Source organism: Krasilnikovia sp. M28-CT-15, assembly GCF_047159595.1.
GTDB lineage: Bacteria > Actinomycetota > Actinomycetes > Mycobacteriales > Micromonosporaceae > Actinoplanes.
On the sequence record NZ_BAAGAK010000001.1, the window covers coordinates 4737361 to 4795031 of the forward strand.

The following is a 57671-nucleotide window of genomic DNA, read 5'->3' on the forward strand; positions in this document are numbered from 1 at the left end:
CCCGGACCAGCTCGAGTTCCTGACCTGCCTGTACGGGGCGCCGGCGTCGATCGCGCAGGGCGCCATCCAGCTGTTGCCGTTCGGGTCCCGGACGGCTTTGCCAGCCACCGGCTTGGTCACCGCCCGCGGCGACGGTGACGGCCCGAAACAGGGCGAGATCCTGCAGCTCACCGATCTGGCGTTCGAAGTGATGGCGACGGCCGGAGACACCGAGATCGACGAGATCACAGCGCAGGCCGCCGCGATCTTGGCCGAGCGTCACCGCCGCTGACCACGACCGAACCACCCCAGGACGCGGCATCCAGGCATCGACAGGCACCTGCGCGCCGGGCATCCCGGTCCAGGATCGCAACGCAGCGGCCCGGCGCAGGCCTGCTGGCCGCCGGTCGCACCGGGACTGACCCCGAGAACAGCGCCACCGCGGAGACCAGCCAGATCAGGATCTGCCAATACCCGAACGTTGATGGCTCAGGCCGGACGGTACGAATGGGGATTGACAGACCCAACCGGCTCGGCGGAATCCTGCGTGAATACGGCCATGCCGCCTGACCAGCACGGATGGAGTCATGCCACGGAAACCGTGGCGAGAATGGGCTCGGTGGGGGTGGTCGAGCCGCCAGCAGGCTCCAGGGTCACGCCGAGCGCGTCGTACCCGACCAGGCCCTCCACGACCCGAAGGGACGCCGCCTGTCCCGGCGGCAGGACGCCCGCGTTGGTCGGGGTCGTGCCCTTGATCAGCCACAGCTGCAACGCCTGGTTCGGCGCCGGCGCGGTACTCGCCGCCAACACCACGACACCCGCGTTGTGGCTGGCCGACATCGCCACCGTGACCCGGCCGCCGCCGCGCACGACGGACGTGCGGAGCTGCACGTCCGGGGCAGCCAGGATCGCCTGCACCTGGGCCGCCCCGGCCCGCGCCGCGTCCGCCGCGGCCTGCTGCTCATCGACCCGCTGCTGCTGAACCGCCCAGGTTGCCGCGCCCGCGCCGACGGCCAGGATGCCCGCCGCGGCGGCGGCCGCCGTGTACCGGCGCCACCGGGACAGCCCGGCGCCCGCACCGCGTCCCCGCCGCGCCGATCCGGGCGGTAGCTGCCGGGTGCGACCGACGGCGGCCAGCACCTCGTCGCGCAGCCCGGGTGGCGGCACGGACCAGGTGCCCTCGGCCAGCCGGGCGGCCGCCTCCCGGAACCCGGCAACGTCGGCCGCGCACGACGCGCAGCCGGCCAGGTGCCGTTCGAACGCGGCCCGCTCGATGTCGTCCACCGCGTCCAGCGCGTAGGCACCGGCCAGGGCGTGGATGTCGGTGCTCACGACGCCACCTCCACACCCAGGCAGTCCCGCAGGCGGATCAGCCCGTCCCGCATGCGCGTCTTGATCGTCGGCAAGGCGCTGCCGAGCAGTTCGGCGACCTGCCGGTACGAGTGGCCACCGTAGTAGGCCAGCGTGATGGCCTCGCGTTGCACCTCGGTCAGGCTCTGCAGGCAGCGGCGAACCTGCTGCCGTTCCAGCCGGCCGGTGACCGCGTCCACAACCTCGTCGTACGGTGTCTGGCCGGCGCCGGCGGCGTACCGGCTCGCGCGTTCCGCGCTGGCCTGCTCGGCGCGGACCCGGTCGACGGCGCGGCGGTGCGCGATGGTGAAGACCCAGCCGGTGGCGGAGCCCCGCGAGGCGTCGAACCGGGTCGCCGTGCGCCACACCTCGATCAGCACCTCCTGCGTTACCTCCTCCGCCTGCGCCGGATCCCGCAGCACCCGCCGCACCAGACCGAACACCCGCGGCGCGACCAGGTCGTACAGTCGGGCGAACGCCGCATCGTCGCCGCGGGCGACGGACCGCAACAACGCCTCGGCGTCCTGCACCGGCGCGCCGCCGGTCGCCGCCGCCGGAGGCTCCGGCCGGTGCACACCCTCGCCAGGGTCGCTCATGGCCCTCCTTCTCCCAGCAGCACGGTCCGCGGGTCCGACGCGGCACCCGGGATTCGTAGCACGCCAGCGCGCGGATTGGTCACGGAATGATTACGGATCATCTCCCGGTAGCTACCGCCGCAGCGGTGACGAGCGCGGCCTCGACGGTGAACGAGCCGGTGGGTTCGCGAAACGCCCCGCCTGGCGGCGCGTCTTGGTGGGCGCGGCCCCGGCCGGGCGGGGTCGCCGTCGTCGGGTCGCGGCCGCGGCGAGGAAGCCCGCGGCTCCGACAAGAACGATCATGGTGCCGGAGGGCACCCCGGCGTGATAGCTCAGGTACATCCCCACCAGGCCGTACGCCGCCCCCGCCAGCGTGGCCAGCAACAGGATCCGGGCGAACGAGTCGCTGAGCATGCGCGCGGTGACCGGCGGGATGACGAGCATCGCCGCGACCAGCGTGACCCCGACGACGGTGAGTGTGGTGAGCAGGCTCAACGACAGCGTGGTCAGCAGCAGGACATCCGTGGCCACGACGTTCACGCCGCTGACCTGCGCAACGTCAGGGTCGAAGGTGGCGAACAGCAACGCCCGGTAGCGGAGGAAGACGACAGCCACGGTCAGGGCGGCGACCAGGCACAAGGCGATGAGCTGCCCGCGTGAGATACCCAGGATGCTGCCGAATAGCGCGTTCTCGAAGCTGGGCCCGGTGGTGCCGAAGCGGGTGAGCAGAGCGACCCCCAGGGCGAATGACGCCGTCGTGACGACACCGATGGCGGCGTCGGCGCCGATTCGGCGGCGACGGGTGACGGCCAGGATGCTGACGGCGGACAGGATGCCCCAGACCCCGGAGCCCCACAGGTAGTACTCGGCGCTGATGAGCTGGCTGGCCGCGAAGCCGCCGAAGATCGAGTGGGACAGCCCGTGCCCGATGTAGCTCATGCCACGCAAGGTGATGTACACGCCGATGAAGCCCAGCAAAGCGCCGGACAGTACGGCCACGCCCAGCCCTTTCTGAAAGAAGGCATACCGCAGCGGATCGATGAGCGTCTCGACGATCGGGTTCACGGGTCAGCCCGCCTTCCGGAGGTTCGCCCACCGCGTCGGCGACTCCACCACCTGAGGCAGCCCGAGGTGGCGCAGCACCTCCATCCGCGCACCGTACGTCTGCTCCAGGACCAACGGCATGATGACCTCGTCGGGGTGGCCCGCCGCGATGATCCGCCGGTTGACGCAGATCAGTCGGGGTAGGTGCGCGGCCATCCCATTCAGGTCGTGTGTGCTGAGCACGATCGCGATACCCCCGGCGTGCAGGTCGGCGAGCAGGTGCAGGATCTCGTGGCGGGTGGTCGCGTCCACCCCGGACGTCGGCTCGTCCAGGACGAGCAGTTCCGGGTCCTGCAGGAGCGCGCGGGCCAGGAACATGCGCTGCTGCTGTCCGCCGGACAGTTCGCGGATGTGCCGTTTGTGCAGCGAGCCGATCCCCAGCCGGTCGAGCAGGGCACCGACGGCGGCGCGCTCCGCCCGGCTCGGCCACGGCAGCAGGCGACCGCGGGTGATGCCGGTGAGGACGCACTCGAACACGGTCAGGGGAAAGTCCCAGTTGACCGTCTCCAGCTGGGGGACGTAGGAGATCCGGAGGGCGGGCCGCCGTTCGACGCGGCCGGCGACGGGACGCACGGTGCCCAGCAGGACCCGCAGCAGGGTCGTCTTGCCGCCGCCGGACGGACCGACGATCGCGATGAAGTCGGTCCGGCATACGTCGACGGTGACGTCGGACAGCACGACCGGACCGTCGTAGCCGACGGACACGTCGTGCAACCCGATGAGGACATCTCGGCGCGGTTTCACTGCGGATACACCGCCCGGTCGACGACGTCGGTCTGTGCCACCGGAACCGCGTCCACGTTGGTGGCCGTTCCGCCCAGACCGCGGATCATGGTGGCGAGGTTGTAGCGCATGAGGCCCAGCCAGGAATGCTCCGGCTGACCGGGTGACCCGGGCAGATCGTCGTCGCGCAGGGTGTCCTCGTATCGCGCCCCGGTGGCCCGCCCGATCTCGGCCAGCACGTTCGAGGGGAAGACCTCGGATCCGAAGATGGTCGGCACCCGCGCCGCCCGGATCTGGTCGATCAGAGCGGCCACGTCGCGGGGCGCGGGATCGGAGAAGTCGCGCGGTTGCACGGCACCGACGATCGTCCATTGGAACGACCTCCCGAAGTACGCGTAGGCGTCGTGGTACGTCAGCAGCCTGCGCTGGTCCCCCGGGACCGTTTCCTGGTCGGTGCGCAGGGCCGCGATCAGCCGGTCGACCGATGCGATGAAACGATCAGCGTTGCTCCGGAAGTAGGTCGCGTCGGCGGGGCTCCGCTCGACGAGCGTGTCCGCGATGAACCGGGCGTACCTGATGACGTAGGTCGGGTCGGTCCAGAGATGTGGATTGGGCTTGCCGTCCTCTTTCGGAAACGAGAAGTCGAAGATCCATTGATCCGCCGGCAGGATCGCGGTACCCACCTCCACGATCTTCGCCGCGGGCTTCCTGTTCGCCTCGGCGAGTCGCGCCGTCGGCTCCTCCAGGCCCAGGCCGTTCAGGAACACGAGGTCGGCCTGGCTGAGCAGCTTGGCGACGCTCGGGGCGGGTTCGAACGTGTGGCTGTTCGTACCTTCCGGCACGATGCCCTCGACCCGACCGCGATCGCCGACGACGGCCGACACGATGCTGGTCAACGGGGCGACCGACACCGCGATCACCAGCCGGCCCGTACCGTCGGCCGCGGACACGGCAGCGCAACCGGCCGTTGGCAGGAGCGACAGGGCGAGAACGCCGCCGAGGAGTCTTGCGCTGATCGATGATCGGCTCATGTCCTGGTCCCTTCAGTCGAGCGGTGATCGGGGTCAGAGTGCGAACAGCGACCGGACCGCCATCCCGCAGCCGAGCACGACGATCAGCGTCGAGGTCAGCGACGGCAGGACCCGTCCGAATCGGGCCGTCCAAGCCCGGCCGCCGAGCCGGCGGGAAAGCACCGCACTCCAGCGGCTGAGTGCGAGTCCGATGCTGACCAGGGTGGCCGCCATGCCGGCGCCGTACGCGAGCACCAGGAGGACGCCGTACCAGGGTCGGTCGAACGCCATCGCGCCGAGCAGCACCACGACGGCTGACGGACTCGGCACGAGCCCGCCCGCGAAGCCCATCGCGACCAGCCCGCGCAGGCTCACTCCGCCGCCCACCCGGCCGTGGCTGTGGCCGTACGCGTGGTGTCTGTGGCCGTGCGCGTGGCCATGGTCGTGGCTGTGGTCGTGGCTGTGGTCGTGGCTATGGGCGGCGTCGGCCGACTGTCGGCGGCGCCGGACGGCCCGGCGTAGCAGGCCGGTGCCGACCGCGGCGATCAGCAACCCGCTGACGACCCCCAGCCAGCCGTAGAGCCGTTCCGGCGCGAACGTCAGCGACGTGGCGAGCACGACGCCGAGCACGAGCACGCTCATCGTGTGGGTCGCGGTGACCGTGAGGGCTATGACACCGGCCTGGCGTACGGTCCCGCGTTCGCCGATGAGCATTGCTGCCATCACCGTCTTGCCATGCCCGGGGGCGAGCGCGTGGCCCGCGCCCAGCAGGGCGGCCAGGGCCAAGGCGAGGACGGCCAGCCCGACGCTGAGGCGTTGCCGCCCGATGAGCCCGGTGAACGCGGCGGTGAGCCGGTCGACGCCCGGGCTCGACGCCCGGGTCCCCGGCAGTTCCGGCATCGCGGCGTTCGCGCCGGCGGCGGGGCGTGCCCGCATCGACGCCGTCCGCTCGTCCAACGCGGCGGCGCCCGCGGGATAGGCGCGCAACCTGTCGCTGCGGCTGGCGGCCGGGACACTGGAGTCGAGCAGTTGCACACCCTGGCCGACAGCGGCGACCTCCCGCCATCCCGGTCGGTCAGGGAAGGCGTCATTGCGGTACGCGATCTCCGTCTCCCGGTCCACCGCCACCGCCGCCCGTAGGCGGCACTCCAGGCGCAGCGTGGCCAGTCCGGCGGCGCCGGGCGGGAAGTCGATCCGGGTCGTGACCACCGACAGCGGTACGCGCCGACCGGCCACGTCCAGCCGGGCCTCGGCGGCCCGCGCGGCGCATGCCGTGACGGCGTACTGTTCGCCCTCGGCGGTGGTGACCGCGCCGTTGCGGTCGGCGTCCACCTGCTCGGTGCGGGCCTGGTAGGCAGGCAGTTCGGCCAGGTCCGCGACGTAGTCGACGGTGACCGCGTCCCGGCCGACGGTCAGGCCGGCGTACTGGTTGACGGTGAAGTTGCCCAGCGGGTGCGCCGCGGCCGGTGCGGCCGGCAGCAGCGCCGCCACGGCGCCGACACCCGCCGCCGCCCAGGCCAGCAGGCGGGCCTTCATCGTGCCCCGCCCAGTGACGCGAGCGTCCGCCGGGCAATCGGCGCATGCCGCACCGAGAAGTGCGGGTTCATCCGCAACGCGGCCTCGAGGTCGGCGCGCGCCGCGGCCACCTGCCCGGCCGCCGCGAGGACCATGCCACGGTGGTAGCGCAGCAACGCGCTGCGGGTGCCCAGCCGCACCGCCTCATCGGCGTACCGGACGGCGTCCGCGGACCGGCCGGAGGCGTGCAACGCCCAGGCGAGGGCGTCGGCGGCGGTGATGCTCGGCTGCCGGTCGTAGATCTGGCGGGCGGCGGCCAATGCCCGGGCGGGTTGTCGGTGATCGGCATCGAACAGGGCGACCTCCACGTCGGGGGCGACCCCGGCCGCGGCCTGCACCTCGCGGGCGACGCGGACCAGCCCGTACTGTTGCTCGGCGGCGCGCTCGTCGCCGGTGTCGGCGAGCAGGTCGCCCAGCTCGGCCGCGTACCCCGGCAGCGGCGCCACCGCCAGCACCGCGCGGTAGCCGGCCTGGGCACCGGCCCGGTCGCCGCGCGCCGCACGCACCTTCGCCTGCCCGACCCGCAGCGGCAGGTAGGACGGATCGCGGCGCAGTCCCTCGTCGAAGCGCTGCGCCGCGGTGGCCAGGTCGCCCGAACCGAACGCCAGCTCGCCGAGCTGATACAGCGCGAACGCGGCATCCGACGGCGACGCCGCGGCCTCCAGCGCCCGGTCCATCGTCGCCCGCGCGCGGTCGAGGTCGCCGCGCAACTCCCAGGCATACGACGCGCGGGCGTACGAGGCGGTGTCGGGGCGCAGGTCCACCATCTGCTGGACCGCCTGGAACCCCTCGTCGTAGCGGCCCAGCTCGACCAGCGCGTCGGCCACCACGCCGTACGCGCTCGCCCGGTAGGGATCTGCGGTCAGCGCGTCGCGGCCGTGGCGCAGCGCGGCGGTGAAGTCGTGCCGGGCGGCGGCGAGTGCGCCGAGCCCGGTCAGCGCCGGCGCATTGTCCTGCGGGCGGATCTGCAGCGACCGGCGCAGCGCCCGCTCCGCGCTCGCGTAGTGGGACGGGTCCGCGGTGGCCCGCGCCCGCTGCACGTACGCGGCGCCGAGCTCGGCCCAGGCGTTCCAGTCGCCGGGTAGTCGGCGCACCCGCTCCTCGAGCGGGGCCGTCCCGTCGCCGCCCGCCGTGGCGCTCACCGGCTTCACGGCGGCGCCCCGGCCGCCGCGCTCCGGCAGCAGTGCGCCGCCGGCCACGACTAACGCGACGGCGAGCACGCCGACGCTGATGATGATCGCACTGCGGCGCATGTGGTCGCCTCCTCAACGGTTGTGCCGCACCGCAGGCCTCGTCGCGTGCTCCGGTGCGTCCATCGCGTGCTTCGGAGCGGGTGACGGTTCGGATGGCTGTCCGTCGCTTTGCCGACACCGGACCCATCCAGCGCGGCTCCGGGTGCGAACTCCCACCGACATTTCCGCGGCGACCCGAGCAGGCCCGGGTCGCGGCTCAATCCGAGGGGGCACGACATGCACCACAGTCGACCTACGCGCCGAGCGTTGACCGCCGCTCTAGCGGTCACGGCGGTGGCAGCGGGGCTCGCGACACTCGCGCCGACCGCCGGTGAGGCGTCCAGTCACCGGGAAGCGCCACTGATCGCCGGCGAGCCGAAGCTCGACAACACGGACGTGTACGCGTTCGTCAGCCCGGACGCACCGGACACGGTGACGATCATCTCCAACTGGATTCCGTTCCAGGAGCCCAACGGCGGCCCGAACTTCTATCCGTTCGGCACGAAAGCCGCGTACGACATCAACATCGATTCCGACGGCGACGCGAAACCCGACCTGACGTACCGGTGGACGTTCACCGACAACTACCGCAGCCGCGGGACGTTCCTCTACAACACCGGGGTCGTCACGTCGCTGACCGACCCGGATCTGAACTTCTCCCAGACGTACCGGCTGGAGGCCATCACCCCGAAGGGCTCCACCGTCCTGGTCCGCAACGGCCGGGTGGCGCCGTCGCGGGTCGGCAACGGGTCGATGCCCGACTACGGCGCGCTCGCCGATGCCGCGATCACCGGGCTGCCCGGTGGCGGCAAGACGTTCGCAGGTCAGGTTGACGACGGCTTCTTCCTGGACCTGCGGGTGTTCGACCGGTTCTACGGCGGCGACTTCTCCGAGATCGGGCAGGACACGGTCGCCGGGTACAACGTCAACACGTTGGCGATCCAGGTGCCGAAGAACGTTCTCGCCCGCAACGGCAACGCGACCCGTAACCCGGTGATCGGGATCTGGAGCACGACGTCGCGGCAGCGTGCCGAAGTCGTGCGGGCCGACAACAGCCGGAAGCTGTTCGGCGGTTGGCAGCAGGTGTCCCGACTCGGCATGCCGCTCGTCAACGAGGTCGTCATCCCGGTCGGCCGCAAGGACGAGTTCAACGCGACGAAGCCCAAGGACGACGCCAAGTTCGCGCGGTTCGTCACGAATCCCGAGGTGCCGCGGCGCATCCAGGATCTGTACCGGATTCCGGCTCCGGCGACCCCGCGGACCGACCTGGCCGAGGTGTTCCTCAGCGGACTGTGCAAGGCCTGCGGCCCGGTCCAGGTGGACCTGAACTCGCAACGGCTGAACAAGGACGTCGACACGGCGAAGTTCAAGCTCAGCGAACAGCTCCGGCTGAACATGTCGATTCCGCCGACCGCCCAGCCCAACCGGCTCGGCGTGCTCGGCGGTGACCTTGCCGGCTTCCCCAACGGCCGCCGGCTCACCGACGACGTCCTGGACATCACGCTCCAGGCCGCCGAGGGTGTGCTGCTGCCCGGGCATCCGGCGGCGGTGGACGGCCTCGGGGACGCCGTCAATGCCAACGACGTGCCGTTCCGTGCCCGGTTCCCGTACCTGGCGCTGCCCAACGTGGCCGCGGTGAACCGGCACTGATCCCTGCGCCGGCTGGGCGTCGCGTCCCGCTACGCGGCGCCCAGCCGGCTCCACCTCTCAACCTGTGGGAGCGACCATGAAATACGCCGCCATCGCCACCGCCCTGACGCTGTCTCTCACCGTCGCCGGTGTGGTCAGCTGGCACACCCTGCGCCCCCGAGACCCGGCTCCCGAACTTCCGCCGCCGGGCGCGTTCCGCCCGGGCACCTGCCGGACCATCGCCGAGCCGGTGCTGTCGTTGGCCCGCCTGGCACACCGCGCCGAGGACCGCCCGACCGTCCCGGCAACCGACCGGGCAGAGCTGGCCAAGGCGCAGAACGTGTTGGTGTCGGCGCGGTCCGGTGCTGCCAAGGACCTGGCCGATGCGCTCGACGGCCTCGTCGTGGCCATCGGATACGCCCGGCTGCGCGTGGACTCCGGGACGTTCGAACCGTCCTACCTACGCGACGTGGACACTGCCCGGCAGAAACTCCAAGCGGCCTGCGTCGCTTGGCCGGGCGGCGGTGTGGAGGCCAGGATGCGCAGTGCCGCCTCGACCTTGGGTGCCAGCGGGCGTGGGTGACGCCGCACCCAGGCCAGTTCGGTGTGCGCGTCGCGCCCAGCGCGTACGCATCCAGCACGACCGCCGCCGTCGCTGCCGCCGCATCGAGCACCTTGGTCATCAGCACCACCGCGGCGACCACGATGGCTACGGTACGGCGGCGCCGGGCTTCTGGTGTGGAATGGATGGACCCGCACGAGGAGCGATGCCTGCCCCGGGCGGCCAGACAACCGGCCGCGGGACGGCGGCCAGCGTGCCGTCGTTGCCTCGCGGCAATGGCCTGCCGAATCACGCACCTACGCACACCCACCGACACGCGAACCGGCCGGAAATAGACGGTCTGCCATGCGATTCCTCGCCGCCCCACCATGCCCCGCGCTGCCCGAGGGCGGCGACCGGCTGTCATCCGCGAAGGGTGTCCGACGGTGAACACCCATAAGCCGCGCGGTAATAGCCCGCGAACCGGCCCAAGTGGGCGAACGCCCACCGATGCGCGATCGCGGTCACCCCGGTGCAGGACGGATCGGCTGAGCGCAGCTCGTCATGCGCGCGGGCGAGGCGAACCTGCCGCAGGTAGCCCATCGGCGAGACGCCCAGTTGCTCGCGGAAGCCCTGTTGCAGGGCGCGGGCGCCGACGTGGGCGGAGGCAGCCAGGGTGGTCAGCGTGTGCGGGCGGGCAGGGTCGGCGTGGATCGCGTCGACGGCCCGACGTATCGACCCTGGCCGGGACGCCCGAGCGGGTTCGTGCAGCGTCATCCGGTCGGGGTGGTCTGCGGCCAGCAGCAGCCCGCGCAGGATCGCGTCAGTCAGCGGCTGCAGCACCGCAGGCTGGGCTCCCAGTCCGTCCGGGTTGGCGGCCTCCTGAGCCACGGCGCGCACGAGCCGGGCCCAGCTACGTCCCGGCCCGGTGGCGAGGCCGATGCCGGGACCGAACCTCACCGGGCCGGTGATGCCGCGGCCGAGCAGCGCGCCCAGGGTGGACTCCAGCGCAAGCCGCTCGACGGTCACCATGTAGGACTCGCAACCGGATTCAGAGTACGAGTGCACCTCACCCTCGGGCTGATAGATTGCCGCGGCCGCGTTGCTGATTCCCGTTGAGACGCCGCGATGGTGCGAGCGGATCCGTCCGTCGGCGAACGCGACGGCATATCCCGTTTGCAAGTCCGGCACATGCATCCGCAGGCCGCTGGTGCAGCCTGCTCGGGCCACGCCCACGGGACCGCACGCCAGTTGGTCGTAGCGATAGCGATACGGACGATCGGCCGGCGTGAACTCCGCCGACACAGGTACCGCCACCCGCGCGAAGAACTCCTGGACGTCGTTGACATCCTGCGTCACGAACGAGAGGGCCACGACCTTCGGCGCAGACTCCATCCGCCGATTATCGGCCCCGAACGCGACCGCAGCCATCCGCCGCCAATCCGTGTGCGGATTTGGCACGAACCGGTTGCAAGCAGCAAATTTGGCACCCGGAGAGCAACGTCGTACGAAGGGAGGACCGATGGCACGCGGCACTCTCCGAGCTTCGTCCGACCAGGCTCCAAGGCGACCACCGCGAATCAGCGCGCCTGGGGGCGGGCCGACGCTTGCCGCATGTCGATCACGCCACGGGAGATCAGGCGATGCGTGGTTCCCGATCGTGGGATTGTCCGGGAGGACGGGGCAGGCAATAGCGCTGGGCCGCGTGATCACCGTCAGCCTCATGCCGAATGATAGGGCCGCTCAGACCAGCTCACCGCGCTTGCGGTGCAGGTAGGCGCGCTCGGCGGAGTTCTGGGTGGCGGCGATCGCGGCGTTGTACGCCTGTTTCGCCTCGGCGCTGCGGCCGAGCCTGCGGAGCAGGTCGGCGCGGGTGGCGTGCCATGCGTGGTAGCCGGTCAGGGGCAGCCTGTCGACCAGTGCGAGGGCGACGTCCGGGCCGTCCACTTCTGCGACCGCGACCGCGCGGTTGAGTGCGACTATCGGCGATGGGTCGAGCTGGGTCAGCTGGTCGTACAGCGCGACGACCTGTGACCAGTCGGTGTCCGGCGCCGTGGGGGCGTCGGTGTGGACTGCGTTGATCGCGGCGAGTATCTGGTAGCGGCCGGGCCGGTTGATCGCGAGGCATTCGCGGACCAGGTGGTGGCCCTCGTCGATCAGCGCGTGGTCCCAGCCGGCGCGGTCCTGCTCAGCGAGCGGGACGAGCTGCCCATTGCGTACGCGGGCCGCGCGCCGGGCCTCGGTGAGCACCAGCAGCCCGAGCAGACCGGCCACCTCCGGCTCGGGGAGTAGCCGGCGCAGGATCCGCGTCAGCCGGATTGCCTCGCCGGTCAGTTCGGCGCGCACCGGGTCGCCGTCGCCGGTGGCGAGGTAGCCCTCGTTGAAGACCAGAAACAGCACTGCCAGCACGTCGCTGAGCCGTCCGGGCAGGTCGGCGGCCTCGGGCACCCGGTAAGGCACCTTCGCCGCAGCGATCTTCTTCTTCGCGCGGGTGATCCGCTGCGCCATCGTGGTCTCGGGCACCAGAAACGCCTGCGCGATCTCGGGCACGGTCAGCCCGCCCAGCAGCCGCAGCGTCAGCGCGATCCGTGCCTGCGGTGCCAGCGCCGGGTGGCAGCAGGTGAACAGCAGCCGCAACCGGTCGTCCTCGACCGGACCGGTGGGCTCGTGGGGCGTGTCGTCGTGGTTCATGAGGGCCGCCTGATGCTTGGCGTCGCGCTGCTTCTCGCGGCGGATCCGGTCGATCGCGCGGTTGCCCGCGGTGGTGGTGAGCCAGCCGCCGGGGTTGGCCGGCACACCGGTCTCCGGCCACCTCTCCAGCGCGGCCACCAGGGCCTCGCCCGCCGCCTCCTCGGCGATGTCGATGTCGCCGAAGCGGCGGACGAGCGAGGCGATCAAGCGGCCGTACTCCTCGCGGAAGACCCGCTCCACGGCCGCCGTTTCGGGCTGCATCGATCCGTCCGGTCGCCGACTCAGGCGAGACCGTCGAACGGACGCACCTCGACCTTGCCCCGGCACGCCTTGGACCCCTCGGCCGCCAGCCTGAGCGCCACGTCGAGATCGGGTGCGTCGATGACCCAGAAACCGCCGATGACCTCCTTGGTCTCCAGGTAGGGGCCGTCGGTCATCTCCGGCGTCTCACCCTGGCCGTCCACCACGGTCGCCGTCGACGCCGGCGCAAGCCCTCCGGCGAAGACCCAGTAGCCCTCGGCGTGCAGCCTGTCGTTGAAGGCGCCGGTCGCGGCGAACGCCTCCTCCATCTCCTCCTTGGAGCCGTAGTTGCCGAACTCGGCCCGCTCAGCGGGGCCGTGCACGCTCAACAGGTAGTGCGTCATCGCAGTCTCCTCGGTTTCGGCGGTCCCGACGACCACCTTCCACCCCACCACGAACGGCACCGCGCCGATACGACAACCCGCCACAGAAATCTTGCGGTCGGGTTCTGATGGGCTACGCCGGCGTCACGGTCGGGACTCGCGCCCGGCCCGTCCCGGGTACAGCGTCACCGCGCATCAACCGGCAGAACATTTTTCTCGAGGCCTGTCGAATCCGTGGCTGCGCGTTCGTCGAGTGAGTGTGCGCGGGTCGCAACGAGCGGCCGCCGAAGCAAAGGAGCCCACCATGTCCACCGCCGCCCAGGCCCCCACCCACGTAACCCCCAGCGCGCCGGCCCCGGCCATCGAGCGACAGCCGCTCTGGAAGCACGGCCTCGCCGCGGCCGTCGTCGCCTCCCTGGCCACGACCGTCCTCGCGGCAGCCGCGTCGGCCGCCGGGATCTCGTTCGCCGACAGCACCGGCGCGAGCATCCCCATCGCCGGGTTCGCGCAGCTGACGCTGGTCTTCTCACTCGTCGGAGTCGCCATCGCCGCCGTCATGGCGCGCAAGGCACGCCGGCCGCGACGCACGTTCGTCCGGACAACGATCGCCCTGACAGCGCTGTCGTTCATCCCCGACCTCACGTTCGGGTTCGACACCGGCTCCGCGGCAACCCTGATCGCGCTGCACACCGTCGCCGCAGCGATCGTGGTGCCGACCCTCGCGGGACGGCTCGCCCACAGGCGCTGACCCGGCATGATGCCGATTGCCTTCGTCGTGACGGCATGTGATGTCCGCGCCGCACGGCGACACCGCATCCATGACGAACCTGGCCGCCGACCGCGTTATTGGGGGGTTCGCGCCGACACCGGGTACCAGCCGGCGTCGGCGCGGGGGCGGTTCAAAACCACATAGGCAAACGACAAGGCCCCGACCCGCATCACTGCTGGTCAGGGCCTTGATTCTGTCGGGCTGACAGGATTTGAACCTGCGATCACTTAACCCCCGGGCCGTTGAATCGTGGCGGTCACACCCTCGTGTCAACCCGGGACGTGGTCCACACCGGACCGCCATTGAGACCTCGGAAGGCCTTGGCGGTGGACCTGCCTCGTTCACCACTTGGCGTCCACGACAGATCGTGGTGGATCTTATTGCCGGTCTCACCCGCGGCGCCGCCGGAACCAAGCCCCGTCCTTCCCGGCGTTTGAGCCGGTCGTCAGCCTCCGAGACCGCTGCTGTAAAAGTGGCCGGGCAGCCGATCAGCGATCCACACGCCGAACAGGGCGACACCCAAGCCAATCAGGACCCATATCCAGGAGCCCCATCCAGCGAAGACCACCATGCCACCCGGCACGAGAGAGAACAGTCGCGCGTCCCTGATCTCGGCGGCGCGCCGTGCAGCGGCTTTCTCCTGGTCACGCAGTCGCGTCGAGGCGCGACCGATTTGCCGCCGAAGATCCCGGTATGCCGGGGACTGCGGGTTCAGGGACGCGAGCCGTCCCTCAGCTTGCTGGATTTTCCCGCGTAGATCACCGATGGCATCGCTGCCTGACTCGGCGTTGATCACTGCCTCCTACCCCTCTGACAAACGGTCGGGCCGGTGCCGTACCAACGACCGTGATACCTCCATCGTATGACGACGTGATCGTGCCGTGGCTTAGCCAGGGCGTCCATCGAGATCATCACAGGCTTGACTTACAGGAGCTTCACGCCGCCCCCCGTTATGCGGCCGCGGCCGGCATTCCGAGAGGTCGGCGTGGTCACTCCCGCGCAGCACCGGCCACGGCACGCCAGCAGGTGGGGCGCCGAGCGCAGCAGGCCACCGACACGACTGCGGGCCGGGTCTGGGTGGCCTGCCTCGCTGTTCAGCGTCGCAAAGGCTGGGTTCCGGCGCCGGTCGAGTTGCGGCGACGGTTGGTGGTGCCGGAGAAGGACCCGGCTTGGCGAATGGGGCATGGCCCGGGATCACCGCGGCGTCTCCCTCGAAGATCAGGGACCCTTCGACTGGCGGCTACACCGGCCCGTAGGGCCATCCGGTGGTGTGACCCACCAGCTCGCTGACCACCCGATGGAGATCCTGGGATGGGCCTGGTGCTCTCGGTCCTCGTGGCCCTGTCCGCGATCCGCCTGGACCGCCCGCAAAGCCCCGGCAAGCACGACCAGCCCCCTGCCATCTCGCCCAGACCATGTGTCGTCGTATCGCCCGCCCGCTTTGCGATCTTTCGATCGGTGGTGGGCGGACTGCGGTGACGATCCGCCTCCGGGATGATGTCCGGCTATGGTCCGGCCGCTGGGTCTGGTTGAGTTGGTAGCACCGGGCGCAGATCCCGCACTGGGTGTCCACCTGGCGATCAACAGGTGGGCGGCGACACCCAGTGCACCAGAACGATTCGGCCCCGTACCTGGCGTCCGCCCGGCGCGGCGGCGTATATGGCGGGCTCACCTGGGGTCGCGATGCCGACGGGATGCCGCGCAGTCTGGAGGGGGGTCATGATGCCGGGCCAGGACGCCACCGGGCACCGGATGACGGAGGCGCAGGTCGGGGCGCTTCCGGCGCCCGTCACCCGGATCCGCACCCGGGATCCGGACGAGCACTATGCCTGGCTCGCGGACCGCTACCCGGACCACCCGCGCCGGGTCCGGCCCCGGGCGCGCGGGTTCGAATTCGCCACGGAGTCCGCGCAGCGCGGCGGCCTCGCCGTCGCCGATTTCCGGTACGCCGCGGCGACCGGCCACGTCGAGTGGCCTGCCCTGCCCTATGTGGTGGCGGGACACGTGTACTCCGGGCGGTGGCTGATGCGCTGGCACGGTACGGAGGTGGGAGTGGGCGAGAACGGTGTGTTGCTGATCCCGCCCGACGGCTGCGCCATCATCAACGACTGCTGCTGGAACGGCACCGTGCGGGTGAACCTGGACGTGCTGCTGCGGGTGGCCCGGGAACAGACCGGACTGGACCCGGCACAGGTGCGCTTCACCGGCGTGCAACCGATCTCCCCGGCCGCCCAGCGGCACTGGCAGGCCACCGTCGACTTCGTCCGGCGCAGCCTGTATGCCGACATGCTGGCGGCGCCGCTGGTGCTTGCCGCCGCCGAGGAGGCGGTCGCGGCCAGCCTGCTGACCGTCTTCCCGAACACCACCCTGACCACCGAGGTGCGCACGCCCCGCGACCCGGCGGTCCCGGCACCGGTGCGCCGGGCGATGGCGTTCATCGACGCCCACGCCGGTGACCCGATCACCCGGACCGACATCGCCGCCGCGGCCCGGGTGCTGCCCCCCACCCTGCGGGCGGCGTTTCGCCGCCACCGCGACACCACCCCCACCGCCTATGTGCGCCGGGTCCGCCTGCAGTGCGCCCACGAGCAACTACTGGCCGCGCAGCCCGGCGATGGCACCACCATCACCGCGGTCGCGGCGCGGTGGGGCTTCCCCAGCCCGTACCGCTTCGCCGCCTACTACCGGCAGGCGTACGGCCAGCCGCCGGGCCAGACCCTGCGCACCGGCCACCTGATTCCGAGGAGGTAGGCGGCATGGATCCCACCACCGTCACCCGGGAACCGCAGCGGTACCGGTTCGAATTCGCCACCACCGACCCCGACCAGGCCGGGGCCTACCTGAGCACCGCGCATGCCACCACCACCATCAAAGGTGCGCGCCACACCTACCGGTTCCGGCACGTGCGGCTCGACGCCGGAACATTCTCCTTCGACACCCTCGACCACCAGGCGAGCACCGACTACGACTGTGGGCCCTTCCCGGTGGTCTCCGTCGCCCGGGTCCATCGGGGGCTGCGCACCGACCGCGACCTCGGCGAGTGTCTCGGCCCGGGCGGCCTGGTCCTGCACGCCCCGCCCAGCCGGCGCTACCACCTGCGGCAGGAATCAGTGTTCTGGTCACTGATCAGCATGACGCCGCAGGCCGTCGCCGAGGCGGCCCGCAACCGGCCCGACGACCCCGCGCCCCGGCTGCGATTCACCTCGACGCGCCCCGCCAACCTGGCCGCCGCCCGCGGCTGGCTCCACGTGGTCGGCTACATCACCGACAGCCTCAACAGCGCCCCCGGCTTCATCGCCCATCCCCTCCTGGCCGGCCCCATGACCCGGCTGCTCGCCGCGAGCTTGCTCGCCACCTTCCCGAACACCTGCCTCGCCGAGCCGCACCACCACGACCGCACGGACGCCACCGGCACCACCCTGTCCCGCGCGGTCGCGTTCATCGAGTCCAACGCCGATCTCGACATCACCGCCGTCGACATCGCCCGGGCTGCCCGCGTCAGCGTCCGCGCCGTCCAACGCGCCTTCCGCCGCCACCTCGACACCACACCCACGGCCTACCTACGCCGGGTCCGGCTCGACCGCGCCCACCAGCAGCTCCTGGCCGCGCAGCCCGGAGACGGCACCACCATCACCACGGTCGCCGCCCAATGGGGCTTCCCCAACCCCGCCCGGTTCACCAACGACTACCACGGCACCTACCGCCAACCCACCCCGCCACATCTGCCGACTGGCAACCACTAGTCGGGGCCTGAGGCTCGGCTCCTTGAGCCCTGGCGGCGCCTGCCCGCCTATGTGGACGCGCCGGGAGGCGCGCCGAGCACCTGTCGAACACAGTTCAGCAGCTCCTCGGGCGTGAACGGCTTGGTCACCACATCGCAGACCTCCGGGAGCTGCTGGCGGACCCGATCGGGGGTCGCGGAGCCGGTCACCATCATCACCGGGATGGCCGACAAATCGTCATCGTCGTGCAGCAGTAGGTAGGCGTCGAAGCCGCTCATGCCCGGCGGCATCTCGCCGTCCAACAAGATCAGGTCCGGACGGCGCTCGCGAACCTGCGCAATTGCGGCCGCCCCGTCGTTGACGGTGACCACCGTATGCCCGACACCCTGCAAGATCCGCGAGATCAGTCGACACATCGCCGGGTCGTCGTCTGCGGCAACGATAACTGCCATCCAGGTCCTCCAACATCTGGCACAGGTAAGGACCACCCAGCCTCACATGCGTGACAGCAGGAGTGATCTTGGCGCGCGCGACCCGGTTCAGTGAATACCGGACGGTAGCCGCATTCGGATCGGCGGCACGGTGACGCCGATCCGAACGGCCAAGATGCGCTCTGACCCGCCCCATGTTTGCGCTACCTGCGGAAAGGGACCGCATCGGACCACCACCAGGCCCCCATTGACGTGTGGGCGCGTTCTCTGGGGGTCGTCGGGGCCTGCCTGCGCTTTCTTCCAGCTCAAGTGCCGCCTGCGACCGTCGCGATCACCACAGGTGTGGTGCAACGGCAAGGAGCGGGATTCACCTGATCCGGTGCGGATCCGTTCTGTACCAGGCAGGGGATTCGTCCACTTGGCCGCCGCTCAGGGTGTTGCTGGCCGGGTCTTCTCAGTTCCGCGGTGCGAGGTCGCCGAAGAAGTAGGAGGCTGTGACGCCGCCGTCCATGAGAAGGTCGCTGCCGGTGATGTAGCCGCCGTCGGGGCCCATGAGCAGGGCAGCGACGGTGGCCACTTCGTCGGGGGTGCCGGCGCGGCCGGTGGGGCTGTTCTCGATCATGCGCCGATAGCCCTCGCCGCGTGGTCCGGTGAGCTCGTCAACGGCCAGCGGCGTGATGATGATGCCGGGACTGATCGTGTTGACGCGTGCGCCGCGCTTCGCCCAGCGCACCGCTTCGGCCATGACGCGCAGCGAGTTGCCCCGTTTGGCCAGCTGGTAGGCGTGGAGCGTGTCGCTGACCTGGTCGGGCTGGAGCATGGGCAGCTTCAGCAGTTCCTCCGCGGGGGTGGTGGCCAGCGCGGTGTTCTGCTCGGGGGTGAGCGCGCCGAGTCGGTGTCCGGACTGGGAGGCGATGACGACGCCGGCGCCGCCGGCAGCGATGACGTCACCGAACTCCTCCAGCACCACGGCGGTGCCGTACAGGTCGACGGCGAGGATGGCGTCGGGCGGCGCCTGGCTGGGTGAGACACCGGCAGCGTGGATGAGGCCGGTGATGTCACCGAGACTGGTCGCGGTCTGCACGAGCCCGTGCACCGACTCCCGCGACGAGACGGATCGCCCGCCGCTGGTCCATCGCGGTGTACGCGTCGGCGACATAGGGCGCTGGGTCTGGTGCGTCAGGTGCGTCAGGTGCGGGCGTAGGGTGTGCGAGTTGAGCTGCCACAGTGCTTGGCTGGGGCCGTTTCGGTGGGATGGCCGGCGGTGCAGCGGTGCTGGCCATATGAATGCCGATGGCCTATCGGCGGGAACTCCCCGCACTTTGCCTCCCGGGCATGGCTGCGTCCTCGATAGGGTGGCTGCCATGAGGATCCCGACCCTGGTCAAGACCGCTGCCGCGGTCACCGCCGCCGCGTTCGCCGGCGCGGCGGGCACCGATCCGCGCTCGGACTGGTACGAGGGTCTCGAGAAGCCGTCGTGGCAGCCACCGCCGCGAGCGTTCGGTCTGGTATGGACGCCGCTCTACGCGCTGATCGCGGTCGCCGGTGCCCGGGTGCTTGACCGTACCAGCGGTGCGGAACGCCAGGCGTTCCGCCGCGCGTACGCGCAGAACCTGGCGCTGAACGCGGCCTGGACCCCGCTGTTCTTCGCAGCGCGGGCGCCGGTGGCCGCGCTCGCCGACGTCGTCGCGCTCAACGTGTCGAACGCCTACCTGCTGCGCCGAGCCTGGCGCGCCGACCGGACGGCCGCGGCGTGCCTGGCGCCGTACGTGGCGTGGACCTACTTCGCAACCGCGCTGAACACCGCGATCGTGCACCGCAATCGGATCGGGGAGCCGCTCCCCGGCCAGCGCTGAGGCGACGCCACAGGCGGACCGCCCCGGGGGGTGCGGTCCAGGATGCGGGTCCACCGCACCGTCTGAGTCTCGGCCAGGTTGTGGCCGTACAAAAGATCGCGTCGCAGTGCTCGATGTCGGTGTATGAGCCGGGCTGCCCGTCCGCTGTCCCAGCCTTCCGTGCCATCACACGATGGCCCGGTTCGCTCAGTCGATGACGGCGTCGATGGCCTTTTTCAGCGCGGACGGCTGGGCCGGGGTGCGTGGCGCCTTGGCCCGCATCTGCTGCATCCGTTCCCCGAGTTCCTGCAGTTGTTTGCGGCCGAGCCCTTCGCGGACCTTCGGGAACCAGTCGCTTTCCTCTTCCGCCATGTGGTGGGTGACGCTCTCGATCAGCACGGTCGCCTTGGCCTCGAACCGTTCGTCGTCCGGGTCCATCGCGTGCAGCTCCATGCAGAGCAGGTCCGCGACGTGATGCTCCTCGTACGACTCGAGCACGTCGTCCTCAAGGTCCGGCAGCAGCTTGCGCACCTCGGGATACATCACCTCGTTCTCCAGATAGGTGTGCACGGTCAGCGCCTCGATGATCTGCCTGACCAGCTCGCCCTTGCGCGCGTTGGCGTTGTCGCCGGCGCCCTGGAAGTCCCGGAACAGCTTGCGCATGTCCTTGTGGTCGTCTTTGAGCAGCACGATGGCGTCGGTGGACATTCCGATCCTCTCTGATCGTGAGAAGGAGTGACTCGGTGGTGCGGCCGGTACGCCAACCAGTACCCGCACCCACCGGGGTGTACACGTCCCTCGGCGCCGGAAGCGGCACCCGGCGGCGCAGCGCGGCCTCGAGGCGGCGCTCCGCCGCCTCCCCCAGAGCTAGACCGACGGCTGCCACTCCCAGCCCTCGTCGACGTCCTCGAAGCCCCGTAGTGCAGCTCGTAGCAGACGTGCAGAGTCAGCTGCAGGTCCTCGGCGGCGAGCGGGTCGCCGCCGGCACCGAGAATGGCGGCAGGGTGCTCCGGCAGCTCGCGCGGACCACCCACCAGGGCCTGCCCGAGGGCGGCCGTGACCGGCCCCGGACTGAGGAACCTGGATGGCCGCCAGACCCCCAGCCACCTCGGTTACGGGCAGTCGGCTGTCCCGGGGGGCATCCGGATTCTGCCCGTCGAGCACCCCCAGCAGGCCGGCAACGGCCAGGACACGGCGCACGACGCCGTGAGCACCGGTGACACGAAGCGCTGTGCCGCGCTCGGCGCCGGCTCAGCTAACCAGCGGCCCGGTGAACCGGCCATCATCGCCGCACGGCCCGCGGACAGTCGATCAACGACAAGGAAATTCGCCGTTCGCGACGCGGCTTGCTCAAGTCCACCAGCACGGAACGGAAAGCCGGCGACCGCGCACCGGCACGGTATGGGTCGCGCCCGGCCTACAAGGCCCCCGACGTTTACCGGCATCGGATACCGGAAACCTCACCGTCCACCAGTTCTCCGTGGAAGGACGATCCTGATGGGCATCATGTACCGCAGCCGCAAGAAGTTCGGACCTTTGATCCTGAACTTCACCCAACGAGGACTCTCGTCCTGGTCCATCAAAGTCGGCCGCTGGTCCTGGAACTCCAGGACGCGGGCACACCGCGTAGACCTGCCTGGTCCCCTGTCATGGAAGCAGGACAAAGCCTAGGCCTGATCATGACGTGGCCACCTGCCGGTCCCTGACGAATCGCCCGAGCAAAGCAAGCAGAATTCGCCCAGCGCTGCCGGGCACATAGCGGTGCCAGAAGGTCACCGGCCCGCGTGGGCCTTCGAGACGGATCTCCAGGCGCCAGATCACGGTGTCGCTGGTGCTGTCGTCCCGGACGCCGCTGACGGTACCGACGGTGCGTACCCATGAGTGTGCGCGTCGTGCCGCCCTCAACAACGTGCGTAGGCGACAGCGGCGAGGTCCGCCAGCTGGAGAACCGGTCCGAGAATCTTGCCCAGCCGTGCCTTCTTCCCAGCCGTCGGTGGACCATCCGCGGGTCTGCGACATGTTAGCGATCTTGGTCGGCGGCTGAGCAGCGAGCCAGCAGCCGCCATCCAGGAGGCCAAGCGGTTCACCTCGGTACGGAGCACCCGCCGGTCCGGCGGGTGCTCCGTACTGAGGTTGGCGCAGGATCCGTGTGGCCGGTGCCCACGGAAGGGGGATCAGTACCAGTATCTGCGGCCGGCGATCGGGCGGCCGACCGCGCCCAGGATCCAGAATGCCGCACCCACGATCAACAGGATGATGCCGATCGTGTACAGGATCGACACATGCAGGAATATACCGAGCAACAGGAGAATAAGGCCCAGGATCAGCACGGGTAGCTCCATTCTCGCTTCGGTGTCTCCGAGCGCGGACGCCAGATACCCCATGCCGCCTTCCATCAATCACGGTCGTCGCGCTGGGGTGCCGAACCAATTTCGGCCCGCGCGCCGCGTGATGGGCCGTGACCAGGGCGTGCACGCCCAGTGGAGTCGAAGAAACCGACGCGCGCAACATCCACGGCTCCTCGTGGCTTACCGCTGATCCCGGGCGGCGAGGTCACAATCGCCGTGCCGGACGGCCGTGACCCGGCCCTCCCCCATCCCGGAGTGCCCGAACCCCGTCGGACCAGCCCTGGTGCGCCGGGTGTGCGCAGTGAAGCGGCGGGGTAAAGGCTCCGCACACCGCTGCCGAGAGAGCGAGTCCGCGATGGTGATGCAGCTCAGGCGCGGCGGGAGAACCTGCCCCCGTCAAGGCGGCGCCCACGTACGCTCGCGAACATCCGGGGCATGGCGAACTGAATCACTCGCCGCGCACCACACCTCAATGATTCAGGATCGTTCATGGACGAAAAGCCAGCCCGAGACGCCGCACCGGATTGCTGCGGCACCTCACATCCCACGAAGGAATCAACGCAGATGACCCAGGGAAATAGTACGACGGCCGGCTCTCTTCGCATCTCACCACTCCCCTTGGAGGCAGCAGAACTGAACGTCTGGACCCTGATGACCGCTACCCAGCTTCGCGACCTGCGCGCAGACCTGATCGCGGCGCTGAACGAGCACACACCCGCCGCGAACTCACGCCTCGCCGACATCCCGGAGCGGATGGTCCTGGTGGCTACCGAACTCGCCACCAACGCCCTCAAGCACGGCCTCCCACCCACCATCGTGCGACTCCTGCGTACTCGGAACGAGTTCGTGCTCGACGTCGCCGACCATGACCCGACCACGTCTCCCGAGTTCACCGAGACACGGCCGGTCGACGGAGGCGGCCGGGGCCTGCACCTGGCGCGGGCGTTCGCGCTCGATGTCGGGTGGTATTCCGCAGACAGCACCAAGCACATCTGGGCCGCCTTTCCCATCGTTGATGCCGACGCGGACGCGAGCTGAGCTGACGACTCACGCGGCAATCGGTGTGGCAGACGAACGCGGTCAGATCCGTCGTACTTGGGGCAGCTACTTTGGTCTCTTCCGGTGATGCTTCGCCCATCGTCGACTGCGCGCGGGCCATCATATCGACGGGCAGCGCGAAAAGGGGCGACACTTGACCGCGGTACCAGGCCGTCCCTCCAACCCTGCCTGGCCGGCTCGGCACGATCCGCGTCGCGGCTACGGCGTGAGTACCACGTTGATACAGCCGTCCTGCTTGTGCTTGAAGATCTCGTACGCATGCGGCGCGTCGTCCTGCGGCAGCCGGTAGGTCACGAAGGGAACCCTTCGCTCGCTGTCGCCGCCGACCTGGAACGCCCTCACCTCGAGGTCACCATCCCCGGCAGCGGCGTGCAGCTGTACCTGACTCCCGGGCAGGCCCGCAGCTTGCCGCCGCCGTGGACCTGATGCAGGCCCCGACGGTGGCGGCCACCCGCCCGGACGACGGCGAGGACGACGACGAGTGAGCTGACGAGGCGAGGCGCCGCCGGCTACCTCGTCCGGCGGCGCCTCGCTCCGTCATCCGGCCATGCGTCTGCAGCCGAAGCAGCGGGGAGACCAGGCGGGCGGCGCGCACCCGCCCAGTCTCCCAGGGCAGCGGGCCGGTCAGAGACCGAGAATGCGGTTCAGGATGTCGCGGTAGCCCCGGAGCTGCACCCGCAGCGCCTCGGTGTCGTCGCTCTCGCCGCCGAGGCTGTCCTTGCGCGACCGCAGGCCAGCGGTGAGCTTGTCGACGGCCTCCTCGACCAGCGCGGCGGCCTCGGCCGTGGCCTCCTTCGGGCTGTCGACGAAGCGGAGCTGCACGTCGCGCCACCGTTCCTGGAGGCCCTGGGTGTCGGCGGCGGCGAACAAGGTGCCCGGCTGGTCCGCGGCGGGCGCGATCACCGGGGCCACCTCCTTCGCGTCCCGGGGTCCGCCCTCGTCCTCGGGCGCCGGCGCCGAGGCGGGCCGCCGGTCGTCGTCGGCGTCGTGGACCTGCGGGTCCTCGACGGCACCACGGTCGTCGAGGGCCACGTCGACCGGGCCGTCGTGCGAGCTCCCGGTGATGCCGGACGGATAGGTGGTCGTGTTGGACTCCGACGGCGACTCGACCGCCCTCTCACCGGGCGCGACGCTGCGGTCGTCGGCCGCGCCGGTGGCGGCGTCCGTGTCCCGATCCGTGGCGTCCCTCCGATCGTCGATCGGATTCGCCGTCGCGGACGCGGCGACCACGCCCCCCACCGTCGAGGCGCCGGAGGCGGTCGGCTGCGGGCCGGGCTCGTGGAACTGGGTGCGGTCGGGGTCGTCCTCCCGGTCCGGACCCAGGCGGCCCCGGTCGGCGCTGTCGCGCGCCTCGTCCGCCGGAGCGTCGGACCAGGGCGAGGATTGCCGCTGGCCCGGCACCGCCACGGGCTCGGACTGCACCCGCTCCGGGCGGTCGCCGGGCGCCGCGTCGTCGGTGGACTCGGGGGCGTCGTTGGAGAAGAAACGCATCGTCGGACTCCTCAGCGGCTCGTGGCGTCGGGACGGGAAACCGCGACATCGCTGTCGTGGTCATTGACCTTCTGGGACGGGACGTTCGGCTCGGTGCCCGGGGCCGTGGCGCCCTCGGACCGCACCGGGTTCTCGCCGAGCAGGTCGGCGAAGAGGGCGCGGTAGTGCACCAGGGCCTGCCGGAGATCCTCGGTCTCCGCCTCGCCGTTGCGGCTGCGCTCGCTGATCGCGTGGGCGTCGCGGTAGTGCTCGAGCGTGCGCGCGTGCTCGACGGAAAGCGTGGCGAGTTGCTCGTCGTAGTCGCCGGTGGGGTAGCCGCGCTCGGCGATCAGCCGGGTCACCAGCTCGTCGGCCGTCGCCACGGCCTGCTCGGGCGCGTCCACGAACTGGATCTGCACTTCTTCCCACGCGACCGAGTAGCGCGCCTTGTTCTCCGCAGACAGCGGCTTGAGCTCGAGCTCGGCGTGCCGCTTGCGGCGCTCCTCGAGCTCCCGCTCGCCCGCCGTACGGCTGTCCGCGTCGCCGACGACACGGTCGTACTCGGGTCCGAAGGTCTTCTGCAACTTCCTGCGGCGGCTGGCGCGTACGCCGAACACGATCGCGGCGATCACCAGCAGCACGACGACGATGAGAATGATCACGAGTGTGGGGGACATCGGGCCGCCTCCTTCTTCGCCTGCTGCTATTCCCACCCACCCAGGGTCGTCAATCCTCCAGGCTGGACGCGCCTGCACTTGAGCCGTTCCAGAAACCCGAAGGCCGGCCCTGCCGGCCTCACCGCCCAGCGGGTCGCCACCGATCGGGCCGCGGCCGACTACCGGCGTACGGCCGGCAGCGCCGAGGCCCGCCGCCTGAACGCGACCGCGCGGCCTTGCCCGGCCGAGTCCTCACTGGTCGCCACGGCCCGCTGTGCACTGGGCCGCCGCCGCGATCCGGCTGCTCTACGCCCAGCCCATCAGCCGGATCACCCGACTCACCATCGACTACGTCATCCACGACCGCGACCACCAGGCCGGGACCCGGGTATGCCCGACCCGAAGCCGTCCCGCGTGGCGGGAAGGACGGTGCTCCCCGTGGTTGGGTCAACCAGCGCGGTGCCGGCCCTGCCCTTCGTCGAGGTGGCGCCCGCCGGGTGAGGCTGGGCCGGGGTCCGCGGGCAGGGCGATGTTCGTCGGCGCCTCGGCTGCGCGCGTGTCCCACCGCGGCACCGCGGACGACCGAGGCACTCTCGCACCCGAGTCGACCAGTGGGACGTACACCCGGGCGTCCACGGCCTCGGCCAGCAGCAGCGCCGCGACCAGCGCAGTGGGCCGCTCGGCCGGGTTCCGGTGCAGGCAGCGCGAGCAGAGGTCGAGAACCTCGGGGGCGAGCCCCTCGATGTGCGGCAGCGGTTCGGGGTCGAGCCGCTTCTGTGCGTCTATCAGTTCGGTGTGGCTGGCTGCCGGCCAGGGCAGCCGCCCCGAGAGGCAGTGGTACAGCAGCACACCGAGTGAGTACATGTCGGACGCTGGGGTCGCAGCCAGTCCAGAGAAGCGTTCCGGGGCGGCGTAGGCCGGTGTGCCCATGACTGGGCCGTCGGGGTCCGGGTCGTGGCTGCCGACCGCGGCCGCGATGCCGAAGTCCAGCACCTTCGCCCCAGCGGGGGTGAGCATGATGTTCGCGGGCTTGATATCGCGGTGCACGACGCGCTCCGCGTGGGCCGCAGCGAGGGCCGCGGCGACCTCGGCACAGACTCGGACCGCGATGCGCCAGTCGAACGGCCCGGCGCCGAGATGCTCGCCCAGCGTCTGCCCTTCGACAAGCTCCATCACGATGTACGGCACTTCGCGGTCCGGCGTCGGCGAGGTGCCGAAGTCGTGCACCCCGGCAACGTTGGGGTGCACGAGACGCGCGGCGGCCCGGGCCTCGGCGTGGACCAGTTCGGCCCCGCCGGTTTCGCCGAGAGTGCCCGCGACCGCCGGCGCCATGAGCTTGACGGCCACCGGCCGGTCGAGCACCCGGTCGTGCCCGCGCCACACCTCGGACATGCCACCAACACCGATGCGCCGTTCGAGCTGATACCGCCCGCCCAGCGTCTTCATCTGCCGCTCCCTGTCACCCCGCGTCGTGGTCGCAGGGCCCGGTACCCTCACAGCCAGCAGCACAAACGCGGTGCACGGCCAACTGCGGGGTACTAGCTGATCTATGAACTGTGCGCCGTGGCCGCGGGCTATTCGAAGCCTTTGCCTTCTTCTGGCTTGCCGGCTTGGTGCAGGCGGCGATGTGAACGTCGCGGCCGGTCTGCTGCTGGCCGGCCAGCGGAGGACCCTGGACGCCGAGCCGCGTCCTCGCCCGAATCCGCTTCCGTACTGACTCAGATGAACTGAGCGATACCCGCCTCAGGCGGCGCGGACGATCGCCTCGGCAACCTGCCGAAGTTCGTCGAGGTTGGGCTCGAAGCCCGCCGCAATGTCGGGGTGCAGTGCGGCGCGGGTCCGCTCCAGCAGCATCGCGGTCACCGCGTCCACCGGCTCGCCGGCGTACTCCGCTGTGACCTCGTCGGTCGCGGCCCGCAGGGCCGACGTCAGCTGATCCTCGAGCGGCAAGCGGAGCTTCTCCTCGACCGGGTTCAGTGATGCCGGGTCCAGAGTGATCTGCGGTTCCAACATGGGGCTCCCTCACGACGGCGACAGCACTACCCGTTTTACCCGTGCATGCCGCGCCGTCAAACCCGCTATGTAGTCGGCGGGGCTGCGATATCCGAACGCGGCGTGGCAGCGGCCGCCAATGCGCCAAGCCCCCTTGCCGGATGCCTCCTCCCGGTCGTCAGGGATGGGTGACGGTGCCCGACCCCGCGCACAGAACCCCGGCGACTGGAAGGCAGCGAGAGGCAATCGTCAACACCCTCCCAACCCACGCGCCGGTAGCGTCCCCGGCGTGAAGCAACTCCGTTGCCGACCTCGGCTTCGGCCACTGTGAGCAGCCGCTGCGCCCTGCGCTGCGCGATACCCAGGTGGCGGGCCAGCTCGACGCCGAGGCCACACCGATCGCGCCCGCCCACCTCGCTCCGGCCAGCAGCTCGGCGACGATCTGGAGGCGGGGATCGTCGGCGTACGGGTGGGGTTTGCGGGGGCCGGTGGTGCCGAGGTGCAGGCCGCCGCTGCGGTCGATTACCTCGGCCGGGAGATCACGGTGCCAGCGCAGGACCGCGTCGGCCGCATCAGCAGTCGAAGAAGGAGAAGCTACGCCCTACCCGACGGCGTCTCGAAAGCGACCCGGTCGCTTCGCAGCGATGCTCCGTCGCGAGCGGTAGCGAGGCGCCAGCACCGACGGGTAGGTTGCTTGCCTCGAAGCGGCGGCACCGAGGGTCTGGCCCATATATCCGGCATGAGGGGATTTGGGGTCAGTGCCTGCGGCGCGATGCTGTGACGGGGGTCACGTCAGGCCGCATGAACGCGGGCCAGGCCATCGGGCAATAACAGGTGTGTACGCGATGACAGACGACAGCGAGTTCGTCGCCGATCGGCCACCGGCCAGCGGCGAACGGCCCCGCTTGGACGGGCCGGACCCGGCGCAGGCTTTCGGAGCGATCTTCGACGCCTATGCCCGGCCCCTGCACCGGTACCTGGCCCGGCGGGTGGGTCCGGAGACCGCCAACGACCTGGTCTCGGAGACTTTTGTCGTCGCGCTCCGTGAGCGCCATCAGTACGACCCGACTCGCGCCAACGTGCGGTCCTGGTTGTATGGGATCGCGACGAATCTCCTGCGCCGACACGTGCGGCAGGAAGTCCGCGGACTCCACGCTGCCGCCCGCGCCGCGGGAACCGTCGAACACCACGACCCCGGGGAGCACAGCCGAGTGGTCGAACGGGTCGACGCTGCGGCAACCGCGCGCCGGCTCGCCGGTGCGCTCGCCGCGTTATCCGACGGCGACCGTGACGTGCTGCTGCTGGCCTGCTGGGCCGAGATGGACGGCGCCGAAATCGCGGAGGCACTCGGCATCCCGGCCGGCACCGTCCGCTCACGGCTGCACCGCGTACGCCGCCAACTCAAGGCCCGGCTCGCCGCACCCATCGATCACAGCACGCCTACACAGGCACGAAAGGAGGACTGAGAAGTGCCCGAACACGACAACCTGTACCGGATGTGGCCAGAGCAGGATCTCGATGCCGCACTGGCCGCGTTCCGTTCCGACGTGCCCACCGATGAACGTGCCTTGGCCGCCGCACGCGCCGATCTCATGGCCGCCGCTGGAGCACCCAACAACGGCAGGAGGCCGATGACCGTCATTGAGCCATCCACGCCCACCATCACCGACTCGCCACGCATGCAGACCCACCGCCCCCGCCGCACCCGGCGGTGGGTGATGTGGACCGCAGCGGCAGCCGCGGTCGCTGCCGGCGCCCTCGTGGCACCGTCCCTGCCCCTCGGTGGCCGAGCACCGATCGACAGCGCCGCCGCTGCCGTGCTTACCACCGCCGCCGCGAAGATCGACACCAGCGACCGGCCGATTCAGCCCGGCCAGTACCGCTACCTGGCCAGCCATCGCTGGAATACGACGTTCCTGACCTCACCGAACGGCAAGAACCTCGCGTACATCAGCGAGAAGCTTGACGAGGTGTGGGTGCCCTCGGTGTGGTCGCAGCAGTGGATGACACGAAGCACCACCACCGGAAAATACAAGTGGATCGTTGGGACCGAGCAGGAAGCCAAGGCCGCCGGCGTGCAGCCCGAACGGGCGGAGCAAGGTCCGGCCCAGGTCGCCCCGTGTGGCGACTTCAACGCCAAGGATGACGGTCGCCGGCCCTGCGTCGGTTTGCCAGCTGGTGGATGGCAGACGCCGACCGAGGAGTGGATGGCTGCCCTCCCCCGCGATCCGCACAAGCTCCTCGAGCGGCTGCGGGCTGACGCACCCGGCGCAGAAGAGGGCAACGACCGCGGCGACGTCGAACTGCTCGTCTACGCCGCCGACGCGCTGCGCACCGGGCTGCTACCCGCCGACCTCCGCGCCGCTCTGTACCGGGCGCTCGCCCTCGTGCCCGCCCTCAAGGTCGTGGAGTCCTCCGCCAACCTGGACGGCCGTATCGGCACCGCACTCGGCATGGACACCGACGGCGAGCGACACGACATCCTCATCGACCCCGCCACCGGCGAATTCATCGGCGAACGCCAGACCAACACCCGCGCCGCCGACGGCGTCAAAGCCGACACGACCACTTCCTACACCGCCGTCAGCACCAGCACCGTGCACAAGATCGGAGCCACGCCCCGCGCCTGATCCACCGCTGATCCGCAAGGTTTCATCGATCAGTGCAAGGCCCAAAGCAGTGAGTGGTCTCGCCCATGCTCGCGTCCCACGAGCACGTCGGGGGTGACGGGCGTCGGTGTTGCGCCAGTGCAGGCATCTCTGCACTTCACGGCCCTGAACGGTGTGGTCGGGCGGTTCGAGCTCGGCCGCGCGACTGCGTAATCATTCGTCCGCACCACGTGGCGCTTTGCGCGTGTGTCACTTCGCGGCCGAAATCCTGCTCATTCGAAGCTCTTTCGAATGGCACGGTTTCTGCCGCCTACCCTGCCCCCGGCAAGCGATCGACGACTATCAGAAGGAATTGCATGACTGATCGAAATCAATTGCTGACTACCTACAGCGGCTCGTTGGCGGCCGCATTCCTCATTAGCCTGGTCGCCCGGCCAGCGGTCTCGCCGGCGCTACACAAGCGAGCGGTGCGGTAATGCTCATGACATCCCTCGCACGAGCCACCGACGCCTCCCCAATCCGGCGAACATCCGCCACGCCTCTGCCATCACTGACCGGCCTTCGTTGGATCGCCGCGTTTCTGGTCTTCGGTTTCCATCTGCACGTTGTTGAGTACTTCGCGCCCGGCGTTGGCGCGGATCTTGTCTCGGCATTCTTCCGGTCCGGTTCTGTAGGGGTTTCGTTCTTCTTCATCCTTTCCGGCTTCGTGTTGATGTGGGCCTCTCCATGGACCGCGTATCGCCGCTTCTGGTGGCGCAGGTTCGCCCGCGTCTATCCGTTGCATGCGGTGACAGCGCTGGTCGCACTCCTGTTCCTTTTCGTCTGTTCGCGAGACGACCTTCCTTCCGGCTCAGTGCTGGTGGCGAACTTCGGCCTCGTTCAGTCCTGGGTGGACGACGTCGCCTACTACCAGAGCCTGAACACGGTCAGTTGGACGCTGTCCTGCGAGGCGTTCTTCTACTTGATCCTTCCGTTCCTGGCCGCCGGCATCTCCCGGCTGAGGGTCGGCGGATCAGTCGCCGTTGCGCTCGGTGCATGGGTGGTCTCCCTCGGGGGCCCCGCAGTGGGCAGGTTGCTGTTCGAACCGGATTCGGTGCGTTGGTTCTTCCACTGGACACCAGCCGGCCGCCTGCCCGAATTCGTCTGCGGCATCGCCGTCGCGTGTGTGGTCCGGCAGGCCCGATCACCGCAACCGCACCATCTCACCAGGCTCTGGTATCTGGCGACAGGGCTGACCATAGGCGGTTATCTGCTGTCGACACACGTCCCCGAACCGTACAGTCTTGCCGCGTGCACGATGCCGGGATTCGGGCTCGTCCTGGCGGTCGCCGCCATCTCGGACCTGCAGACCCGCTGGACTCCTTGGCGCAACGCGGTGATGGTGCGGCTCGGGGAGTTGTCTTTCGCCTTCTATCTCGTGCACATCATCGTCGTCCGTGTCCTTGAGGTGGTCATCGGATTCCACCCCCAGCTCGACAATGTGCGTGCGGTAGAACTCACCGCGCTTACCTTCTTCCTGTCCTTGGGTGCAGCCTGGCTGCTCAACATCGGGGTGGAGCGGCCGCTCCACAGTCGACTGCTGCGGTGGTACAGCGGCAGCAAGTGAATCGTGCGACCCGTCCAACAGAGCCTGACCCAACAGGACCACCTCCGCCGCAGCCCAAAGCGCTGGGCATCCCGGTGGGGCATTGTCCGCTCTCATCTCTCGCACGCCCGCAAGGAACTCCACGGGTTCGCCGGTATGGAGGTTCCGTTGAAGCGCGGGAACTCGGAGGGGCTGCGGACGAATAGATCGTGACCGCAACCTGCGGTCCGGCCCACCCAGGAGGAGACCCGATGAGCCCCATGCCGCCCAGGCCCACTCACGCCGAGCGCTTCCGGGCTGCCGGTCTCACTGCCATCCTGCTCGCCCTGTGCTCGCTCGTGGCGGTCACCGCGCTGACCGTCTCGTCCTCACACCGCACCGTCTCTTCCGAACACCACACCATTGTGGTGATCGGGGCATCGGTCTCCGGCGGCTACCGCACCACCTCGGGCGCCGCCTGGCCCGAATGGATCGACCGGCGCCTCAAAATGGCTGGCCTGCCCGTCTCGGTTGTCAACGCCAGCGTCAGCGCCACCCGGCTGCTCACCCGAAACGACGACGGCCGTCCCAGCGCACTGGACCGCGAGGAACGCGACGCACTCGCGGTCCCCGGCGTGCACACCATCGTGCTCACCGACGTCATCAATGACATCCAGCAGCCCCCGCACCAGTACGATCCGCAGGCAATCATCGGCGGGTTCAAGGAATTCGTGTCCCGCGCCCACGCCCGCGGTGTTCGCGTCGTCGCCACGACCATCCCGCCCTACAACGGGTTCCCCCGCTACGAGCTGGCCGGTGAGCGCTGCCGCCAGGCCATCAACACCTACATCCGCCGCAGCGGCCTCTTCGACAGCATCCTGGACTTTGACAGCGTCCTCAAGGACCCCGCCGATCCCACTCGTATCCGTCCCGCCTACGACTCCGGCGACCACCTCCACCCGAACGACCGCGGACACCACGCCATCGCCGAAGCCATCGACCTCCGCCAACTCACCAGCAGTCCGATCGATCAAGCGTTGCCCTCTTGAGCAACTGCCGCAGCAAATACCGGATCCACTGCGGCGAAGCCTCTACCGTGATCACCGCGACCTGGGGCGGGCCGCATCGTCGGTAAGACAACCTCGGAGGCGACTGAGGACGGCGGCCTGCACGTCGCCAGTGTGCTCCCATACCTTGGCACCGCGGTCGTGGTCGGCATCGCCCGCGTCCACCTGGCCGCCGCTGGCACCCCGGGGCGCCCTACCGCCAGCAATCTGGCCAACCTGCTTGCCTGGGCGGAGGCCGCGCCGGTGGGCGCGCACCAGGACGGCGCGCGCGGCGACTATGGTCCCTGCCCGACTGAAACCCACCGACGCGGTGCCGGCGGTGTCCGGGTTGGAGGTCCAGGGCGGTAGAGGTGAGCGCCCCCAAGGGGTTCACGCAACACAAACGAGGTGTACAGCTGCCCACGCGCCCGTCCTCCAGCGGCGCCGGACCCGCGCCCTGCGTGAGCTGCTGGCACATGGAACACGAACAACAGCGTATGACCGGCCACGGCAGCGCGCTGGCACCGCATCGGTGACGAACCTGGTTGCCGACCGCGTAAGTGGGGGGTTTCGGGGGGCGGTTCACGATGACATACACAGCCATCGGGCCCTGACCGGCATTTCCGCTGTTCAGGCCTTTAGATTGGTCGGGCTGACAGGCGTTGAACCTGCGACCCGCTGACCCCCAGGCCGTGGGGGTCGGAGTACCCGCACGTCACGCCCGATGCCAGCTGTTGGGGCACGCGACACCAAACGCAGGTCGCGCATGGTCGTGTACGACGTGTGGTCCCCAAATGGTCCCCGGCGGGGTGCGCGGCCCGGTCGGCAGGGCGAGATACCACCAGTTTCCCGGAGGCGGCTTCAGGTGCGTACCCCATGATCGCCAGTCCGCCCGCTGTTCCCACTGACACCCCATGATCGGGCAGTTGGTGGGGACCGCGCTGGTCAGGCCCTGCGGCACCGGGCTGCAGGGCCTGACCAACGGCGATGGTGCCCCGGGCCAGCGGCCACCGAGATGTGGTGAGGCCACGACGTCAGGGAAACGTGACACCCGATCGGACGCGTCCACGGCTCACTGCACGCTGACCGGGATGACCGCTTCTGGCTCGTTGATCGTGACCTGCCCACCGAACGGCGCCTGCTGCGAGATCGACACATAGTGGTTGCCGAGGGTGACCGGGTCGTCGAGCGGTACCGGCTTGTCCGCGGCGACGAAGGTGAACGGTATCGAGACCCGTGATTGCGCCCGCGGTCCGGCGACCGCGCAGACCAGCGCCGTCTGATTGGCACTGGGGTCGTCACCGGGACGGACGGTGCAGCCCGCCCAACCGTCACCTGTCGGCCGTACCTGACCCGGCAGGATGAGCAGGACTCGCAGCCGGGCGACGTCGAGGTCGCCGTCGTTGCGTACCGTCACCGTCATCTGACCCGTGAATCCGCTGCCGACCGGCCGGAACACCAACGTCGAGACGGCGGCGGACAGCAGGGCCGCCGGTGACTTCGCCGGAAACGTCGTCGGACCGTCAACCTGCTGGAACTGTCCGTGCCGCCAGGCGTACGTGCGCCACTGGTTCGGAACGGTCTCCTCGCCGCCGTCGGTGTACTCCTTGGCGACCAGGATCGCGACCCGGCCACCAGTGCGGCCCTCGACATGGTCCATCATGCGGATACCGTCCTGGGTGCCGACGATGCGGCCGATCGGCACCAATGTCTGGCCGTCCCGCCGGAACGCGACGACCTGGCTGCCGCCGGCCTCCGGTCCCTCGCCGCACATGAGGTGCGCCACGTAGTCCTCGGCGCCGTCGTGGTCGACATCGACCGCGACGTACGACAGGACGTTCACCAGCCGGCGCCCACCGCTACTCTGCCCGCCGGCGTTCAGGGTCACCCGGCCCTTGGGGCAGGCGGCGGCCGCGGCGGCGGTGCCCCAGGTAGGCACCGTGATGGTGGCGGACTTGAACGGGCCCAGGTCCGGCTGGCTGTCGGGCCGCTCGGTCGGCAACTGGGTCGGCGACGGAATGGCCGGTCCCGGGGTCACCGCGGGCGGTGCGGGTGTGCGGTCGGTCCCGAGCGCGGCGGCGGTGCTCAGCGCCACCGTGGCGACGGCCAGCCCGGCCACGGTGGTCGCCGCGGTGCGGCGGACCCGGATGCGGTGGGAGGTGGCCAGTGCCCGCTCGCGCAGGTCGACGGGATTGACGTCGGTGGCGATCTCGTTCAGTTCCCGGCGCAGGTTGTCGATGTCGATCATCGCGCGTCTCCGATCACACTGACGCCACTGAGTTCCGGCGCGAGTATCCGCAGGCGCTCGAGCGCCTTCGCGGTCTGGCTCTTGACGGTGCCGACGCTGACCCCCAGGGTCTCCGCCGCCTGCACCTCGGTCATGTCGTCGAAGAACCTCAGGACGATGACCGCCCGCTGCTTGGCGGTCAGGCGGGACAACGCGCTGAGCAACGACAGCCGCAGCACCGTGTGCTCGGCGTGGTCGGACTGCGCGCCGGGCCGGTCCGGCACGTCACCGGCGAACGACTCGACGATGCGACGGCGCCGCCAGCGGGACACCTGGAGGTGGTACATCGTCTTACGCGTGTACGCCTCGGCGCCGCCCGCGACGTACAGCCTCCGCCAGGCGCGATGGGTCTGGCCCAGGGCGCTCTGGACGAGATCCTCGGCCAGGTGCTGGTCGCCGGTGAGCAGATACGCAGAGCGGAGGAGAGCTGGCGTCCTGGTTCGGACAAATGCGTCAAAGTCAGGAGGGTCTTCCACGGCTATCCCGTCTCTCCCGAACGTGTGAGGGTGTCATACCAGCCAAGACGACGATCAGTCAGAAAAGGTTGGGGGTCGGTTGCCAGATGATTGTCAGGTTGGAGTGCCGCCTCCACGGCGATGTCACCAGCCGCCCCCTGCGTCACACCGACCCGCTTCGCGCAGCCAGGCCCGCCCGGACGGGGTGGTCGGTGGTAGGCCGAGGGTCCGGCGGTCCGCCCTGTCGATCAGCCAGCCGGGCCTGCCGGTGATGTCCCGTGCGCAGGAGTGCGTCAACCTGGAGAACCAGGCTGCCCGGTGGATCACCGCCGGGCAGGACACAGGCTCGTCGCGTGGCTCTATCCAACGACCGCCAGGAAGTCCGAGTAGAACAGGCCCAGGCCGCCCGCCACGCAGACACCGGCCACGATCCAAAACCGGACCACAATATTGATTTCGCTCCACCCGGCCAACTCGAAGTGGTGGTGCAACGGCACCATCCGGAAGACACGTCTACCGGTGGTCCGGAACGAGACGATCTGGATCACCCAGGTCGTCACGATGATGACGAAGAGCCCGCCGATCACCACCGAAAGCAACGTGGTGCGGGTTGCCACCGCGAGCCCACCGATCAGGCCACCGAGCCCGAGCGAGCCCACGTCACCCATGAAGATCCGCGCCGGGGACGTGTTCCACCACAGGAAGCCCACACAAGCGGCGGCCGCCGCTGCCGCGATCATGGCGATCTCCAGGGGATCCCGGACCTGGTAGCAGTAGTCGTTCGCGCGGGCGTACGCGTCGTCGGCGCACCAGTGCCGGTACTGCCAGAACCCGATCAGCGCATACGCCCCGAGCACCAGGATCGACGCGCCGGTGGCCAGGCCGTCGAGGCCGTCGGTGAGGTTCACGCCGTTCGACATCGCCGTGATCACGAAGACGAACACGATCACCGAGCCGACCTTGCCCACGTCCAGCCAACTGATGTCCCGGATGAACGAGATGTGCTCGCTGGCCACGGTCTGGCCGTTGGTGCTGGCCGCGTAGAGCGCGGCGATGCCGAACCCGCCGCCGACGATCGCCTGGCCGAGCAGCTTGCCTTTGGCGGACAGTCCGTCGGAGTTGCGCCGGCGCACCTTGAGGAAGTCGTCGAGGAAGCCGACCACGCCGCAGAAGACGAACAGTCCGAGCAGGACGAGGGCCGTCATGGTCGGCCCCTCCTGCGCGATCTGCCGTTCGGGCAGGGTGGTGAGGGCGATGTGCCCGGCGACGTAGGCGACGACGGTCGCCACGATGAACACGACGCCACCCATCGTGGGGGTGCCCTTCTTCGTCAGATGGGCGGCCGGTCCGATGGATCGGATCGGCTGGCCGGCCTTGAGCGCGGCGAAGACGCGAATCGCCACCGGCGTGCCGAACAGGGAGACGATGAACGCGACTGCCGCCGCGACGATGACCGCCCTCACGGACGAGCCCCCACCAGATCCGGATTTTTCACGGCGTTCCCCACCTCGCAATGCGTGTCGGATCGGTCGGCATCATGCGCGAGATCATCGGCCACGAGGCACGAGCTTGCCATCCAGCAGCAAGCGGAGCAGCCCCGGACGTTGCATCGCCGTGGTTCGTAGCGCGCCGACTTGAATCTGACGACGTTCAGGAAGTGTCTTCACATCAACCGTCGCTCGGGGACGGCCAAAAGGGACTATTAACGCTCGAGTAAATGTCTTTGAAGGACATCAAATACGTGACAAAGATCTCCTTCTATGCATATCGCCACAAGGAGCGTGGCAAGATCATCGCGGTCGATCGGCAGCCAAAAGCTGTCAGACACGGCAGAGCGCCACCTAGATGAGGAGAAGATCATGAAGAAGCGTGGAGCAAAGCTTTCAGTCGCCGTGGTTTTGGGGGTGGCCGCCGTGGGGGTCATCGCGGCTCCCGCCTTTGCCGATGTAACGGGTTACATTCGCAGCTACAACAATTACGCTGATTGCAATAGGGACGCCATCATCCTGAATGCCAACCCGTTTGATAAGTACTACAATGCAAATTGCTGGAAGGTAAACGGCCACTGGGACCTTGTGGCAACCAAAAAGGAATAAGAACTAACGAGGTGCCGCCTTGGTTGTCGGCACGGTCGATGGTAGGTGCTTCTTCAACGACCCTCCGGGCCGCTCCCCGAAAGCCATCGTCACGGCACTGAGATAGGTAAACCAAGAGCGCCATATTGGCGTCTCGTGTCGGGTCACGGCCGCCTCAAAATCATGATGGTGGCGTAAGGCAGCGGCCGGGCTCCGACCGCAATGTACGTCGCGCAGTGTGGTGGGCACGAAGCTCCGGTGGGATGAGACCTTCTCACAGCGCTTGTTCTTCCCGGAGCTTCGTGCTCTTCACGGACTGGCTTCGGTCGTGGGAACGGGGCCCGGATGGGCGTCTCTTCCTGGCCGAGGGCTGAGCGTTTCTCTGGACCAATACGCGTAAGTTTGGATCCCGCCCACTGACCTGTTAGGAACGAGCTTCGCTGATCGGGTGCAGCGCCGGTGTCCGCCAGTGATCACGCAGATTTCAGCGGGCCAATGATCCGGTCCCACGTGCTGCCCTCGCTGCGGAAACCTCGCCATCAAACGTCCTGCGCCATCAGCGCGACATCACCGAAGCCAGCCGCTGAGCCACGCCCTGACTTGACGAGATCCTGTGTAGCCATGAGCGCACATCATGACCTTGAAGCGTCTGCGGCCTCGAACCGGGATATGAATCGACCACGACGCTCGGTCATGTGCCGATCTTCGACATGAAGGACAGGTCCAAGGTCCCTGGTGCACCTCAAATCGGCCCTCCCGACGTTCGTGACTAGCGCGGATCGAGGCTGAGAAACCCGTCCACTCGACGTACGACCATGTCTGCGATTTCGCCGGCGGAGCTGGCGGCGTCGAGCACCAGGTAGCGGTTGGGGTCGTTGGCGGCCAGGTCGAGGAAGGCGTACCGGGCCTGCTCATGGAATGCACCGGACTTGACCTCCACGTGGTCGGCTTCCTGGTTACCAGGACTGACGCGAAGAAGGCCGAGGTTCGGGTCGATGTCAAGCAACACCACGAGATCAGGCTTGAGGCCGCCACTCGCCCACGACCAGAGCGAGGATGCCTCCTGTAGTTGTAGCGCACCGCTAGCGCTCCGGCCGGCGAGGGACGCGTCGACGTACCGCTCACCGATCACCACCGCGCCCCGGGCCAATGCCGGGCGGACCACGGTCTCGACGTGGTGCGCCTGTTCCGCGGCGTAGAGCAGTGCTTCAGCGCGCGGGGAGGGCGAACGGTCGGCTGAGGTGTCGCGTGCCAGCGAGCGGATTCGCTCGCACATCGTGGTGGCACCCGGCTCACCGGCCACCACCACCTCCCGGCCCCGTCCGCGCAACTGCTCCGCGAGCGCCTCAAGCTGGGTGGACTTTCCGGCGCCGACGCCGCCCTCGAAGACAATGAAGAGCCCTGTGGAGATGGCCGATTCGGCCCGCAGGAGGAGCGGACGGCCGCGGAGCGAACCCCAGAGATCCGCCAGAATCGGCACGCCGATCTTGTCGTCCATCTGCCGGAAGGCGCTGATACCGGCGAAGATGCCGGCCAGGCCAGCGGCAAGCAGCAAGAGGCGAGTGAAGGAAACCGGAACACTGAACTCAGCGATGGTCAGCCTGCGCGAGCCGCCGACTCCAACCAGGAGGCTGCTTAGCCCGATGGCCAGGATCAGCACCATCCGGGTACCGATCTGTACCACCGCGAAGACGCGGCCGCGCACCTCGTCGGCGACCTCGCCCCCGAGCAGCGTGATGCCGGCGAGGAAGGCCATCCCGGCACCGACACCAACCAAGATCGCACCCAGTAGCGCCATGGACAGGTGGATAGCGAAGGCCAGGACCAGCACAGAGGCGCTGGCCAGCACGATGCTCAAACCGAACCAGCGGCGCCGGGATAGGTCCCGGACGATCATCGGACCGAGCCCGATGCCGAACGCCAGCCCGATGAAGATCGCACCGAACAGCATGTAGAAGGCAGCGTCCCCGGCACCGAGCGAGGCCGAGAAGAACTTCGCCGTGCCGATCACGATGCCGCCGCCAGCGAACGCGCCGAAGATGCCAAGTACCAGGCCGCGCACGAGCGGCGTCTGACTGATGTACCGCCAGCCCTCTGTGAACTGACTCATCAAGCTCTGCTCGGTGCGGTCCTGTTCGCTCGCCTGGCCCTGACTGATCTCCTTGATACCGAACGCAACGACCAGGGCGATGGCGAGCCGGGAGAATGCGTTGAACCACAGTGCCAGCTGGGCCGGCTCTGCCCAGCCTGGTATTGCGGGGCCGGCGAGGGATCGCACAGTACGGTCGAGCACGGCCAGGCCGATGGCGGCCGCGATCGGGGTGAGGCCATAGGTGGTGATCAAGGTGAGCTGGTTGGCAGCTTCAAGCCGAGCCCGGGGAATCAGGTTCGGAACCGCAGCTTCTTTGGCCGGGATCCAGAGCAGTGTGACCGTCTCGATCAGGAAGGTGGCGACGGCCGCCCAACCCACCACGACTGTGCCGCTGGCTCCAGTGATGGCGAGCAGCGGAATCGAGGCGAACAGCAGGAAGCGCACGACATCACAGATGACCATCGTCCAGCGACGATCAAATCTATCCGCGAGAACACCGGCCACTGGGCCAAGTAAGAGCGACGGAACGAGCCGGATCGCGATCAACGTACCGAAAGCTGCGCCCTTCGCGGTATCGCCGGAAACCTGGGCGGCGGCGAAGACCGAGGTAGCGAGCAGACCAAGCCAATCGCCAAACGAGGCAACGCCGAGCACGGTCCATAGCCGACGGAACGGCCGGATGCGCAGCACGGCTTGGATCGCGCCGGCTCCAGACGCATCAGGCTGGTTGACAAGCGACGATGCATTGTCCCCGCGATCTTCGATGACAAAACCTCCACGTACCACCCGAATATGGGCGAACCGATCAAGTGCGCTGGCGTGCCCCTGACATGACCCGCTCACGATATTCGCCTGTGCGTCGCGACTAGCCCCGGCCCTGCCTGATGCCTGCTTAGACCCTGGCGAACATAGCGTTCAGCTGGTCTGAGGTGTCGGGCTAGTCGCTCGTCGGTTGTCACTCACTTGGTCACCCACGGCCCACTGGTTGACGTCAGAGGGCCATAGCTTTGACGATTAGCCCAACCAAGATCGTCTAGCCTGAGCTGTCATCAGACCAGCTTGGTCAGCACCGACTTCGCGAGCGCGAGCGAGGCCTTTCGCTGCACCTCCAGGATGGGCACGGACTCGTCAGCCGTGGAGGTCTTGTTGTCGATCGTGAACCAGAAGTCGCCGACGCGCACATGGATCTCGGACTGCTCCTCGTCCTGCCAGTAGGCCTGATCGCCCAAGCCCTGCACGAGACTCTCCGGGTCGTCCCCGGCGAAGTCCGCGAACTCCCTGAGCCCACCCCGGGTGTTCACGCGGAAGAAGACCGTCTCCGAGTCCTTCCCGCCCATGGTCACGGTGCCGCCCGCGGTTCGGTAGCTCTCCTCGACGGCGTAGTCACAGGAACCGCTGTGATTGTCTTGGTCGTTCTTCTCAGTCTTGTCGAGCACCGTGACCTTCAGCCCGGGCGCAGTCAGCCCGGCGAACACGTCGGCGTCGGTGAGCAGGGTGCACGGCGCCACCCACGCACGTTCGGAGGGAGTGGGCTCGGCCGAAACTGCCTCAGGCGCCGGCAGGCCGCCGGGGGCGGCGTCGGAATCTCCGTCGGAACCGCCGTCGGAGCAGCCGCCCACCGCAAGAACCGCAAACAGAGCCACTACGGACACCGAAAATCGGATGCTGGGCATGGGGGCCTCTCGTCGTTCACCAAACTGGATCAGGTCCACGCAATCACTGGTCGCGGCGAAACGACGAATTCGGACCCCTGATACGCCCGATCATGCAGTGCAGGCGGCATGTCAGCGGCGATGGTACTTCACGGTCGACACCACCGCTGACCCGCAGATCATCGCCGCGTTCAACACCAGCAGCGGCACCACCATGCGCGCCGAGGGCGTATGCCACGCCCTCGGCACCGGCACCGGCACCGGCACCGGCACCGGCACCGGCACCGAAGGCCTACGCGCCAAACTGAAACGACTGGATCTCGGTCGGGACGCCGGAATCAGTATGGGTTGGTGCCCCAGAAGGTCCCGCTGGCGCCGGTGTTGTCCGTGATTGTCACGACGACCTGTTGCGGCACCGCGAAGCCCGTCAACCGGCTGTGGGCAGGATTGGAATATGTGGAGGTGCCCGGCTCGTTCCAGCGCAGTCCAACGTCGGGGGCGTTGTACAGCATCTGCACCCGGGTGTTCCGGCAGCCGGACACCGGCGAGGCAGTGGCGGTGGTCTTGGCCACGAGCCGGGAAAGGCCCCATTCATAGCTGAGCCGGCCGGTGCACGCGCCGAGCGTGTACCGCACCGTTTGCCCGGGATACAGCGGTGTCTGCCCGAAGTAGCCCGACGTGACCGGCGGCGGTGAGGGGGCGGCGAGGGCCGGGCTGCCGAAGACGACGGTCGCGCCCCCGGCCAGAGCGGCCAGGAACGTGCCGAAAAGGCGTGTGGATCGTGAGTGCATGACTACCTTCCAGTCGCGGTGGCGGTGATGATCGACAACACCGTAACCGGGGCCGCCAACCGAGCCATAGAAGCTGAGCACCATCAGGCCACCCCCGCTGCCCCTTCGGGTCCGGGTGTGACCAGCCCGGTACGTTCCGTACGGGCCCCGGCTCAGTACGTGAGGTGTTGCCGGGTCAACACGGCGCGATGGCAGAGACGGCTGAATCTCCGCTGTTCGGCAGCCTTGAACCTGCGACCCCTTGACCCCGACATGATCGGTTGACCAGCACCAGCCTGCGAATGCCCTGGATGAGCGTGGTGGCGCTGGTCGGTCTGCTGTGGGCTGCGACGGTCAGATTGACAAGATCGTCTCCCAGATTTCTCCCCATGATCCTCTGGACCTGTGGTGGCTGCGGTCGGCGCCGGCCTGGGTGGAGACACCTGACGGCACATCTGTGATGGGCCACGCCCTGACGGGCGGGCAAGCTTCTGATCAGGCCAGTCGGTGAGCCAGGCCGGTGCCGGCGACCAGAGACGACAAGTCAAGCGCAAGGCACGTCCGCGACGGCCAGATGCTTGATGAAATAGCCTCGGTCCGGCACCGATCCTGGCAGCGGCCACCCAAGGTCACCACCGTGAGTTTGGGTCTGCTGCACCGGTAGGTGACATCTGAGATGGCTTGCCCTGTGGGTGAGCTGGAAGGATGTCGCTGTGCCAAAGCCATACCCCCAAGAGTTCCGCGACGACGTCGTGCGGGTTACCCGTGAGCGTGACCCCGGTGTGACGGTCGAGCAGATCGCGAAGGACTTCGGGGTCCATCCGATGACGTTGTTCAAGTGGCTGCGTCAGGCCGACGTCGACGCCGGTGCCAAGCCGGGTGTGACCCGCACCGAGTCGGCCGAGCTGCGGGAACTTCGACGACGGAACAAGCTGTTGGAGCAGGAGAATGAGGTCCTGCGTCGGGCTGCGGCGTACTTGTCGCAGGCGAACCTGCCGGGAAAAGGCTCTACCCGCTCGTGAGTGAGCTGGCCGCTGAGGGGATCCCCGTGGCGGTGACGTGCCGGGTATTGAACATCGCTCGTCAGCCCTACTACCGGTGGCTGGCCCGGCCCGTGACCGACACCGAGGTGATCCAGGCGTACCGGGCCAACGCCTTGGTCGACGCGCACCGCGACGACCCGGAGTTCGGCTACCGGTTCCTCGCTGACGAGGCCCGCGCCGGTGGGCAGCCGATGGCTGACCGGACCGCGTGGCGGATCTGCTCGGGTAACGGCTGGTGGAGCGCGTTCGGCAAGAAGCAGCGCGGCAAAGGGCGCAAGGTCGGCCCGCCGGTCCACGACGACCTGGTCCGCCGCGACTTCACCGCCCAGGGCCCGAACCGGCTGTGGTTGGCCGACATCACCGAGCACCACACCGGTGAGGGCAAGCTCTACCTGTGCGCGATCAAGGACGTCTGGTCCAACCGGATCGTCGGCTACAGCATCGACACCAGGATGAAGTCCTGCCTGGCCGTGGCCGCGCTCAACAACGCCGCCGCCCGACGCGGTGACCTGTCCGGCTGCGTACTCCACACCGACCGTGGGTCGCAATTTCGATCCAGAAAGTTCGTCCGGGCCCTCGATGGTTACCGGATGGTCGGATCGATGGGTCGGGTCGGCGCCGCCGGGGACAACGCGGCCATGGAGTCGTTCTTCGGCCTGCTGCAGAACAACGTCCTGGACCGGCACGCATGGCGTTCCCGCGAACAGCTACGGATCGCGATCGTGACCTGGATCGAACGGACCTACCACCGCCGCAGACGCCAACGCTCGCTGTCCCGATTGACCCCTATCGAGTTCGAGACCATCATGACCCCACCGGCCAGTCAGGCCGCGTGACTACACCTGTCACCAATCGGTGCAGCAAACCCTTTCCCCAGCTTTGATGGAGCGGTTTTGCCTGCTACCGGCTGGTGGCAGGTGTCGCCAAAGCTGGCTCAGCCTGGTCGGTTTGGTGTTGGTGCCAGGCGGTCTCGTACTCGTCGGGGCTGAGGTAGCCGAGTTCTTTCTGGATACGGTGGGTGTTGTACCAGCCGTCGATGTAGGCGAACAGGGCGTTCTCGGCCTCGTCGCGGGTGCGCCACGCCTGCCGGTAGACCAGTTCGGTCTTCAACGTGGACCAGAAGTTCTCCATCAGCGCGTTATCGTACGAGTCGCCGACCGAGCCCATCGAGGGCAGGATCCCGTTGTCGTACAAGCGTTCCGCGAAGCGGAAGGACGTGTAGTTCGACCCACGGTCGCTGTGATGAATGAGTTCGCCGTCGCGCACCTCACGGGAGAAGATGCCGTACTCCAGCGCGGCTAGGACCAGATCGGTGTCGCAGCGGTCGGAGGTCTTCCAACCGACAATCCGCCGGGAGAACACGTCGCGGACCGCGGCCAGCCAGAACACGCCCTCACCGCACGGGATCCGGGTCGCGTCAGCGACCCACAACCGATCCGGGCCGTGGGCGCGGAACTGCCGGTTCACCAGATCCGGCGCCGGCTGTCGGGACGGATCCGGCCGGGTGCTCGGACCGCCGCGCCACCCGCGCCGCAGGAACGCGCCCTTCCAGCCCTGCTCGCGCATCAACCGCTCCACCCGTTTACGGCCGACACGGATCCCGTCACGGCGCAGCTGCTGATGCACCCGGTCAGAGCCGTACGTGCACCCGGACGCCTGCCAGATCTCGTAAATGTTGGAGAGCAGGCCGACGTCGACGATGTCGCGGTCACACGGCTGCTCGATCTGCTTGCGCCAGGCGTAGTACGTCGACTCACCGATCTGCAGGACCCGTAACAGGAGCGCGACCGCGTACCGGTCCGACTGTTCGTCGATGAACGTCAAGACCGTCGCCGGGTCGGGTCGAGCTCCGAGGCGAAATACGCCGACGCCGCTTTCAGGATCTCGTTCGCCCGGCGCAGCTCCAAGTTCTCCCGCTGCAGCCGGCGGTTCTCCTCGAGCATGTCCGTCGTCGGCCGATCGGCGCGTTCGCCGGCATCGGCCTCGGCCTGGCGGATCCAGTTCCGCAAGGCTTCGGGATGCACGCCCAGCTGTTCGGCCAGCCTTTTGATCACCGGCTTCGGATCCGACTCTCGATACAGCCGCACAGCACGTTGCCGCAGCTCATCGGGGTACTTCTTCGGTGGCGCCACAGATGCTTCCTCCCCATGGCCATCAGACCATGATCACGAAGCTCCATGTAACCGGGGGTCCCTCACCGAGAGCCTCACAGATGCTATACACCGGCGTCCCACCTGATGCTTGGCACGATCGATGTTCCGGCTATCGGGGAACTACACACCCGTACAGTGCCGACTGTGACCAGGTTCTTCATGGCGGTCGGCCGTCACCGGCGCCTCATCGTGGCTCTCGCTCTGGCCGTAGCCGTCGTCTTCGTGATGGCCCACTTCTGGGTGCCAACTCTGGCTCAGCGCGCGTTCCCCACCTTGGCTGTGCTGGTCCTTGGCACCCTGGCACTGGCGACGGTGGTACTTGCTCTGCCGCGCCCTCGAGCGTTCGAGGTTCGGTCGCAGGTGCCCGCTTTCAGCACGCCGTCCAGCCCGGCGGCCGTTTTCCTCATGCTCGCGATGCTGATCATGGCGATGGAGTTGACCGGCACCGTGATCCGGGACCTCGATACGACCGAGACGTTCGTCGACCGGCTGCTCCCGCTCGGGGCAGTCGTGCTGACTGTTCAGCTTGCTGTCGGCGTATGGCGGGGGCAGGGTATCGAGCTGCGGCCCGACGGTCTGCGAGATCGGGAATGGGCGGGCACGCTGATCGTGCCATGGGACGCCTTACCCGTGGTGCCGCTGCCACGGCCCACGGACCCGCGAGGAACCTTGCCCGTCGGCTACGCCCGGCCGGAATTGGTTCGCCGACATGGACTTGTGACGAGCCGACGTCGGCTGTATACCGACAACATCGATCAACGTTTCGTGGCTCGGGTCATCCGGTACTACACCACGCATCCCGAGCACCGCTCGGCGATCGGTACCAGGGTCGAATACGACCGACTCCTGTCCGCGATCTCCGATCCGCCGTCTGGCCCCCCTGACCAGGATCTCTAGCCCAACCGTCAAGCATCAGGTGGGACTAGCACGAGGGTGAGACTTGTCGGGTCTCATGACCTGCGCGATAGATCGGTATCAGGACGTGGGTGACATCGAGGCCGCTGGGCGCATCATGGTCGGTGATAGCCAGATCGAAGGCGCATGACCAGCGGCCGTCAGCGAGTTGAGTCTGCGCCGAGCGGAATGCCCGGTGGGGTCTCCTACGGCCTGAATCGCGGGGCGTCAGGCTCCGGAGTGACGACGAAAGTCACTACGACCTGAGACTCGACCATGTGGATCCGCGGCGCTGAGACCGGCCCCGTGAACCCGCTGTTGCAGCCTACTCGCGAGACCAGGGCGGTGAACTTCGTGGACGTCTTTTGAAGGTTCTGTCCGGGCTTGAGGAACCAGACAGCAGCATCGCCGCGTTACGTCGGTCTTCACTGATGCGCTGGCCTCGGCCGCAGAGGTCACCCTGATTCAGCAGGAGGCGGTTCGCTGGTGGCTCCGAATGCTGACGTGAGAGTCGCTAGGGACGTACACATTGTTGTGTCCGCGTATCGGGGCACCGTTTGAACGTTAGGTTTGACACCGCAAGATCGTCGCTGGATTTCGTGTCCGCAAGTTCCGACACCACGGCTTTGAGGGGCGGTTCGGCTTGCTGCCGGGTGGCAAGCTCGTATCCCGTGATCGTCGCGGCGAGCTGTTCGCTTCGCCACGGCGGGTTTTCGCCGACCGGGACGGGGACGGGCTGTGGATAACGGCATCCGCGATGAGTTGCTGGGCCGTCTGGCCGCGGCGGTCGGGTCCGTCACCGTCGCGCACCCGACGCGGGTCGCGATCGACGGGCCGCCCGCCGCCGGCAAGACCACCCTCGCCGACGAGTTGGCCGTCGTCCTGCGGGAACATGGTCGTGAGGTCGTCCGCGCGACGATCGATGATTTCCTCTTCCCACGGGCACGGCGCTATCCGCGCGGCGAGTACTCGGCCGAAGGCTGTTACTTCGACGCCCATGACTACGACGCGCTGAACCGGGTTCTGCTCGATCCGCTCGGCCCGGGCGGAGATCGACGGTTCCAGCAGGCGGTCTACGACCATGCCGGGGACGCTGTGCTGTCGCCGCCGGTGGCGACGGTCACTGCCGACGCTGTGCTGGTCTTTGACGGTGTGTTCCTGATGCGCCCGGAACTTGTTGACCGGTGGGACTTGCGCGTGTTCGTGTCGACGACGCTCGAGAAGACTGTGGACCGTGCCGTGATCCGAGAGCGTCGGGTGTCAACGCGGACTGACGTCGAACGGCGCTGGCGCGAGCGTTACATCCCCGCCCAGCGGCTCTATTTCGCGACGGCCCGACCGACCGATCATGTCGACATCATCGTGCATAACGACGAGCCCCAGTGGCCGGTCTGGGAAAACCGCACTCGTGAAGGCCTCTGACGTGGGGTTTATCCGTCTGTTCTGACACCACGAGAGGTGGACGCTCGATCGGATGGATTCGATGTCCGCGAGTTCCGACACCACGCTGGGCGGTGGAAGCACCGGCTGACTCGGGACGGAGGCCGACGGATACCGCGGATGTCGAAGATCGAGTTGTTCGCGGCGATCCGCCGTGATCTCGCCGCGGGAATGTCGGGCGATGCCGGCGCCCAGGGCGTCATGACCGCCCGGACGTGGATGGCCGGGCGGCCATGCCAACGCCCGTCGGCCGGCGTGGGAATCGGGTTCGGGCCGCAGCCGAGCTGCCACACCACCCGTCCTTGACCTCGGAGCCTCTGCGACCTTCGGGCAGGGGATCACGGGACAGGCCGGTGGCCTGCCCTCATCAGGTCGCTCGCCGCCGCCCCGTCCCCGGCTCGGCGGTGGACCGGTGGTGTCAGGGCATGCTGACGCGTGCCCGGCCATACAGGGGTTGGTTGGGCCGAGTCGTGTCCAGCTATCGGCGTTTCCAGGTTCGGGTCGGGGCGTAGGCGATGTTGCCGGCGCGGTCGACGGCACGAACCTGGACCTTGATGGACTGGCCGACGCGGGTGGCGTAGCGGTTGACGTCGAAGCGGAACGCGTAGCCGGGTGCGGTGTCGCGGGCGATCACGCGGCCGTTGACGAGGAGTTCGACGCGGGCCATGCCGTACTGGTCGGCGGCGGTCACGGTGATGTTCCGGTAACCGCGCACGTTCGCGCCGTTGGCGGGACCCTTGGCGATCTTGATGGTGGGTGCGAGGTTGTCGTTGATCACGGTGCGGGTGTAGGTGGTGGTGTTGCCGACGCCATCAACAAGGGTCCATTGCAGTGTGACGGGGCCGTTGCGACGGGCTACCGCGATGCCGTAGGGGGCGGTGGTGTCGCGGGCGTAGTGGGTGCCGTTGACGGACAGGTCGGCGTACGCGATGCCGGCCGGGTCGGTGGCGGCGATCGTCGCGGTGATGGTCCCCGGCAGGAGGGCGCCCTGGGCTGGTGTGGCCGTGGTGACCTGCGGTCCTCGGGTGTCGACGGTGACAGTGCGGGTCAGCTGGGTGCTGTTGCCGAGTTCGTCGACGAGGGTCCATCTCAGTTCGATGGCGCCGGTCTGGCCGGTCACCTCGATGGTGTAGGGGGCGGTGGTGTCGCGGGCGTAGTGGGTGCCGTTGACGGACAGGTCGGCGTACGCGATGCCGGCCGGGTCAGTGGCGGCGATCGTCGCGGTGGTGGTCCCGGGTACGGTCGTGCCGTCGGCTGGTGAGACCGCGGTGACGGTGGGTCCTTGGGTGTCGACGGTGACGGTGCGGGTGAGCTGGGTGGTGTTGCCGGCCTCGTCGGCGAGGGTCCATTGGAGTTCGACGGTGCCGGTCTGGCCCGTCACGGCGACGCTGTAGGGGGCGGTGGTGTCGCGGGCGTAGTGGGTGCCGTTGACGGACAGCTCGGCATACGCGATGCCGGCCGGGTCAGTGGCGGCGATCGTCGCGGTGAAAGTGCCGGGCACGGTCGCGCCGTTGGTGGGTGAGGCGGTGGTGATGCTCGGGCCTTGGGTGTCGACGGTGACGGTGCGCCGGAGGCTCCTGGTGTTGCCTGCCGTGTCCGTGACGGTCCATCGCAGTTCGGCGGTGCCGGTCTTGGCGGTGACCGGGATGGCGTAGGGGTAGCTGGTGTCGCGGACGTAGGTGGCGCCGTTGACGGACAGGTCGGCGTAGGCGATACCGGCGGCGTCGTTGGCATCGATGGTCGCGGTGAAGGTGCCGGGCACGGTCGCGCCGTCGGCGGGCGAGGCTGCGGTGATCTGCGGTCCTTGGGTGTCAACGGTGACGGTGCGGGTCAGCTGGGTGGTGTTGCCGGCCTTGTCGGCGAGGGTCCATCGCAGTTCCACCGTGCCGGTCTGGCCCGTCACGGTGACGCTGTAGGGGGCAGTGGTGTCACGGGCGTAGTGGGTGCCGTTGACCGAGAGGTCGGCGTAGCCGATGCCGGTGGGATCGGTGGCGGTGATCGTCGCGGTGAAGGTGCCAGGCACGGTCGCGCCGTCGGCGGGTGAGGCTGCGGTGATGCTCGGGCCTTGGGTGTCGACGGTGACGGTGCGCCGGAGGCTCGTGGTGTTGCCTGCCGTGTCCGTGACGGTCCATCGCAGTTCCACCGTGCCGGTCTGGCCGGTGACCAGAATGGCGTAGGGGTAGCTGGTGTCGCGGATGTTGGTCGCGCCGTTGACGGACAGGTCGGCGTAGGCGATACCGGCGGCGTCGTTGGCATCGATCGTCGCGGTGAAGGTGCCGGACACGGTCGCGCCGTCGGCGGGTGAGGCCGCCGTGACTTGCGGTCCTTGGGCGTCGACGGTGACGGTACGGGTCAGCCGGGTGCTGTAACCAAACTCGTCGACGAGGGTCCACTGGAGTTCGACCGCGCCAGTCTGGCCGGTCACGTCGATGGTGTAGGGGGCGGTGGTGTCGCGGGCGTAGTGGGTGCCGTTGACAGACAGGTCGGCATAGGCGACACCGGCCGGGTCGGTGGCGGCGATCGTCGCGGTAAAGGTGCCCGGCACGGTCGCGCCGTCGGTGGGCGAGGCGGTGGTGATCCTTGGGCCTTCGACGTCGATGGTGACGGCACGGGTCAGCTGGGTGTCCGCCCCGTGGGTGTTCTGGGCTTTGACGGTGAAGATCAGTGGACCGTCGCGAGTACCGGCGTCCCAGCTCAGCGTCCAGGGTGCGCTGGTGGCGGTGGCCACCTCAGCCCCGTCGACGTACAGGCCCACGGTGGCAATGCCTGCCAGGTCACTGACTGCCGGGGTTACCGTCAGCATGCGACCGATGCTCTGGTCGGAGGCCGGTGAAATGATCTCCAGGTCAGGTGGATCAACATCCACCAGCGTCATGGTCTCGGTCTCGGCGCGCGAGAACCCATCGACGTTTCTTCCCCAGCACCACAACGTGTCATCGGTGCGATCGGCACACGTCAGGTCTCCGCCTGCCATGACTGTCGCCCAGGTCCTGAGACCGCCGACGCGGGTCGGCAGGAACTGGTTGGCGGTAGCGCCGACACCCAACTGCCCATCGACGTTCTTGCCCCAGCACCACAACGTGCCGTCGGTGCGGGTCGCACACGTGTGGGAGTAGCCTGCGGTGACGGCCTTCCAGGTCGCGCCAGCGCCGATCTGCACCGGTGTATACCGGGCCGTGGCGGTGCCGTCGCCGAGCTGACCGTAGTAGTTGTAGCCCCAGCACCACAGGGTGCCGTCGGTGCGGGTCGCGCACGTGTGGTCGCTGCCTGCGGTGACGGCTTTCCAGGTCGTCGCGGTACCAACCTGCACCGGCGTCGACCGGGTAATGGTGGTGCCGTCGCCGACCTGACCGGTGCCGTTATATCCCTGGCACCATAGGCCACCGTCGACGCGGATGTCGCACCTTTGCGCCGAGCCCCCGTTTTTGGCGCTGACAGAAGCCCAGGTTGTGCCATTGCCGAGTTGCCTCGGGCTGACAACGGCGGCGGAGGACACTGTGGTGCCATCGCCGAGCTGTCCATCGCTGTTATTGCCCCAGCATCGCAACAGACCGGCAGTATCAGTGCCGCAGGCAAAGGTGAAGCCGATGCTGGCGGAATCCCAGCTCGTGGTGTTACCAACCTGTCTTGGCGTAGACGCGTCGATGGCGGTGCCGTCGCCGAGCTGTCCGTAGCGGTTGTAGCCCCAGCACCACAGGGTGCCGTCGGTGCGGGTCGCACACGATTGGAACCAGCCGGCGCTTGCGGCGTTCCAAGTTGCGTCAGCGCCGATCTGCACCGGCCTGTACCGGTCCGTCTCTTGGTCGTCCGGCGGACCACCGGTGCCGGTGCCCCAGCACCACAGGGTCCCGTCGGTGCGGGTCGCACACGTGTAGGAGTCGCCAACGCTGACGGTGTTCCAGGTCGTGACGGTACCAACCTGCACGGGCGAGGACCGGTCATAGCTGATACGGGACCTGTCCTCCCTGAGCACGGGCCGGTCCTTGCTGGTGTCACCGATTTCGCCGGCTCCGTTGGAGCCCCAGCACCACAGGGTGCCGTCGGTGCGGGTCGCACACGTGTGGTGCCAGCCCGCGCTAACGGAGTCCCAGGTCGTGACCGTATCGACCTGCACCGGTGTATACCGGCTCGTGTTGGTGCCGTCGCCGAGCTCGCCGTCGTAGTTGTCGCCCCAGCACCACAGGGTGCCCTCGGCGCGAGTCGCGCATGTATGAGCGTCGCCGGCGCTCACCGCGTTCCAGGTGTCGCCGGCGCCGATCTGCACCGGTGTATCCCGGCGCGTGGTGGTGCCGTCGCCGAGCTGTCCATAGCTGTTGTCGCCCCAGCACCACAGGGTGCCCTCGGTGCGGGTCGCACACGTGTGGGAGTGGCCGGCGCTGACGGTGTCCCAGGTCGTCGCGGTACCAACCTGCACCGGCGTCGACCGGGCAATGGTGGTGCCGTCGCCGAGCTCACCCCGTCGGTTTGCACCCCAGCACCACAGGGTGCCGTCGGTCCGGGTCGCACACGTGTTGAGAAACCCCGCCTCAACCGAGCGCCAGGAAACCGCGGCAGTTGACGATGCTGCCTGGGGCGCGGCCGCCGCAGTGACCGGTACGCCGATGATTCCGGCGATCAAGGCCAGAAGTGCCACAATCCGGACCCGAACGTCGCCACCATACCGGCGGCCAACCATCAAGATCTGCTTGCGGCTTTCGCAGGCCATATCCCGACCTGTCCATGTTCGATCCACAGCGACGTCCGATCCTGATGGCACACCGTGCCCCTGTGGCAGCTCAGCGCAGCTCCGTCTCGAAGTCGGTGAAACTGGATGCCACCAATCCCGACGCCGACTGCCCGATGCTCACCACCCACCGTTGCCGCCATGGAGCAACCCGGGTGCTGTTCGGTATCAGCCGACGGCACTCGTAAGAACTCGAAGGTGGGTAGCCAAGATCGTGGGGTGTCCTGCGTGCCAGATCCATGCCAGATCAGGTTCCGCACCCGCAGGGAAGCGGAACAGGCAGCCAACGACGCGGAGGCCAAGGTCCGCAACGGCGGCCGACCACCGTCTGCGGCACGCCCGATGCCACCCGTTCGGGTGCGCGTGACCCGACGCAGGCCGCGCATGGTCGTGCCTGACGTGTGGTCCCCACCGGTCCTCTGGCTCCTACGCGGCCTACTCAAGCTCCCCTTTCCTGCATCAGGCGTCATTTCGACCTCGAGGTGCCAGGGATCCAGCCCGGCACATGTGCGCCTCGCGCCCCCTTTGGTTCGCTGGGCTGTGGTGACTCTCTTACCTCTCTGTAGGAATTCTCCGGTGTTGGTCTTACCGCCGTCGGCCAGTCTCCTGGTGGCCCCAACGAGCGGGGTCACTGCGGACGAACCAGTCCTCTACAGTCAAGGAGTACGCATGCGCAAGATGACGATCGCGGCTGTGGTGACGGGTGCGGCATTGCTGGCCGGCGGGTTCGGCGCCACCGCCTACGCCAGCAACTCCCCGGCACCCAAGACCAAGGCGCCGATCCAGCAGACCAGCATCACCGACAAGTGCGTCACGGTCGGTGACACCGGCTTCCACGGCTCGAGTGGAACCACGGCGGATGGTCAGCGCAGGACCCCGTCCGAGCTGAAGCGCCTGGATGGCAAAGCGGGTGAAACCTGCATCAATTCGACCGGCGGTTTCGAGGTTGGCAAGGCTGGCAAAGCTGGCAAGGCTGGCAAGGCTGACCAGCCGGCAGTGGAGAAGGCCGGCGTCTACGAGGCGGGCAAGACCGGAGCTGGCAAGCCGACTGCGGCCAAGCCTGGTGCCTTCCAGTCCGGCAAGACCGGTGCCTTCCAGTCCGGCAAGACCGGTGCCTTCCAGTCCGGCAAGACCGGCTTCGGCGAGTCAGCTGTGGGTAAGACCGGCCGCTGACTCAACCGGCAGGCAGGAGAAGGCTGACATGACGACCGCGATCCCGTGTACGGCGTGGCCAAACGCGGGATCGCGGTCGCCGTCGGTGTTGTGGGGCTGACCCAGGTGGCGTGCCGGACCCTGCCCCTGGGTCGTGCGGATTTGGCACGGCTCCGGCCGGGACGACGCGGTGGCGGGGCTGCCCTATCCTTCGACACTTCCCGCACGTGTAGAGAGGCATGGCACTGATAGGTATGGCGAGCCGGATCCTGTACGCCGAGGACGACCGCGCCACGCGTGAGTCGATCACGCGTGCTCTGGAACTGGAGGGCTACGAGGTCCACTCGGTCGCAGACGGGACGGGTGTGTTCGAGGCCGTCGCGCAGCAGCCCGCCGATGTGATCGTGCTCGACCTGATGATGCCGCATGTCGGCGGGCTCACCGTCTGCCGACGGCTGCGGGCTGGGGAGAACCGGACTCCCATCTTGATGGTCACGGCCCGCACCGAGGTGTCGGATCGCGTCGCGGGTCTGGACGCCGGTGCCGACGACTATCTGCCCAAGCCGTTCGCCCTGGACGAACTGTTCGCGCGGGTCCGCGCGCTGATGCGGCGAGGCCGTTACGACGAGCCGGACCGCAGGTTGCGCGCGGCGGATCTGCTTGTGGACGAGGGCGCACGGCGCGCCTGGCGCGGCGACCGCGAGCTTGAGCTGACCAAGACCGAGTTCGACCTGCTGCAGTTACTCACCCGCAACTCCGGTGTCGTGCTCAGCCATTCGACGATCTACAGCCGGATCTGGGACTACGACTTCGGGCCCGATTCCAAGGCCCTGGCGGTCTATGTCGGCTACCTGCGACGCAAAATGGAGGTCGACGGGGCGGCCCGCCTGATCCACACCGTCCGCGGTGTGGGCTACACCTTGCGCGAGCCGTGAACCTGCGCACCCGCCTCGCGCTCGCGCTCGCCATGCTGGCCGCGCTGTCGGTCGCTGCGGTCGGCGCGATCAACTACGCCGTCACCGAGCGGCGGCTGCACGAGGCGGTCGACACCGGCCTGAAGGGCTTCGCGGCAGCGGTCACGTCCGACATCGACGGGAACGCGAGTTACTGTCCCGGCGATGGGTTGGGGGATGCCGCCGTGGCCGGCGTCGCCAGTCTGCCACCGGTCGTCGGTGTGCCCGACATCGTGCAGTGCGCTTATCCGGACGGACAGGTCGCCTCCTTCATCGGCCCTGACAACGTCCGGCTCACGCGGCCCTCCGCCGCGGTGGCGTCGGGTGGTGCCGTGCTGGGTCCCTGGACCCAGACCGTGGGCGGGCGTGACTACCGCGTCATGGTCATCGGACTCGGAGACGGGGAGCTTCGGATCGCTCAGAGCCTGACCGAAACTGAGCACGTGCTGGCCTCGGTCCGGGGGCGCTCAGCGGCGGCGGGTCTGGCGATCATCGTGCTCGCGGCCGCGGCCGGTGTTCTCCTCGCCCGCTGGACCAGCGCACCGGTGACCCGGCTCACCGCCACCGCCGAGGCGATCGCCACTACCGGTGACCTGGGCATCAACGTGCCGACCGGTCGCCGTGACGAGGTCGGCCGGCTGGCACGTACCTTCGCCGCGATGCTCGCCGCCCTCACCCGGTCCCGCGAGCAGCAGCAACAACTCGTCCAGGACGCCGGACACGAACTCCGCACACCCCTGACCAGCCTGCGCGCCAACGTGGACACGCTGCGACGCTACCCCCACCTCGACGAGAGCCTGCGTGATCGCGTCCTGGCCGACCTCGACAGCGAACTGCGAGAGCTGTCCGCCCTCGTCGACGAGGTCATCGCCGTCGCCATCGACCAGTACGACGGTGAGCAGGAGCGGCACGTCGATCTCGTCGACCTCGTGCACCGCGCCGCCGAGCGGGCCCGTCGCCGCAGCGGCCGGCACATAGTCGTCGATGCCGCCCCGGCCAGCCTCACGGCCAAGCCGGAACAACTGCTCCGCGCCGTCGGCAACCTCCTGGACAACGCCGTCAAGTTCACCGACCCCAGCACACCGATCGAGGTGACCGTCCGTCCCGGCCGCATCGACGTGCGCGATCATGGGCCGGGCATCAACCCCGCAGATCTTCCCCACGTCTTCGACCGCTTCCACCGCGCTGCCGACGCCCGCGCGGTGACCGGCTCCGGCCTCGGCCTCGCCATCGCACAGCAGATCACCCACCAGAGCGGCGGCACCATCCGCGCCGCGAACCACCCACACGGGGGCGCACTGTTCACCATCCAGCTGCCGGCCTCACCTTCCAACGCACCGCCCGACAGTCCACCAAACCCGGGGCTTGACAAAGCCCACCCACATCCTTGACCGGCGGTCAAGGACCAGCCTTCTGACCTGCAAGAACACCCTGTCGGGCTGACAGGATTTGAACCTGCGACCCCTTGTTACCAACCATTACGATCCTGGACTTGTCATTGCTCGTCACAACCTGACATTGAGCTGCGGAAATACCGCAAAGGCATGATCGACTCTTGTCACCAGTTGTCGAACATGGGCAGGGGGTTTTCGGGGGGTAAACGGGGGGCGCTGTTCGGGCATGGCACCCCATGAGGCCGCAGCTGGCTCATCGCTATGACCCCCAGGGTGGTGGCCGCCGCCGACATCGCCTGTCGCTCCCACCGACGTCAATCGATCCGAATCGAGGCGGCGTCCTGTTCTGGGCCACCAGCTGTGGGGTTCGTGTCGGTGGGAGATCGATACCGAAACCCCACACGACCACGACGCCCCGGCGATCGTGATCCTGTCCCCGTAGGGGTCCTCGTCGGCTTCGCGTCCGCTGTTCTCCGCCTCCTTCCAGGACAAGCGGAAGCGTCTGGAAACGACCCGGCGCGCGGCGTTCAGCCGCAGGCCGCACGCCAACCGCCGGCCGCGGTGACGTCCACCGCGTCGCGCACCCCGTGCTCCCCGGCCAGGAAACCGGTGACCGATGTGCCGTCGTCCAGCCGTACGGTGCCGAGGCAGAGCGGCGGCGGCACGGTGTCCAGCAGCCGTCCCACCGCCTGGTGCGGCATCTGCCACACCTCCAGCGCAATGCCGGTGGTGGGTCCGTCGCCGGTGAACACCAGTCCCGGCCGGGCCACTCCCGGCCCCGGCAACCGGTACAGCCGGTAGCCCGGCGCGGTCCGTGCCCGGGCGTGCAGCAGCCCGCCCAGCTGCACCAGTTGCGGGTTGAGCGGCATTCCGCTCAGGTGCGCTCCGACGATCGCCACCAGGCTGGTCCCGGCCGCCGGGGAGGATGCGGCGACCGGTTCGCCGCACCACGCCGCGGCCAGGTCCAGCAGGGGCCGGTCGGCGAAGGCGGGCGCCACGAACTGCACTCCGAACGGCAGTCCGTCCGGCCGGGTGCCCGCCGGAACGGCGACCGCGCACAGGTCCAGCAGATTGACGAAGTTCGTGTACGTGCCCAGCCGGCTGTTGACCCCGACCGGGTCGGCGGCGACCTCGGCCAGGGTGGGATGGCCGGGGGTGACCGGCAGCATCAACGCGTCCACGTCCGGCCAGACCGCCTCGGTCCGCCGGCGCAGCCCTGCGAGCTGGTCGAGTCCACGGAACACCTCCGGCCCCGGCACGTCCCGGCCCGGGGTGACGACGGCCCGCACGGTCGGGTCCACACCGGGCGCGGACAGGTACGCACCGAACGCGGCCCACCGTTCGGCCAGCCACGGCCCGCCGTACAGCAGCCGGGCCGTCGCCAGGAACGCCGTCACGTCGACCGGCACGACGTGGGCGGCCACCGTGTCGAGCCGGCGCAGCGCCGCCTCCCACGCAGCCCGGTGCACCGGGTCGAGGTCGAGGTCCCCGTCGGGCACGGCGACCACCCTCATCCGCGCCGCCACCCCGGGGGCGGGGTTCGGCGGCGCAGGCCGCGACCAGGGATCGCCGGGATCCGGCTCGGCGACGACCGCCAGGGCCGCCACGCCTTCGGCAACCGTACGGCTGAAGGTGGTGACGCAGTCCAGCGATCGGCAGGCCGGCAGCAGGCCGCGGGTGGAAATCAGCCCCCGGGTCGGCTTGATCCCGACGATGCCGTTGAACGCGGCGGGCACCCGGCCGGACCCGGCGGTGTCCGTGCCCAGGGCCAGGGGCACCTGCCCGCTGGCCACGGCGACCGCGCTGCCGGAGCTGCTGCCGCCACTGACGTGCTGCGGGCTGTGCACGCTGTGGCAGGCACCGTGCGGGCTGCGAGTACCGACCAGTCCGGTGGCGAATTGGTCCATGTTGGTCTTGCCGACCGGAACGGCACCCGCGTCGACCAGCCGTTGCACCGCGACCGCGGACGTGGCGGCGATCGAGTCGGCCAGTCCGGGACAGGCAGCGGTCGTGGGATGTCCCGCCAGGTCCAGGTTGTCCTTGATGCCGAACCGT

The 57671-nt window shown here is 68.8% G+C and carries 51 protein-coding genes and 2 pseudogenes (2 of these 53 only partly in view); 21 read left to right on the forward strand and 32 right to left on the reverse strand.

Translation table 11 applies throughout. From position 1 onward, the window contains the following. Positions 1-271 carry the 3' portion of a hypothetical protein gene (locus ACMCNO_RS21565; protein WP_412751270.1) on the forward strand. It extends 74 nt beyond the left edge of the window, so only the last 271 of its 345 coding nucleotides appear in the window; its start codon lies off the left edge, out of view; it ends in the stop codon at positions 269-271. Between the two features lie 293 nt (positions 272-564). Here the strand turns inward: ACMCNO_RS21565 and ACMCNO_RS21570 are convergent, their stop codons facing one another. The 7 genes from ACMCNO_RS21570 to ACMCNO_RS21600 all read right to left on the reverse strand — a co-directional run bounded on the left by ACMCNO_RS21570 (position 565) and on the right by ACMCNO_RS21600 (position 7569). Next, positions 565-1311, reverse strand: a complete 747-nt coding sequence (locus ACMCNO_RS21570; RefSeq protein WP_412751271.1) for an anti-sigma factor domain-containing protein — start codon at positions 1309-1311, stop codon at positions 565-567. Beyond that, positions 1308-1925, reverse strand: a complete 618-nt coding sequence (gene sigK, locus ACMCNO_RS21575) for an ECF RNA polymerase sigma factor SigK (protein WP_412751272.1) — start codon at positions 1923-1925, stop codon at positions 1308-1310. The genes ACMCNO_RS21570 and sigK overlap by 4 nt, the downstream gene beginning before the upstream one ends. Before the next feature lie 111 nt (positions 1926-2036). Then, entirely contained in the window at positions 2037-2969 is a 933-nt protein-coding gene (locus ACMCNO_RS21580; protein WP_412751273.1) for a metal ABC transporter permease, read from the reverse strand. Positions 2970-2972: 3 nt separating this feature from the next. Further along, positions 2973-3752: a metal ABC transporter ATP-binding protein gene (locus ACMCNO_RS21585; RefSeq protein WP_412751274.1), complete on the reverse strand. Its 780-nt coding sequence runs from the start codon at positions 3750-3752 to the stop codon at positions 2973-2975. Then, positions 3749-4762: a metal ABC transporter substrate-binding protein gene (locus tag ACMCNO_RS21590; RefSeq protein ID WP_412751275.1), complete on the reverse strand. Its 1014-nt coding sequence runs from the start codon at positions 4760-4762 to the stop codon at positions 3749-3751. Before ACMCNO_RS21590 ends, ACMCNO_RS21585 begins: the two co-directional genes overlap by 4 nt. A gap of 33 nt (positions 4763-4795) precedes the next feature. Next, a complete protein-coding gene (locus tag ACMCNO_RS21595; RefSeq protein WP_412751276.1) occupies positions 4796-6277 on the reverse strand; it encodes a nickel/cobalt transporter in 1482 nt (493 codons plus the stop codon). Next, the gene (locus ACMCNO_RS21600) at positions 6274-7569 is read right to left on the reverse strand and encodes a tetratricopeptide repeat protein (protein WP_412751277.1); all 1296 of its coding nucleotides are present in this window, start codon (positions 7567-7569) and stop codon (positions 6274-6276) included. The genes ACMCNO_RS21595 and ACMCNO_RS21600 overlap by 4 nt, the downstream gene beginning before the upstream one ends. A gap of 246 nt (positions 7570-7815) precedes the next feature. Between ACMCNO_RS21600 and ACMCNO_RS21605 the strand changes: the two genes are divergently transcribed. Next, complete coding sequence (locus ACMCNO_RS21605) at positions 7816-9198, forward strand: DUF4331 domain-containing protein (RefSeq protein ID WP_412751278.1); 1383 nt, start codon at positions 7816-7818, stop codon at positions 9196-9198. A gap of 76 nt (positions 9199-9274) precedes the next feature. Beyond that, a complete protein-coding gene (locus tag ACMCNO_RS21610) occupies positions 9275-9760 on the forward strand; it encodes a hypothetical protein (RefSeq protein ID WP_412751279.1) in 486 nt (161 codons plus the stop codon). A 381-nt stretch (positions 9761-10141) separates the two neighbouring features. On the opposite strand, the gene ACMCNO_RS21615 is transcribed toward ACMCNO_RS21610, so the two are convergent. The 3 genes from ACMCNO_RS21615 to ACMCNO_RS21625 form a co-directional block, all read right to left on the reverse strand. Continuing rightward, the gene (locus tag ACMCNO_RS21615; RefSeq protein ID WP_412751280.1) at positions 10142-11149 is read right to left on the reverse strand and encodes an AraC family transcriptional regulator; all 1008 of its coding nucleotides are present in this window, start codon (positions 11147-11149) and stop codon (positions 10142-10144) included. 312 nt (positions 11150-11461) lie between these two features. Then, positions 11462-12670 (reverse strand): RNA polymerase sigma factor, encoded by a 1209-nt coding sequence (locus ACMCNO_RS21620; RefSeq protein ID WP_412751281.1) that lies wholly within the window; start codon positions 12668-12670, stop codon positions 11462-11464. A 20-nt stretch (positions 12671-12690) separates the two neighbouring features. Beyond that, positions 12691-13053 carry a YciI family protein gene (locus tag ACMCNO_RS21625; protein WP_412751282.1) on the reverse strand — a complete coding sequence of 121 codons (363 nt, stop codon included), beginning with the start codon at positions 13051-13053 and terminating at the stop codon, positions 12691-12693. Positions 13054-13336: 283 nt separating this feature from the next. Here ACMCNO_RS21625 and ACMCNO_RS21630 point away from each other — a divergent pair, with 283 nt between their 5' ends. Then, positions 13337-13780, forward strand: coding sequence for a DUF6069 family protein (locus tag ACMCNO_RS21630; RefSeq protein WP_412751283.1), 444 nt, complete (start codon positions 13337-13339; stop codon positions 13778-13780). Between the two features lie 466 nt (positions 13781-14246). Here the strand turns inward: ACMCNO_RS21630 and ACMCNO_RS21635 are convergent, their stop codons facing one another. Then, positions 14247-14597, reverse strand: coding sequence for a hypothetical protein (locus tag ACMCNO_RS21635; protein WP_412751284.1), 351 nt, complete (start codon positions 14595-14597; stop codon positions 14247-14249). Positions 14598-15112: 515 nt separating this feature from the next. Here ACMCNO_RS21635 and ACMCNO_RS21640 point away from each other — a divergent pair. From ACMCNO_RS21640 to ACMCNO_RS21650, 3 genes are all read left to right on the forward strand, one after another. Further along, positions 15113-15280: a hypothetical protein gene (locus ACMCNO_RS21640; protein ID WP_412751285.1), complete on the forward strand. Its 168-nt coding sequence runs from the start codon at positions 15113-15115 to the stop codon at positions 15278-15280. 240 nt (positions 15281-15520) lie between these two features. Continuing rightward, positions 15521-16552 carry a helix-turn-helix transcriptional regulator gene (locus ACMCNO_RS21645; protein ID WP_412751286.1) on the forward strand — a complete coding sequence of 344 codons (1032 nt, stop codon included), beginning with the start codon at positions 15521-15523 and terminating at the stop codon, positions 16550-16552. A 5-nt stretch (positions 16553-16557) separates the two neighbouring features. Further along, complete coding sequence (locus tag ACMCNO_RS21650) at positions 16558-17544, forward strand: helix-turn-helix transcriptional regulator (protein WP_412751287.1); 987 nt, start codon at positions 16558-16560, stop codon at positions 17542-17544. 47 nt (positions 17545-17591) lie between these two features. Here the strand turns inward: ACMCNO_RS21650 and ACMCNO_RS21655 are convergent, their stop codons facing one another. Together ACMCNO_RS21655 and ACMCNO_RS21660 are read right to left on the reverse strand one after the other, a co-directional pair. Then, complete coding sequence (locus ACMCNO_RS21655) at positions 17592-17975, reverse strand: response regulator (RefSeq protein WP_412751288.1); 384 nt, start codon at positions 17973-17975, stop codon at positions 17592-17594. A gap of 433 nt (positions 17976-18408) precedes the next feature. Continuing rightward, positions 18409-19320, reverse strand: coding sequence for an SDR family oxidoreductase (locus ACMCNO_RS21660; protein WP_412751289.1), 912 nt, complete (start codon positions 19318-19320; stop codon positions 18409-18411). Here ACMCNO_RS21660 and ACMCNO_RS21665 point away from each other — a divergent pair. Next, complete coding sequence (locus tag ACMCNO_RS21665; RefSeq protein WP_412751290.1) at positions 19319-19810, forward strand: TspO/MBR family protein; 492 nt, start codon at positions 19319-19321, stop codon at positions 19808-19810. The genes ACMCNO_RS21660 and ACMCNO_RS21665 overlap by 2 nt on opposite strands. A 186-nt stretch (positions 19811-19996) precedes the next feature. On the opposite strand, the gene ACMCNO_RS21670 is transcribed toward ACMCNO_RS21665, so the two are convergent. After that, a complete protein-coding gene (locus ACMCNO_RS21670; RefSeq protein WP_412751291.1) occupies positions 19997-20497 on the reverse strand; it encodes a hemerythrin domain-containing protein in 501 nt (166 codons plus the stop codon). 789 nt (positions 20498-21286) lie between these two features. On the opposite strand from ACMCNO_RS21670, the gene ACMCNO_RS21675 reads away from it, so the two are divergent. Beyond that, positions 21287-21460: a DUF4236 domain-containing protein gene (locus tag ACMCNO_RS21675; RefSeq protein ID WP_412751292.1), complete on the forward strand. Its 174-nt coding sequence runs from the start codon at positions 21287-21289 to the stop codon at positions 21458-21460. Positions 21461-21963: 503 nt separating this feature from the next. On the opposite strand, the gene ACMCNO_RS21680 is transcribed toward ACMCNO_RS21675, so the two are convergent. Then, positions 21964-22173, reverse strand: coding sequence for a hypothetical protein (locus ACMCNO_RS21680; RefSeq protein ID WP_412751293.1), 210 nt, complete (start codon positions 22171-22173; stop codon positions 21964-21966). Between the two features lie 453 nt (positions 22174-22626). Between ACMCNO_RS21680 and ACMCNO_RS21685 the strand changes: the two genes are divergently transcribed. Continuing rightward, a complete protein-coding gene (locus ACMCNO_RS21685; RefSeq protein ID WP_412751294.1) occupies positions 22627-23175 on the forward strand; it encodes an ATP-binding protein in 549 nt (182 codons plus the stop codon). Between the two features lie 219 nt (positions 23176-23394). On the opposite strand, the gene ACMCNO_RS21690 is transcribed toward ACMCNO_RS21685, so the two are convergent. The 6 genes and pseudogenes from ACMCNO_RS21690 to ACMCNO_RS21715 form a co-directional block, all read right to left on the reverse strand. Continuing rightward, positions 23395-23538, reverse strand: a complete 144-nt coding sequence (locus ACMCNO_RS21690; RefSeq protein ID WP_412751295.1) for a hypothetical protein — start codon at positions 23536-23538, stop codon at positions 23395-23397. Between the two features lie 282 nt (positions 23539-23820). Continuing rightward, positions 23821-24687: a hypothetical protein gene (locus ACMCNO_RS21695; protein ID WP_412751296.1), complete on the reverse strand. Its 867-nt coding sequence runs from the start codon at positions 24685-24687 to the stop codon at positions 23821-23823. An 11-nt stretch (positions 24688-24698) separates the two neighbouring features. Continuing rightward, positions 24699-25343 carry a hypothetical protein gene (locus ACMCNO_RS21700; RefSeq protein ID WP_412751297.1) on the reverse strand — a complete coding sequence of 215 codons (645 nt, stop codon included), beginning with the start codon at positions 25341-25343 and terminating at the stop codon, positions 24699-24701. A gap of 426 nt (positions 25344-25769) precedes the next feature. Then, positions 25770-26768: a serine/threonine-protein kinase gene (locus ACMCNO_RS21705; protein ID WP_412751298.1), complete on the reverse strand. Its 999-nt coding sequence runs from the start codon at positions 26766-26768 to the stop codon at positions 25770-25772. A gap of 297 nt (positions 26769-27065) precedes the next feature. Further along, on the reverse strand, positions 27066-27335 hold the full coding sequence (locus ACMCNO_RS21710; protein WP_412751299.1) for a hypothetical protein: 270 nt from the start codon (positions 27333-27335) through the stop codon (positions 27066-27068). Positions 27336-27625: 290 nt separating this feature from the next. Next, a pseudogene (locus tag ACMCNO_RS21715) lies at positions 27626-27822 on the reverse strand (hypothetical protein); the annotation flags it as partial. Between the two features lie 337 nt (positions 27823-28159). Here ACMCNO_RS21715 and ACMCNO_RS21720 point away from each other — a divergent pair. From ACMCNO_RS21720 to ACMCNO_RS21735, 4 genes are all read left to right on the forward strand, one after another. Continuing rightward, the gene (locus ACMCNO_RS21720; RefSeq protein ID WP_412751300.1) at positions 28160-28780 is read left to right on the forward strand and encodes an RNA polymerase sigma factor; all 621 of its coding nucleotides are present in this window, start codon (positions 28160-28162) and stop codon (positions 28778-28780) included. Positions 28781-28783: 3 nt separating this feature from the next. Then, positions 28784-29944: a CU044_5270 family protein gene (locus tag ACMCNO_RS21725; protein WP_412751301.1), complete on the forward strand. Its 1161-nt coding sequence runs from the start codon at positions 28784-28786 to the stop codon at positions 29942-29944. A 460-nt stretch (positions 29945-30404) separates the two neighbouring features. Continuing rightward, entirely contained in the window at positions 30405-31529 is a 1125-nt protein-coding gene (locus tag ACMCNO_RS21730; protein ID WP_412751302.1) for an acyltransferase family protein, read from the forward strand. Between the two features lie 230 nt (positions 31530-31759). Then, complete coding sequence (locus tag ACMCNO_RS21735) at positions 31760-32536, forward strand: GDSL-type esterase/lipase family protein (protein WP_412751303.1); 777 nt, start codon at positions 31760-31762, stop codon at positions 32534-32536. A 1069-nt stretch (positions 32537-33605) separates the two neighbouring features. Here ACMCNO_RS21735 and ACMCNO_RS21740 read toward each other — a convergent pair. The 3 genes from ACMCNO_RS21740 to mraY all read right to left on the reverse strand — a co-directional run bounded on the left by ACMCNO_RS21740 (position 33606) and on the right by mraY (position 36738). Then, positions 33606-34781 (reverse strand): hypothetical protein, encoded by a 1176-nt coding sequence (locus ACMCNO_RS21740; RefSeq protein WP_412751304.1) that lies wholly within the window; start codon positions 34779-34781, stop codon positions 33606-33608. Next, positions 34778-35296 (reverse strand): SigE family RNA polymerase sigma factor, encoded by a 519-nt coding sequence (locus tag ACMCNO_RS21745; RefSeq protein WP_412751305.1) that lies wholly within the window; start codon positions 35294-35296, stop codon positions 34778-34780. The genes ACMCNO_RS21740 and ACMCNO_RS21745 overlap by 4 nt, the downstream gene beginning before the upstream one ends. A gap of 338 nt (positions 35297-35634) precedes the next feature. Then, positions 35635-36738: a phospho-N-acetylmuramoyl-pentapeptide-transferase gene (mraY, locus tag ACMCNO_RS21750; RefSeq protein ID WP_412751306.1), complete on the reverse strand. Its 1104-nt coding sequence runs from the start codon at positions 36736-36738 to the stop codon at positions 35635-35637. A gap of 396 nt (positions 36739-37134) precedes the next feature. Here mraY and ACMCNO_RS21755 point away from each other — a divergent pair, with 396 nt between their 5' ends. Beyond that, positions 37135-37371, forward strand: coding sequence for a hypothetical protein (locus ACMCNO_RS21755; protein WP_412751307.1), 237 nt, complete (start codon positions 37135-37137; stop codon positions 37369-37371). A 766-nt stretch (positions 37372-38137) separates the two neighbouring features. Here ACMCNO_RS21755 and tmk read toward each other — a convergent pair. From tmk to ACMCNO_RS21775, 4 genes and pseudogenes are all read right to left on the reverse strand, one after another. Further along, positions 38138-40132: pseudogene (gene tmk / locus ACMCNO_RS21760) on the reverse strand (dTMP kinase); the annotation flags it as partial. 359 nt (positions 40133-40491) lie between these two features. Further along, positions 40492-41154, reverse strand: coding sequence for a hypothetical protein (locus ACMCNO_RS21765; protein ID WP_412751308.1), 663 nt, complete (start codon positions 41152-41154; stop codon positions 40492-40494). Between the two features lie 72 nt (positions 41155-41226). Then, positions 41227-41379: a hypothetical protein gene (locus ACMCNO_RS21770; RefSeq protein ID WP_412751309.1), complete on the reverse strand. Its 153-nt coding sequence runs from the start codon at positions 41377-41379 to the stop codon at positions 41227-41229. Between the two features lie 53 nt (positions 41380-41432). Further along, complete coding sequence (locus ACMCNO_RS21775) at positions 41433-41969, reverse strand: hypothetical protein (protein WP_412751310.1); 537 nt, start codon at positions 41967-41969, stop codon at positions 41433-41435. Positions 41970-42577: 608 nt separating this feature from the next. Between ACMCNO_RS21775 and ACMCNO_RS21780 the strand changes: the two genes are divergently transcribed. Next, positions 42578-43743, forward strand: a protein-coding gene (locus ACMCNO_RS21780; RefSeq protein WP_412747766.1) for an IS3 family transposase whose coding sequence is annotated in 2 segments (ribosomal slippage) — positions 42578-42862 and positions 42865-43743 — 1164 coding nt in all. Because the reading frame shifts where the segments join, the coding sequence is not laid out codon by codon here. Positions 43744-43807: 64 nt separating this feature from the next. Here the strand turns inward: ACMCNO_RS21780 and ACMCNO_RS21785 are convergent. Both ACMCNO_RS21785 and ACMCNO_RS21790 read right to left on the reverse strand, forming a co-directional pair. Further along, positions 43808-44731, reverse strand: a complete 924-nt coding sequence (locus tag ACMCNO_RS21785; protein ID WP_412751311.1) for an IS3 family transposase — start codon at positions 44729-44731, stop codon at positions 43808-43810. Beyond that, positions 44728-45039 carry a transposase gene (locus ACMCNO_RS21790; protein ID WP_412751312.1) on the reverse strand — a complete coding sequence of 104 codons (312 nt, stop codon included), beginning with the start codon at positions 45037-45039 and terminating at the stop codon, positions 44728-44730. Before ACMCNO_RS21790 ends, ACMCNO_RS21785 begins: the two co-directional genes overlap by 4 nt. A 165-nt stretch (positions 45040-45204) precedes the next feature. Here ACMCNO_RS21790 and ACMCNO_RS21795 point away from each other — a divergent pair, with 165 nt between their 5' ends. After that, positions 45205-45957 (forward strand): hypothetical protein, encoded by a 753-nt coding sequence (locus ACMCNO_RS21795; protein ID WP_412751313.1) that lies wholly within the window; start codon positions 45205-45207, stop codon positions 45955-45957. Between the two features lie 735 nt (positions 45958-46692). Next, positions 46693-47376, forward strand: coding sequence for a uridylate kinase (locus ACMCNO_RS21800; protein WP_412751314.1), 684 nt, complete (start codon positions 46693-46695; stop codon positions 47374-47376). 496 nt (positions 47377-47872) lie between these two features. Here ACMCNO_RS21800 and ACMCNO_RS21805 read toward each other — a convergent pair whose 3' ends face one another. Beyond that, entirely contained in the window at positions 47873-52099 is a 4227-nt protein-coding gene (locus ACMCNO_RS21805; RefSeq protein ID WP_412751315.1) for an Ig-like domain-containing protein, read from the reverse strand. 687 nt (positions 52100-52786) lie between these two features. Here ACMCNO_RS21805 and ACMCNO_RS21810 point away from each other — a divergent pair. From ACMCNO_RS21810 to ACMCNO_RS21820, 3 genes are all read left to right on the forward strand, one after another. Next, positions 52787-53290, forward strand: coding sequence for a hypothetical protein (locus ACMCNO_RS21810; protein ID WP_412751316.1), 504 nt, complete (start codon positions 52787-52789; stop codon positions 53288-53290). Between the two features lie 233 nt (positions 53291-53523). Then, entirely contained in the window at positions 53524-54204 is a 681-nt protein-coding gene (locus ACMCNO_RS21815; RefSeq protein ID WP_412751317.1) for a response regulator transcription factor, read from the forward strand. Further along, positions 54201-55613: an ATP-binding protein gene (locus tag ACMCNO_RS21820; protein ID WP_412751318.1), complete on the forward strand. Its 1413-nt coding sequence runs from the start codon at positions 54201-54203 to the stop codon at positions 55611-55613. The genes ACMCNO_RS21815 and ACMCNO_RS21820 overlap by 4 nt, the downstream gene beginning before the upstream one ends. A 530-nt stretch (positions 55614-56143) precedes the next feature. Here ACMCNO_RS21820 and atzF read toward each other — a convergent pair. Continuing rightward, a protein-coding gene (gene atzF, locus ACMCNO_RS21825) for an allophanate hydrolase (RefSeq protein ID WP_412751319.1) crosses the window boundary here: on the reverse strand, positions 56144-57671 show its 3' portion. 212 nt of this gene lie beyond the right edge of the window; the window shows 1528 of its 1740 coding nt (coding positions 213-1740); the start codon falls outside the window, past its right edge; its stop codon occupies positions 56144-56146.

Bases quoted from the DNA above. Each gene is read 5' to 3' on its own strand.
- sigK (WP_412751272.1), bottom strand. From the start codon at position 1,925: ATGAGCGACCCTGGCGAGGGTGTGCACCGGCCGGAGCCTCCGGCGGCG.
- ACMCNO_RS21590 (WP_412751275.1), bottom strand. From the start codon at position 4,762: ATGAGCCGATCATCGATCAGCGCAAGACTCCTCGGCGGCGTTCTCGCC.
- ACMCNO_RS21595 (WP_412751276.1), bottom strand. From the start codon at position 6,277: ATGAAGGCCCGCCTGCTGGCCTGGGCGGCGGCGGGTGTCGGCGCCGTG.
- ACMCNO_RS21600 (WP_412751277.1), bottom strand. From the start codon at position 7,569: ATGCGCCGCAGTGCGATCATCATCAGCGTCGGCGTGCTCGCCGTCGCG.
- ACMCNO_RS21610 (WP_412751279.1), top strand. From the start codon at position 9,275: ATGAAATACGCCGCCATCGCCACCGCCCTGACGCTGTCTCTCACCGTC.
- ACMCNO_RS21615 (WP_412751280.1), bottom strand. From the start codon at position 11,149: ATGGCTGCGGTCGCGTTCGGGGCCGATAATCGGCGGATGGAGTCTGCG.
- ACMCNO_RS21620 (WP_412751281.1), bottom strand. From the start codon at position 12,670: ATGCAGCCCGAAACGGCGGCCGTGGAGCGGGTCTTCCGCGAGGAGTAC.
- ACMCNO_RS21625 (WP_412751282.1), bottom strand. From the start codon at position 13,053: ATGACGCACTACCTGTTGAGCGTGCACGGCCCCGCTGAGCGGGCCGAG.
- ACMCNO_RS21630 (WP_412751283.1), top strand. From the start codon at position 13,337: ATGTCCACCGCCGCCCAGGCCCCCACCCACGTAACCCCCAGCGCGCCG.
- ACMCNO_RS21640 (WP_412751285.1), top strand. From the start codon at position 15,113: ATGGGCCTGGTGCTCTCGGTCCTCGTGGCCCTGTCCGCGATCCGCCTG.
- ACMCNO_RS21645 (WP_412751286.1), top strand. From the start codon at position 15,521: ATGATGCCGGGCCAGGACGCCACCGGGCACCGGATGACGGAGGCGCAG.
- ACMCNO_RS21650 (WP_412751287.1), top strand. From the start codon at position 16,558: ATGGATCCCACCACCGTCACCCGGGAACCGCAGCGGTACCGGTTCGAA.
- ACMCNO_RS21655 (WP_412751288.1), bottom strand. From the start codon at position 17,975: ATGGCAGTTATCGTTGCCGCAGACGACGACCCGGCGATGTGTCGACTG.
- ACMCNO_RS21665 (WP_412751290.1), top strand. From the start codon at position 19,319: ATGAGGATCCCGACCCTGGTCAAGACCGCTGCCGCGGTCACCGCCGCC.
- ACMCNO_RS21660 (WP_412751289.1), bottom strand. From the start codon at position 19,320: ATGGCAGCCACCCTATCGAGGACGCAGCCATGCCCGGGAGGCAAAGTG.
- ACMCNO_RS21670 (WP_412751291.1), bottom strand. From the start codon at position 20,497: ATGTCCACCGACGCCATCGTGCTGCTCAAAGACGACCACAAGGACATG.
- ACMCNO_RS21675 (WP_412751292.1), top strand. From the start codon at position 21,287: ATGGGCATCATGTACCGCAGCCGCAAGAAGTTCGGACCTTTGATCCTG.
- ACMCNO_RS21680 (WP_412751293.1), bottom strand. From the start codon at position 22,173: ATGGGGTATCTGGCGTCCGCGCTCGGAGACACCGAAGCGAGAATGGAG.
- ACMCNO_RS21685 (WP_412751294.1), top strand. From the start codon at position 22,627: ATGGACGAAAAGCCAGCCCGAGACGCCGCACCGGATTGCTGCGGCACC.
- ACMCNO_RS21695 (WP_412751296.1), bottom strand. From the start codon at position 24,687: ATGCGTTTCTTCTCCAACGACGCCCCCGAGTCCACCGACGACGCGGCG.
- ACMCNO_RS21700 (WP_412751297.1), bottom strand. From the start codon at position 25,343: ATGTCCCCCACACTCGTGATCATTCTCATCGTCGTCGTGCTGCTGGTG.
- ACMCNO_RS21705 (WP_412751298.1), bottom strand. From the start codon at position 26,768: ATGAAGACGCTGGGCGGGCGGTATCAGCTCGAACGGCGCATCGGTGTT.
- ACMCNO_RS21710 (WP_412751299.1), bottom strand. From the start codon at position 27,335: ATGTTGGAACCGCAGATCACTCTGGACCCGGCATCACTGAACCCGGTC.
- ACMCNO_RS21720 (WP_412751300.1), top strand. From the start codon at position 28,160: ATGACAGACGACAGCGAGTTCGTCGCCGATCGGCCACCGGCCAGCGGC.
- ACMCNO_RS21730 (WP_412751302.1), top strand. From the start codon at position 30,405: ATGACATCCCTCGCACGAGCCACCGACGCCTCCCCAATCCGGCGAACA.
- ACMCNO_RS21735 (WP_412751303.1), top strand. From the start codon at position 31,760: ATGAGCCCCATGCCGCCCAGGCCCACTCACGCCGAGCGCTTCCGGGCT.
- ACMCNO_RS21740 (WP_412751304.1), bottom strand. From the start codon at position 34,781: ATGATCGACATCGACAACCTGCGCCGGGAACTGAACGAGATCGCCACC.
- ACMCNO_RS21755 (WP_412751307.1), top strand. From the start codon at position 37,135: ATGAAGAAGCGTGGAGCAAAGCTTTCAGTCGCCGTGGTTTTGGGGGTG.
- ACMCNO_RS21775 (WP_412751310.1), bottom strand. From the start codon at position 41,969: ATGGTGCTCAGCTTCTATGGCTCGGTTGGCGGCCCCGGTTACGGTGTT.
- ACMCNO_RS21805 (WP_412751315.1), bottom strand. From the start codon at position 52,099: ATGGCCTGCGAAAGCCGCAAGCAGATCTTGATGGTTGGCCGCCGGTAT.
- ACMCNO_RS21810 (WP_412751316.1), top strand. From the start codon at position 52,787: ATGCGCAAGATGACGATCGCGGCTGTGGTGACGGGTGCGGCATTGCTG.
- ACMCNO_RS21815 (WP_412751317.1), top strand. From the start codon at position 53,524: ATGGCGAGCCGGATCCTGTACGCCGAGGACGACCGCGCCACGCGTGAG.